Origin of the sequence: Massilia sp. Leaf139 (genome assembly GCF_001424165.1) — a bacterium.
Classification (GTDB): Bacteria; Pseudomonadota; Gammaproteobacteria; order Burkholderiales; family Burkholderiaceae_D; genus Telluria.
This window is the reverse complement of sequence record NZ_LMOJ01000024.1, coordinates 1-57,671: the sequence shown is the minus strand read 5'-3', so window position 1 is coordinate 57,671 and position 57,671 is coordinate 1. Positions and strand designations below refer to the sequence as shown.

The window sequence follows — 57,671 nt, the reverse complement described above, 5'->3', positions numbered from 1 at the left end:
GCTTCATGACCTTCTCCAGCGACCTGGTGTTCGACGGCGCGAAGGACACGCCGTATGTCGAATCCGATGGGGTGGCGCCGCTGGGCGTGTATGGCCGCAGCAAGGCCGAGTCCGAACGCCGCGTGCTGGAAGCCGATCCGCAGGCACTGGTCATCCGCACCAGTTCCTTCTTCGGCCCATGGGACAAGCACAACTTCGTCACCCAGGCCCTGGCCGCCATGAAGTCCGGCCGGCCGTTCACGGCCTCGAACGACCTGGTGGTGACGCCGACCTATGTGCCGGATCTGGTCAACGTCAGCCTGGATCTGCTGATCGACCGCGAACGCGGCATTTGGCATCTCACCAACGGCCAGGCCGTGACCTGGGCCGAACTGGCGCGCAAGGCCTGTGAAGTGGCCGGCATCGAGGCGCGCACGCTGGAAGAACGGCCGGCGACGGAGCTGGGCTATGTGGCGGTGCGTCCGCAATACTCGGCGCTGGGCAGCGAACGCGGCATGCTATTGCCCTCGCTCGAAGATGCGCTGGGTCGCTACCTCAAGGCGCTCGAAGAACATGCGGTCGACGATGGCGAGATGGTGGGGGAAGCGGCGCATTACGCGAGCTGATCGAAGCGTAACGCCGGGCCGCGCGTCCGCGTTATGCGTTACGGGCAATTTGATGTACGAACGCGTGGGCACGGGGTGCCCACGCGTTTTTCGTGTCTTAACTTACCCGGACGTCTATCGCACCAACATCGGCCGCAACTCACGCCACACCAGCGGCGCTTCCATCTGCTCCATGCAATTGTGATGCCCCAGCGGGCATTCACGCTGCCTGCACGGCGAACACTCGATGCGTAGCGACAGCGCGCGCGCCATGTCCGAAAACGGCGGCGCGTGATCCGGATCGGTCGGGCCATACAACGCGATCACCGGTCGGTTCAGGCTGGAGGCAATGTGCAGCAGGCCGGAATCGTTGGCCACGACGGCGCCGGCGCGCGCGATCAGCGCGACCGCCTCGTCGAGCTGGGTGCGGCCCGCCAGGTTCAGCATCGAGGCCGCGGCCGCGCCGGCCAGCGCCAGCACCTCGTCGCAGGTCTCGCGGTCTTTGGGCGACCCGAGCAGCGCGATCTGGGCGCCGCCGTCCTGGGCCAGGATGGCTTGCGCCAGCGCCGCGAAGTGGCGCGGCGGCCAGCGCTTGGCCGAACCGAATTCGGCGCCCGGCGCGAACACCACCAGGGTGCGTCCGGCTTCGACGCCATGCCGTGCGCAGGCGGCCTCGATGCGTTCATGGGCTACCTGCAGGCGCGGCCGCGGCGCCGGCTGCAGGGGCGCGTCCGGCGCCAGCGCCAGCGCGGCATAGAACGGCACCATCGGGCGCGGCGGCGTATCGTCGTGATGCATCACGTTCACCAGGCCGTAGCGCATCTCTCCCTTGTAGCCGACCCGGCGCCGGATCCCGGCCAGCCAGGGAATCAGCGCATATTTCAGGGTGTTCGGCAGCACGTACGCGTCGGCATAGCCGCGTGCGCGCAGCACCTGCGCATACTTCCAGCGTTCGCGCAGCTGCAGCGCCTTGTGCTTGAACGGGGTTTCCAGCACGGTGTCGACTTCGCTCGCCGCGCGCCACACCGGCGCGACCGAGGGCGGCGCCAGCACGTCGATGGGACGCTCCGGATGCCGTTCCTTCAGACGCTGCAGCAGCGGCTGCGCCATCACGGCGTCGCCGATCCAGTTGGGCGAGATGACGAGGGTGCGTTCGCTCATCCCTGCTCCGTCGCGGCTGCGAACTGCAGGCGGTACAGGTTGGCGTACATGCCGCCCTGCGCCAGCAGCGCCTCGTGCGTGCCCTGCTCGACGATGCGGCCCGCTTCCATCACCACGATGCGGTCGGCGCGCTCGATGGTCGACAGGCGGTGCGCGATCACGATCGTGGTGCGCCCCGCCATGAGGGTGTCGAGAGCCGCCTGCACGGCGCGTTCGGATTCGTTGTCCAGCGCCGACGTCGCCTCGTCGAGGATCAGGATCGGCGCGTCCTTGTAGATCGCGCGCGCGATCGCCACGCGCTGGCGCTGGCCGCCCGACAGGCGCATGCCGTTCTCGCCGATCATCGATTCGACGCCGTCCGGCAGGCGCGCCACCACATCCGTCAGGTGCGCGGCTTTGACTGCGGCCGCCAGGCGCTCGTAGTCGATGCGCTCGACGCCATAGGCGATGTTGGCCGCCAGCGTGTCGTCGAACAGCACCACGTTCTGGCTCACCATCGCCAGCTGGGCCCGCAGGCTGGTCAGCTTGATGTCGCGGTAGGGCACGCCGTCGAGCAGGATGCGCCCGCCTTCCGGGTCGTAGAAGCGGGTGGCGAGGTTCACAAAAGTGGATTTGCCGCCGCCCGAGACGCCCACCAGGGCCACCGTCTGGCCCGGCTGGATGTCGAGCGTGACGTCCTGCAGCGCCGGATTGGCGGCGTTCGGATAGCGGAACACGACGTTCTCGAAACGCAGGTGGCCGGTGGCTTTGGTCAGTTCGCGCGTGCCCGTGTCTTCCTCGACCGGCGAGTCGATCATCTCGAACACGGTTTCGGCGGCGGCAATCCCGCGCTGCATCGGGCCGTTCACTTCGGCCAGCGACTTCAGGGGCGTGAGCAGCATCAGCATCATGGTCACGAACTGGGTGAATTCGCCGACCGTCATGTTGGCGCGAATGGCCAGCACGATCACCAGCGACAGCGTCATCGAGGTGGCGATCTGGGTCACCGGCGCGGTGGCGGCGAAGGCGACCGTGCTGCGCTGGGAGAAGCCGCGCAGCGCTTCGCTGCGGGTGTCAAAGCGCTGGCGCTCGTAGCGCTCGCCCGAGAAGACGCGGATCACCTGGTGGCCGCGCGCCGCTTCTTCGACCACCTGCGTCATCTCGGCGGTCACGCGCTGGTTCTCGCGGTGCAGGTGGCGCAGGCGCTTGGTCGTGGTGCGCACGATGACGGCGGTAAGCGGCATGACGACGACGGCGACCAGGGTCAGGCGCCAGTTCAGGTAGAGCAGCGTGCCGAGCAGGCCGATCACGACCAGGGTGTCGCGCACGCAGGCGATGAAGACGGAGTTGATCATGTCGACCACCTGGCGCACGTCGCCGATCACGGTGTTGATGATCTTGCCGGTCGACTCTTCATGAAAGCGCGCCGCCGGCAGGCGCAGCAGGCGGTCGAACAGTTTCGCGCGCAGGTCGTTGAGCACACGGCTGATGACCCAGTTGTTCAGGTAGGCGGTGGCGAAGGTGCCGATTCCGCGCAGGACGAAAATCGAGATCAGGATGCCCGGGATCCACCACAGGGAGAATTCGACCTTGTTCTTGAAGCCCTTGTCCAGCAAGAGCTGCAAGGCCTTGCCCAGCAGCGGCTGGGTCGCCGCCGTAAGCGCCATCGCCAGCAGCGCCATGTAGGCGCGCGAACGGTAGGGTTTGATGAACGCCCACAGGCGCTTGACGATGACACTGTTATCCAATTTGCTCTTTTCGCTTTCGCTTTGCGCTTGCTGAGGCGGCCGCATGCGCCGCCGCGGGAATCCGGACCGGCCTGGCACCACGGTCAGCTCGCCATTTTCGCATACTCGCGCCCGGGTGCGGTGACGCCTGGCCAGGGGGCGGAACGCGAATTGTCTAAGGTACAATGCACGGGATTTTGCCGCCGGCCTCGACGCGGTCCGCCGGCGCCGCCTCCCATAAGGAAACCAGATGCAGTACCCGTCCTCCCCCGCCGCCGGCGGCCGCATCGAGCGCGCCGCGCGCCAGTTGCTGCTGCTGGCCGCCTTCAGCATTCCGTTCTCGACCGCGCTGACCAATGTCTTCGTCGGGCTGACCCTGATCGTCTTCGTGGCGGCCCTCGTTGCCGACCGCTCGCTGGCGCAGCCGCTGCGCACGCCGGCCGCGCTGCTGGCCCTGGCCCTGCTGGCGCTGGTACTGGCCGGCAGCACCTGGTCGATCGCCCCGCCGGACGAGGTACAGGACGGCATGCGCAAGTACACCAAGCTGCTGGTGCTGCCGCTGGCAGTCTGCCTGTGCTGGCGCGCGCCTGCGCTGCCCGCGCGCGTGCTGCGCTGGTCGCTGGCGGGATGCGGGGTGCTGGCGACTTCGCTCTACCTGGTCTGGCTCGACAGCATGCCGACCTCCGATCTGGGTTGGTGGCGCGTGGGCGACATGAGCGACCCCTATGCCTTCCGCAACCACATCACCACCGGCATCCTGCTCTCGTTCACAGCCTGCGCCTCCTTTCTACTGGCGACCTATCAGAAGGACACGCGCGCGCGCCTGGCCTGGATCGTTGCAGGCCTGTATTTCGGCGCGCCCATCCTGATGGGTAACGGCCGCACCGGCTATGTCGGACTGTTCATCGGGCTGTTCGCCGTCTACCTGCTGCGTGGGCGCGTCACCATGCTGCGCAGCGTCCTGGTCGCCGCCGCCATGTCGGTGATGTTTGCCGGCGTCTACTTCGTGTCGCCCAACTTCAAGACCCGCATGGATCTGCTGGTGACGGAAGTCACCAGCGACAACGCGGCGTCTCCGAATGGACTGCGCATGAGCTTTATCGAGACCGGCGTCCAGGCCGTGATCGACCGCCCCCTGCTCGGTTACGGCACCGGCTCCTTCTCCGAGGTCTTCGCGCCCGTGGCGCAGCGCATCTGGGCCGGTTCGCCGCAGGAACAGAAAACCCGCCACCAGCCGCACAGCGAACCGCTGCTGATGGCGGTGCAGTTTGGGCTGATCGGCGTCGGCCTGTATTTCGCGCTGCTGGGGGCGATCGGCCGCGCCGCGCTGTACCGGCGCGACCAGACCTACGATGCGCTGGCGCTGCTGGTAGCGGTGTATGGCGTGACCTCGCTCTTCAACAGCCTGCTGTGGGATCCGACCGAGGCCTATTGGTTCCTGCTGCTGGCCGGCGCCTTGTATGCGCATTGCGCCGCGCGGCGCGGCGCTGCACAATAAGCGTCTTTCCCGCCCCCGCAGCACACATGGACAACGACACCGCCGCTTCCACCCGCATTTCCCTGGTCATCGCGACCTACAACTGGCCCGAAGCCCTGCAGGCCGTGGTCGAAGGCTGCTTTCGCCAGAGCGACCGCAATTTCGAGATCATCATCGCCGACGACGGCTCGCGCGAGGCCACGCGCGCGCTGGTGGCCGAGCTGATCGCGCGTTCGCCGGTGCCGATGCGCCACGTCTGGCAGCCCGACGACGGCTTCCGCCTGGCGATGGCGCGCAACCGCGGCATCCTGGCGTCGACTGGCGCCTATGTCATCGCGATGGACGGCGACTGCGTGCCCCAGGGCGACTTCGTGGCGCGCCACCGCCAGCTGGCCGAACCGGGCTTCATGGTGACCGGCAGCCGCATTCTCCTGAACCAGGCCTTCAGCGCGCGCGTGCTGGCCGAAGGCCTCGACCTGCAGGCGCTCGGCCTGATGGAGACGCTGCGCGTGCGCGGCCAGGGCGGCATCAACAAGGCCGCGCCGCTGCTGGTCAAGCTGCCCGACCTGGGCCGGCGCCGGCCCCGCTTCAGCTTCCGCCGCATCAAGGGCTGCAACATGGCATTCTGGCGCAGCGACCTCGATCGCATCAACGGCTTCGACGAGAGTTTCAAGGGCTGGGGCCACGAGGATGCCGACATTGTCGTGCGCCTGTTCCATGCCGGCGTGCTGCGCAAGGACGGTGCCTACGCCACCGAAGTGTTCCACCTGTGGCACCGCGAAGCCCAGCGCGACCAGGCCAACAGCAACAAGCAGCTCGTCCTCGAACGGCTCGCCAACAAGACGACGCAAGCCGTCAAAGGATTGAAAGAACATGCACACGACGCCGGGGCCGATGCCCACCTTGTCGATCATCGTCCCGGCGTATAACGCCGCCGGATTTATCGAAGACTGCCTGGACGCGATCCTGCCGCAGATGGGCGCGGCGCACGAATTGATCGTGATCGACGACGGCTCGCGCGACGCGACTGCCGACCTGGTCGAGGCAGCGGCCGCGCGCCATCCGGCCTGCGCGGTCAATCTCGTGCGCCAGCCGAACGGCGGCGTCTCGAGCGCGCGCAACCGCGGCCTGCTCGAAGCGCGCGGCGAATACATCGTCTTCGTCGACGCCGACGACCTGCTGCTGCCGGGGATGCTGGCCGCGCTCGACGCCGTCGTCGGCGAGCACCATCCGGACGTGATCGCCTGCGACTTCAATGCCTGGCGTCCGGAAAAGGGCGACGCGCGCCGCCTTGTCACGCTCGGCTATCCGGCGGGCGTCCTGCTGCGCGAGCGCGACGCGATCCTGCAGACCTTCTTCGCCGACCGCCACACCTATGTCTGGGCCAACGTGTTCCGGCGCGCGATCTACCTGCGCCAGCCGCAGCCGCTGTTCCCGCCGGGGCGCGTCTACGAGGACGTCTCGACCCTGTCGCGCCTGCTGGCCGACTGCGATTCGCTGTACCACCTGGCGCGCCCGATCATCGACTACCGCCAGCATGCGGCCAGCATCACCAAGGCCGTTTCGCCGTCCTGGTGCGTCGACTTTGCCACCGCCCTGCTCGACGTGCGCCGCGGCATGGAAGCGCACGCGGTCAGCGACCAGGTACGCATGCTGGTCGACGTCATGGCCTGCTATTTCTATATCGGGATCGTCAAGAATTCGTTCCAGCTGTCGTGGAGCGAAGGGCAGACGGCGCGGGCACGCGTGAAGGCGATTTTCCTGGAAAGCCTTTTTCACCCGGCGGAGCAGGTGTTGCAGGCGATGGAGAACGGCACGATCCTGACGCGCGATGCGCGCGGGGATGCGGCGACGGCGCGCCAGGTGCGCAAGGCGCTGGCGGGGAGTTGGATGTTCAGCGTGATGAAAACGGTGAGCAGAAGGCTCAAGCGGCGTAAGGATTGAGCAGTCGCGGATTCCAGCGCGGCACGTAGCGCGTGGGCACAGGTGCCCACCCTACGTTACACAACGGTTCCATGAACTTGCTACGGACGGTGCACCGTACGGGGTCATGGAGGCCAATGGCCTCCATGACGGCTTCACCGGGCACCTGTGCCCACGCGTTTTACGTGCGTATCAAATACCACACCGGCTTAATACTCCACCGCCACATCCTTCGCCCCCAGCGTCAGCTCCAGCGCCTGCTTGAGCGCATCCGACGGCGCCACGCGCCATTCGTCGCCCAGTTGCAGGATGCAGTCGACATTCTGCGGCTTGATGCGCATGCTGACCGGCAGCCCGTCCGGGTGTTTATAGGGCGCCAGCACTTCGGCGATCTTCGCCGGGCTCACCGTGCAGGCCAGATCCATCTCCAGCTTGTGGCCGTACTGGATGCGCGAGCTGGCCAGGTCGAACACTTTTTCCGCCGTGATCCGCAAGCCGCCATTGAAACGGTCTTCCGACACCTTGCCGACCACCAGCAGGAATTCGTCTTCCTTGAAGGCGTTGCGGTTCTGCTCGAACACCTCGTTGTAGACCGTGACCTCGACCACGCCGGTCTTGTCGTCGAGCGCGACGATCAGGATCTTGCCGCGCTGGGTCATCTGGGTGCGCACGCCCGTGATCACGCCGCACAGCATGCGCGGCTCGCGCGAAGGCTCCAGATCCTGCAGGCGGGTGCGCGCGAAGCGGCGCACTTCCTGGGCGTAGGAATCGAACATGTGGCCCGACAGGTAGTAGCCGAGTGCGATCTTCTCTTCGGCCAGCTTCTGGCGATCCGTCCAGGGCGTCGCCTTGACGTATTCCGGCGGCGCCACCAGATCCGAGTCAATGCCGCCAAACAGGCTGACCTGGTTCGCGGCAGCCGCTTCCTGGCCCGCCACTTCCATCGCGAAGGTGACCGAGGCCAGCAGGATCGCGCGATCCACGCCGAAGCAGTCCATGGCGCCGGCGCGGATCAGCGATTCGATCGTGCGGCGGTTGATCTGCTTGCGGTCGACGCGCTTGCAGAAGTCGAACAAGTCCTTGAACTTGCCGCCCTCTGTGCGCGCCGCGATGATGGCTTCGATCGCGCCCTGCCCGGCGCCCTTCACGCCGCCCAGGCCGTAGCGGATGTTGGACACCTGCTTGCCCGTCACCGACTTCGGCTGGCCTTCCGGCGTGAAGCGGAACTGCGATTCATTCACGTCCGGCGGCAGCAGGGTCAGTTTGCAGACATCGATCGCATCCTCGACCAGGATCTTGATCTTGTCCGTGTCTTCCATCGCCAGCGACATGTTGGCTGCCATGAAGGCGGCCGTGTGGTGCACTTTTAAATAGGCGGTGTGATAGGACAGCAGCGCATACGCCGCGGCGTGCGACTTGTTGAAACCGTAGCCGGCGAACTTCTCCATCAAGTCGAAGATTTCGTCCGCTTTCTCGGTCGACAGGCCGTCCTTGGCGGCACCGGCGCGGAAGATCTCGCGGTGCTCGGCCATCTCTTCGGCCTTCTTTTTACCCATCGCGCGGCGCAGCATGTCGGCGCCGCCCAGCGAATAGCCGCCGACGATCTGCGCCATCTGCATGACCTGCTCCTGATAGACCATGATGCCGTAGGTCTCGGACAGGATCGACTCGGTGCGCGGATCGGGATAGTCGAATTTTTCCCCGTGCTTGCGCTTGCAGAAGTCGGGGATCAGGTCCATCGGGCCCGGACGGTACAAGGCCACCAGCGCGATGATGTCCTCGAAGCGGTCGGGACGGGCGTCCTTCAGCATGCCCTGCATGCCGCGCGACTCCAGCTGGAAGATCGCGACCGTCTTCGCATCCGACAGCAGTTTATAAGAGGGCCGATCCGTCAGCGGCAGCGATTCGAGATTGAACTCGGCGTCCGCCGGGTCGAGCGCGCGGATGTAGTTCACCGCGCGGTCGAGGATGGTCAGCGTGGTCAAACCCAAAAAGTCGAACTTCACCAGGCCGACGGCTTCGACATCGTCCTTGTCGTACTGCGAGACGACGCCGGCGTCGCCGCCCTGGGTGTACAGCGGGCAGAAGTCGGTGAGTTTGCCGGGCGCGATCAGCACGCCGCCGGCGTGCATGCCGATGTTACGGGTGATGCCCTCGACCTGCTGCGCCAGCTCCAGCACCTGCTTCACTTCTTCCTCGTTCTCGAGGCGTTCCTTGAGCAGCGGTTCCTCTTCGATCGCTTCCGCAATCGACACCGGCTTGCCCGGCTTGAACGGAATCAGTTTCGAGATGCCGTCGCAGAAGTTGTAGCCGTAGTCGAGCACGCGGCCGACGTCGCGGATCGCGCCCTTGGCCGCCATGGTACCGAAGGTGGCGATCTGGGAGACCGCGTCGCGGCCATACAGATCCTTCACGTGCTGGATGACGAGTTCGCGCTTTTCCTGGCAAAAGTCGATGTCGAAGTCAGGCATCGAGACGCGTTCGGGATTCAGGAAGCGCTCGAACAGCAGGTTGTACTTCAGCGGATCCAGATCCGTGATCTTCAGCGCATAAGCAACCAGCGAACCCGCACCCGAGCCGCGGCCCGGGCCGATCGGCACACCGTTATTCTTACCCCACTGGATGAACTCCGCAACGATCAGGAAGTAGCCCGGGAACTTCATCTTGATGATGGTGTTGTTCTCGAACTCGAGGCGCGCCTCGTAGCGCGGGCGCTCGGCCTCGCGTTTCGCGGGATCGGGGAACAGCTGCAGCAGGCGCTCTTCCAGGCCCTTCTTCGTTTCGGCGACCAGGAATTCGTCGATCGTCATCCCCGGCGGCGTCGGGAAGTCCGGCAGCTGCGGTTTGCCCAGCGTGAGCACGACGTTGCAGCGCTTTGCGATTTCGACCGAGTTGGCCAGCGCCCCCGGCAGGTCGTGGAACAGCGCGGCCATCTCGGCCTGCGACTTGAAACACATCTCCTCGTTGAAGCGGCGTACGCGCTTGGCGTTGGCCAGCATCTCGCCTTCGGCGATACAGGTGCGCGCCTCGTGGGCGATGAATTCGTCCTTGCTGATGAATTGCACCGGGTGCGTCGCCACCACCGGCAGGCCGAGGCGGTTCGCCAGCGCGACCGAGTGGCGCACGGCCTGCTCCTGGTTGGCGGCGCCGGCGCGCTGGATCTCGATATAGAAGTGGCCCGGGAAGATCCGTGCCCAGCGCGCCGCATTACGCTCGGCGCGCTCGATGTCGCCGTTGTCGATGGCCTGGCCGACGTCGCCGAAGCAGGCGCCCGACAGCACGATCAAGGCATTCGCCTGCGGCACCTCCGGGGTCAGCGTGGAGACGGACGTTGCCAGCGCTTCCAGCCATTCGACACGGAATTCGGCGCGTCCCTTGTATTGATTGGTAAGCCAGGCGCGCGACAGCAGGTCGCACAGCTGCAGGTAACCGGTATGGTTCTTCGCCAGGATCAGCAGGCGCGAAGGCTTGTCGCGGTTGTCGTCGTTGGTGATCCAGGCATCGACCCCGACGATGGGCTTGATCCCCTTGCCGCGCGCCGCCTTGTAGAAGCGCACCATGCAGAACATGTTGGCCAGATCGGTGATGGCCAGCGCCGGTTGCTTGTCTTTGGCGGCGGCGCCGACCAGGTCGTCGATGCGCACCAGGCCGTCCACGATCGAGTATTCGGAGTGGACGCGCAGGTGGGTGAAAGTCGGGGAAGTCATACCGTATTTTAACCCGGCAGGGGCTTCACCGGCAGCCGCGGGCGTCGCCGCAAGTCGCAGTTGCAATCCGACAACAGGCGTCGCGCCGGCGGCGCCATCTTATAATACTGTCCATGCGATTCCTGCCGTTCCCCTCCCCTTCCCGCCCGCTGCGACGCCGCGCGCGCCTGTCCCGATGAGCACGGCGCCAGCGACGCTGCTCGCCGTCTTGACGTCGGAACCGGGCGCCGGCGGGCTGGCCACCGCCGGCGGCTGCCCCATCGCCGTGCTGCCGCCGGCCGCACCGGAAACCGAGGTTCCGGCTCCGGCCGCATCGGGCACGCGGCCGCTGCGGCGCCTGGCGGGACTGGTCATGCCGGCCGCGCGCCTGGTGCTGCGCCGGCCGCGGGTACGCCAGCTGGCCCTGCGCGTCCTGAAACGTTTTCCCGGCCTGTATGCGCGCGCCTACCGGGCGATGATGGCCTCGGGCACGGCCGCACCGAAGGGTAACGGGCCCGCGCAAGGCGATGCGGTCGCTACCCTGTCGCCGCGCGCCAACGCGATCGTGCGCGCCCTGCGCTCGCTGCAGCGCACACTAAAGAATACGGCGCCGCGCGAGGCAGTCCAGCGCCCGCGCCTGGCCTTTGTCTCGCCGCTGCCGCCGGAGCGCACCGGCATCGCCACGTATTCGATCGAACTGCTGGCCGAACTGGCCGAACACCTCGACATCGAGCTGGTCGTCGCCCAGGCCGAGGTCGCCCTGCCCGCGCACTTGCGCCACCTGCCCGTGCGCCAGGCCGACTGGTTCATGGAGCATGGCGACCAGTACGACCAGGTGCTCTACCAGTTCGGCAACAGCCCCTTCCACAGCCACATGTTCGCGCTGCTGGCCCGGCATCCGGGCGTCGTCGTGCTGCACGACTTCTTCCTGGGCGGCGCGCTGGTGCATGCGCAGATGAGCGGCGCGGCGCCAGGCGCCTGGGCCGAGGCCCTGCTGCATGCGCACGGCTATGGCGCCGTGCGCGCGACCGAAACGCCGGAGGGGCGCGGCCAGGCGCACAAGGACTGGCCAGCCAGCCTGCCGGTGCTGGAACACGCGACCCGCACCATCGTCCATTCCCTGCACGCGCGCCGCCTGGCCGGCGACTGGTTCGGCCCCGGGGCCGCACGCGCGATCGACGTCATTCCGCACCCGCGCACTCCGCCGACCCGCATCGACCGCGCGGGCGCCCGCGCCGCGCTCGGCATTCCCGAGGACTGCTTCCTGGTATGCAGCTTCGGCTTCGTCGCGCCGAACAAACTCACCCACGAGCTGCTGCGCGCCTGGATCGGCTCCGCCCTGCACCGCGATCGCCATTGCGCGCTGGTGCTGGTCGGCGCCAATCACGACAGCCCGTATGGCGTCGAGGTCGAGGCCCTGATCCGCGGCGCCGGCCCGCAGGCCGACATCCGCATCGCCGGCTGGACCGACAGCGAGGTTTACCGCCAGTACCTGCAGGCGGCCGACGTCGGCGTGCAGCTGCGCACCAACGCCCACGGCGAAAGCTCGGGCGCGGTGCTCGACTGCCTCAACTACGGGCTGGCGACAATCGTCAACGCGAACGGCTCGATGGCCGAATTCCCGCCCGACGCGCTCTGCCTCCTGCCCGACGATTTCGAGGTCGCCGAGCTGGGTACGGCGCTGGAAGCGCTGCGCGGCGATCCGGCGCGGCGCGCGGCGCTCGGCGCCAGCGCGATCGCCCTGCTCGACGCCCGCTTCCGCCCGGCGCAGTGCGCCCGCCAGTATCTGGCCACGCTGGCCGCCGCCCGCGCCGAGACGCAAACGCGGCACGCGGCGTGGCGCGCGGCCCTGCTCCAGGCCGCGCCAGCGGGCGAGGACGCACTGATCGCCCTGGCCGCAAGGCTGGCCGCGGAAGAAGGCGCCACGCGCCGCCAGTTGCTGGTCGAGGTCGGCGACTGGATCGCACCGGATGCCGTGATCGATCCGCTGGCGGCTGCCCAGCTGCGTGAACTGCTCGCAGGAAGCCAGCCAGGCTGGCGCGTCGAACCGGTCTGGCTGGATACCAGCGGCGGCACGCCGCGCTACCGCCAGGCGCGCGCCGTGGCGGCGCGTCTGCTGGGTCTGAACGGGGTGGCGCAGGACGAGCAGGTGGTCGATGTCCACGCCGGCGACGTGGTCTATGCCTTCGATGCGGCCTCCCCGAGCCTGGCGGCCGCTTGCGGAACCGGCCTGTTGACCGAGTGGCAGGCGCGCGGCGTGCGCCTCGCACTGCTGGTGCGCAGCCCGGATGAGGCCCTGGCCGCGCCCGCGCTGCGGCTCGCCAACCGCCTGTTGTGCCCATCAGCGGCGATTGCACAACAGTTGGCGGCCGATTCGGGCGCGCGCGGGCCGCAAGGCCGGCCGGGGTGATTTCCGCGCGAGCCCGACGGCTTATAATAGCGGTTGACCCGAATTGAGCTACTTGGCAATCATGCAAACCACCACCCAACACACGGCGCCCGCCACCGGCGCTGCCAGCGCAGCCGCCGGCACCGGCCCTTACGTCAACATCGCCGCCTATAAATTCGTCAGCTTCGACGACACCGAGGAAAAGCGCCCGCAGTTCCAGGCGATTTGCGCCGAGCGCAACCTGCGCGGCACCATCCTGCTGACGCCGGAAGGCGTCAACATGTTCCTGTCGGGCCTGCCCGCAGACATCGATGCCTATCTCGCCTGGCTGCGCGCCGACGCGCGCTTCGCCGACATCGAAGTCAAGTACAGCTACTCCGAAGAGCAGTCGCACAAGCGCATGCTGGTGAAGATCAAGAAGGAGATCATCACCATGCGCATGCCGCTGATCAAACCGGAGCTGGGCCGCGCGCCGTCCGTGGAAGCGACGACGCTCAAGCGCTGGCTCGACCAGGGCCACGACGACAACGGCAAGCCGGTCGTGATGGTCGATACCCGCAACGATTTCGAGGTCGACGTCGGCACCTTCGACAACACCGTCGACTACCGCATCGCCAAGTTCACCGAGTTCCCGGAAGTGATCGCCGCCCACAAGGACGATTTCGCCGGCAAGACCGTGGTCACCTTCTGCACCGGCGGCATCCGCTGCGAAAAGGCGGCGATCCACATGCAGAACATCGGCTACGACAACGTCTACCAGCTGGAGGGCGGCATCTTGAAGTATTTCGAGGAAGTCGGCGGCGCCCATTATCACGGCGACTGCTTCGTCTTCGACTACCGCACCGCGCTCAACCCGAAGCTCGAACCGACCGTCACCACCCAGTGCTTCGCCTGCCGCGCCGTCGTCACGCCGCGCGAACAGCTCTCGCCGCAGTATGTGTATGGGGTGGCTTGTCCGCATTGTGCGGACAAGCCGGCGGCTGCCTGATGGCGCGCGGCCCGGCCGGGGCACGGCAACTGGTGAAAAGGGCCGCGCTGGGCGTGGTCGCCTTCATCGTCGCGCGCCCGCGCCTGGACGACTTCCTGCGCCGCCAGATCTACCGCTTTCCCGGCCTTGCCGGACGCGTGCGCGCAGCGGTCGCCCAGTCGCGCCGCGCCGACTGGCAAAGCCTGCCGATACTGCTGAACGACGAAGCCGAGCTGACCGACGGCGCGCGCGAAGTGCTGCGCGACCTGCGCCGCGCCATCGACCACACCCGTACACCGTAAAGCCCTTCCATGCGCATTCTCCTCGACCTGCAGGCCTGCCAGGCCTCCAGCATGCACCGCGGCATCGGCCGCTATTCGATGGCGCTGGCGCTGGCCATGGCGCGCAACAGCGGCGGGCACGAGCTGCGCATCCTCCTGAACGAGGACTATCCGGACAGCGTCGCGGCGATCCGCACGGCCTTCGACGGCCTGGTGCCGCAGTCGCAGATCGGCAGCTTCCTGACGCCGGTGCCGGCGGGCGAAGTCGACCCGCGCAATGCCTGGCGCGTGCATGCCGCCGAGCGCGTGCGGCTGCATCACCTGGCCAGCCTGCGCCCGGACGTGGTGCATGTCGCCAGCCTGTTCGAGGGCCTGGGCGACAACGTCGTAGCCTCGGTGCCAGCCGCCGACGCGGGCTACGACACGGCGGTCACGCTCTACGACCTGATTCCGCTGATGCGCAAGGAGCGCTACCTGGTCGACCCGAACATGTCGGCCTGGTACTACCGCAAGCTCGAGAGCATGAAGCGCGCCGAACTCCTGCTGGCGATTTCCGCTTCGGCGCGCCAGGAAGGCATCGACCTGCTGCAGCTTCCGATCGAACGCGTCGTGAATATCTCCTCGGCCGTGGATGCCATCTTCCGTCCGCGCACGCTCGCGCCGCAGGCGCGCGCCGCGCTGCTGGCGGGCTTCGGCCTGAAGCGCGACTTCATCATGTACACCGGCGGCATCGACTACCGCAAGAACATCGAGGGCCTGATCGAAGCCTATGCCCGCCTGCCGGGCCAGCTGCGCCGCCAGTACCAGCTCGCCGTGGTCTGCAGCATCCGCGATCCCGACCGCTTCCGCCTCGAGCGGCTGGCGGCGAAATTCAACCTGACGAAGGACGATCTGGTACTCACCGGTTTCGTCTCCGACGACGACCTGGTCTCGCTGTACAACTGCACTTCGCTGTTCGTGTTCCCGTCCCTGCACGAAGGGTTCGGATTGCCCGCGCTGGAGGCGATGGCCTGCGGCGCGCCCGTCATCGGCTCGAACACCAGCAGCATCCCCGAGGTGATCGGCCGCGCGGACGCCATGTTCGATCCGGCCAGCGTAGAAGCCATCGCCGGCGCCATGGCGCAGGTGCTGCGCGACCCGGCGCGCCAGGCCGCGCTGCGCGCGCATGGGCTGGCGCAGGCGGCCCGCTTCTCCTGGGACGCCAGTGCGCAGCGCGCCATCGGCGCCTTTGAGGAAGTCCACCGGCGCCGCGCAGCCGCCAGCAGCGTGAACGTGGCGGCCGGCGCGCCCGCGCGCAAGCCGCGCCTGGCCTATGTCTCTCCGCTGCCGCCGACGCGCTCGGGCATCGCCGCCTACAGCGCCGACCTGCTGCCGGAGCTGGCGCAGCATTACGAGATCGACCTGGTGCTGGCCCAGGACGGCGTCGACGACCCGGCGCTCGCGCACTTCCCCCAGCGCTCGAGCGCCTGGTTCGACGAGAACGCGCATCGCTTCCACCACATCGTCTACCAGTTCGGCAATTCGGCCTTCCACAGCCACATGTTCGGCCTGCTCGAACGCCATCCCGGCGTGGTCGTGCTGCACGACTTCTTCCTGAGCGGCGTCATCAACCATGCCGAGGTCGACCACGAGCTGCCGAACCATTACTGCCGCTCGCTGTACCTGGCCCACGGCTACGGGGCGCTGGCCGAGGAAAAGGCAGCAGGCCGCACGGCCTCGATCATGACCTACCCGTGCAACAGGACGGTGCTCGACCGCGCCACCGGCGTCATCGTGCATTCGGCCCATGCGGTCGCGCTGGCGAACCGCTGGTACGGCCCCGGATATGCCGCCGACTGGCGCGTGCTGCCGCTGGTGTGCCTGCGTCCGGGCACGGACGAGACACGCGCCGCCGCGCGCGCTGAACTGGGGATTGCCGACGACGACTTCGTGGTCTGTTCGTTCGGCATCCTGTCGGCGCCGAAGTGCAACGACCGCCTGGTCGAGGCCTGGATCGACAGCACGCTGGCGCGCGATCCGCGCTGCCGCCTGGTGTTCGTGGGCGAAGTCGCGCAGGGCCGTTTCGGCATCGCGCTGCGCGACCGCATCGCGGCCCATCCACGCATCACGGTCACCGGCTATGCCAGCACGGCGCTGTACCGGCGGTACCTCACGGCCGCCGACGCCGCCGTGCAGCTGCGCGGCAGCTCGCGCGGCGAAACCTCGGGCGCGGTGTTCGACTGTCTGTCCTACGGCCTGCCGACTGTCGTCAACGCCCACGGTTCGGCTGCCGAAGTACCACCCCAGGTCTGCCTGCGCCTGGAAGACGCCTTCAGCCAGGACGAGCTGCGCGCGGCCCTCGAGCGCCTGTACGGCGACGCCGCCCTGCGCGCCCGCCTGGGCGGGGCGGCCGCCGCCTACATGGAAGAGACGCACGCCCCGGCGCGCGCCGCCGCGTTGTACCGCGAGGCCCTCGAACACGTCGCCCTCAGCAGCCAGGGCGCGGCCGAACAGCGCCTGATCCGGTCGATCGCCGGCCTGGGTGCCGAGGTGCCTGATCCCGACCTGCTGCAGACAGCAGCGGCGATCGCGGCGAATCGGCCGCGCAAGGGAATGCGCCAGGTGCTGGTGGATATCGGTGCGCTTGGCGACGATACATCGCTGCTCACGCAGCCGCCGGCTGGCTGGCGCCTCGAACCCATACGTTACGACGGCACGCGCTGGCGCTACGCGCGTCGGGGAACGCTCGACCTGATCGGTCGACTGGATCTGCAGATCGAAGATGGCGTGGTGGATGCGAAATGCGGCGACGTGCTGCTGGCGCCCGTCGGCGATGCGGCCCCGGTGCTGCCGCCGACATGGAAAGCGCGCGGCGTCCAGGCCGTCCAGCTTGCCAGCGGCCCGGATGCCATCGGGGCCAGCCTGGCGGCCCTGCCGGCGCACCCTGGTTCGGCCGCCGGCTAGCCTGGAGTCCGCAGGACGGCCAGGATTTTGCGCATGCGCGGCCAGTCGAAAAAGTGGCGCTGCTCGTAATACAGGATGCCCTCGTGCGGGCGCTGCCCGATGCGCTCAATGCTCACCGTTTGCAGGGCCTGGCGGCCGTCGAACACGTAATGCAGCAGGACGAAGGGGAACAATCCGATCCAGGTCGTGCGCTGCGACGGATACTGCAGGCAGAGACGCAGATAGGCCAGACGCCGCCGCCATGGAATCGGCAGCCGCTCCACCTCGCCATTCTCCACCAAGGGCGACAGCACCCGGAACAGCGGGCCGGGACAGCCCTTGTGGTTGTACAGCGCGAACTGGCGTACCCGCGGCAGTAGGCCGCGGCCTTGCGCGACAAGAACCGTCAGGGCGTGCAGCACATCGTGATCATGGTGCCCGCCTTCCCAGGCGGTGACGTAGATGCCGTCAACGCGCCCGAACCCGCCGATCCAGCAGTCGATCCAGGCATGCGCTGCCTCCAGTCCGGTGTACAGGTGAGCGTCGTCGATGCCCAGCAGGTCGCCGGCGAACACGATGTTCCGCTCCTGCACGCCGAGACTGGTCAGCACGCGCCGCGATTCGTCGTTGCGGCGCGCGGCCAGCCCGGCCGCACCGCGCGTCAGGTAGGCGCACGCGACCCGCCGCCCCTGGCGCAGGCACTCTTCGATGACGTGGAAGACGCCGAATTCGTCGTCCTGGTGCGCGAACAGAAATAGCGCGGCCGGTTTCCTTTGCGGTTCCTCAGTACGCATCGAAGTCGAGGAAGGAGAAGCGGATGCGGGCCGGATCGAGCTGGCTGGCAGCGCCCGCCAGCGGACGGTAGATCAGGTTCAGCGGCGAAGGGCGCAGGCGCTTCGGGATCTCGACATAGCCGTCGAAACGGCGCTCGACATCGGGTACGAGCCCAAGGTATAGGCGCAGCGGCGTGACCGGAGCGCCGGTCGGCGCGAGGTCGAGCGCGGGGGGCAGGTTTAGCTCGGCATAGGCATGCATCCACGGTGCAAAGACCGGTGCGTAGAATTGCCAGGCCTCATTATGGCGCCGCCGGCGCACCGGGTTGGCAGGGCTGGCGCAGCGCCACTCAAGGGCGGCATGGCTCCATACCCGTTCGAATGCGAGCGGCACCTGCGCGGTCTGCCGCCTGCTGCCGATGCCGCCGACGCCGACCAGGGCTTCCAGCGGACGCACCAGCTGGAAGCCCAGCTTGCGCACGAAGCCCGGCGTGCTGTTGGCATTGGCCACGCCGTAAACGCCAGCATAGTCGACGGCCGCCGCCGCCTCGTAGGTCATGGCCGCCAGCTTGGTAAACAGGCCCTGGCCCTGGAATTGCGGATGGGTCGCGGTGTTGAGCGAGAGCAGGACACGCACGCGCTGTCCGTCGATGCTGGCCGCGGCCGGAATGCAGACGTAGTGCGCCGCCAGCACCTCACCTTCCCAGGCGTCGAAGCCGAAGGCGCGCCCGTCCGGATTGGCGACATACAGCCAATCCAGGTAGCGCGTCGTGAACTTGTCGGTGCCGGGGAAGCAGGCGGTGAACAAGGCGTTGTAGCCGGCCAGGGCCTGCTGGTCGAATTCGATAGGCGCAAATCGCATCATTTGAAGATCCAGTGTTTGCTCAGGAAGAATCCATTGACGGCCACCAGCGGCAAGGACAGCAATTTTCCGATGAGGGCCTGTTGTAACAAGGCTACCGAGACCGCCACGAGGCCGAGGGTCAGCAGATAGTTCAGGCCGACGACGCACAGGAAGCGCGAAAGCGTGCGCAGGCTCGTTACGTTCTTGAAGGTCACGCGCGCATGGAAGGCGTAGTTGACGCACAGTCCGGCGGCGAATCCGGCCGTCGTGGCGGCCAGCGGCGCGACGCCATTCACGATCAGCAGCTGCATGAGGCCGATATCGACCAGCGCGCTCAGCCCGCCCCCGGCGATAAAGACCAGGAACTGCGCCCCCGGCAGCGTCAGTCGGCGCATGGCAGGCGCCACGGGCGCGTCTTCTTGTGCAGCGGGCGTTTCGGCACCGAGGCGATGTCGTTGGCCAGGAAAGCCAGCATGAGCTGCAGGCCCATCAGCATCGGCAGCGCCGCCAGCATGACGGTGCCGGCTGGCGTTTCGACGCCGGCGCGCGAGGAATCGAGCCAGTTGACCACGCCATACACCGAACCGCCAATGAACATGATCAAGCCGAGCGGCAATTCGATCGACGCAAGCGACATGTTGCGCAGGTAATAGTTATAGAAGATGCGCTTGCCGAAATTACGCACGTGCTTGAGCAAAAATTCGGTGACGATCTTCGAGATCTTCAGGTTGCTCACCTCGTCGCCGTAGCTGGCGTCCATCGGCACGTCCGCAACGACGGCCTGCAGCGTGTTAAGCCGGAACAGCATGTCGGTCTCGAAGAAATAGCGGCGGCTGATTTTCTTGAACGGCAAGTGGCGTGCGGCGTCGGCGTGAATCGCCGTATAGCCATTGGTAGGATCGAACAGATCCCAGTAGCCCGAAGAAAGCTTGGTCATCAGCGACAGGACGGCGTTACCAAACAGGCGCATCGGCGGCATTGCGCCGATTTGTTCGAGGTCGAAGAAACGGTTGCCCTTGGCGTAGTCGGCCTCGCCGTTCAGGATCGGGGCCACGAACTGGGGAATCAGACGCGGGTTCATCTGGCCGTCGCCATCGACCTTGACGATCACCTCCATCCCTTCCTCGATCGCTGCCATGTAGCCGGTCATCACGGCCCCGCCGACGCCCTGGTTCACGGCATGCTCGATCACGCGGACGCGCGGATCGGTGCAGGTGCTGCGCACCAGCGCGCCGGAGCCGTCCGGGCATTTGTCGTCGACCACGTAGATGCGGGTCACTTCCGGCCCCATGCTCGCAATCACACCGAGGATGTGCCGGGTCACGCGATAACTGGGGATGACGACACCGACTGCGTGCTTGGAAATCATACTGATGTACCTGTTACAAAAATAGCCGTTATTATTGCTGAATAAAATGTAATTACCAATGCAAGCCCATGCCCAGGTTCAGGACGTTGCGAGCGTGTCCGCCTGCAGCGCATAGGCCGCCTCGACCAGCGTCCTGCCGGTTTCCGTCCAGCTCGCCGGACGATAGCCGCTGCGGATTGCCGCTTCGCGCTGCGCCACTGCTTCCGGGTGCTCGATGTACCAGTGCAGGCGTTCAGCCCAGTGCGGGATATCCCAGGGATCGACATATTCGATAAGCTCGCCCCCCACTTCCGGAATGGAGGCCGCGTTGGAAGCCAGGCAGAACTTCCCGTACGCCAGGCTTTCGGCGACCGGCAGGCCCCAGCCTTCGTATAGCGACGGATAGGCGGTGAAATAGGCGTGTTCGTACAGGCGCGCGAGGTCGCTGTCGGACACGTGGTTCAAGATACGTAGGTAGGGCCGGATGCGCGGATCTAGCTTCAGATCCGACATCAGGTCATTCATCCCCCAGCCGGCCATGCCGACGAAGACCAGCAGCGGCAGGTCGGTCGCGCCCGCGTCGACCATGCGCGTATAGGCCCGGTATAGGGTTTCGTGGTTCTTGCGCCGCTCGATGGTCGAGACAAACAGGATGAAGCGGCGCCTGAGCACCTCGGCCACCGCGGCCGACGGCGCCGTATTGCCTGCACTGGCGATCTCGCAGCCGAGCCGCACCACGCCCAGTGCCGGCACCGGCACGCGCGAGGCCTCGAGGAATTTGCGCAGGTCGGCGCGCGAGTATTCTGAGATGCAAACGATGCGGTCGGCGCAGCGCGCCACGTCGAGAAAATAATGCGAGAACTTGGCGGCGACGTCGGCCACGCACAGGTGCGGCAGGCGGATCGGGATGATGTCGTAGCACATCAGCAAAACCTTCAGCCTGAGCTGCTGCTTCAGCTGGTACAGGTAAGGCAGGTTCTTCTGATCCCAGTCGAGCCCGAGCGAGACATAGACATCGCCGGCGCCGAACAGGATGTCGGGCTTGACCAGCACTTCCGGCGCGGGCATCGCAGCGGCGGGCGTGGCGGCGGGCGCCTGGACGCCATGCCACAGAAGCCTGGCGCTGCGCCGCAGTTCGCGGCCGGCCGTGCGCAAGGAGCGCACGCCGTCCATGCGCGAACGGGCAAAGCTGCGCGCCGGCGCCTGCAGTGGACGCGGCAAGGTGGCGATGCCGCGCGCGGCGATGCGCCGCCATTGCGGTACGTAGGGCGTCGGCGGCGCCACGGGCACGGCGTTCGCCGCGGGCGCGGCCGGGAGGGCCGCCGCGACTGGCGCAGGCACCGGCGGCGGATCGCCGCCGGCGTCGATCCTGGCCAGCGCAAAGGTCAATTCTTCGCGTCCGACTTCGAAATAGGAATCGTAGGCCAGGTCGAAGCGGCAGAAGCGGATACCCGCGTCGCCCGCCTGCAGGAACTGGCGTGCGGTCTCCGCCTCTACACGAACGATGCCGAGCGCAGGGCGGCTCCACCCGCGGACAGTAGTGACATCGAGCCAGATCGTCATACGTTCCCCTTGCGTTGCGCGAGCAGGGAGGCCACTTCGCGCGGCACGGCGCCCAGGCAGGCATCCCAGGTCAGGCTCGCGCGCAGGTCGGCGCCCGCGGCGGGCGCCGGGGCCGGCTGTTCAAGCACCTTGCGGATACCCGCCTGGAATTCCTCGGGTGTTGCCGCGACGGTGACTTCGGGCAGGCCGGCGAAATGCTCGAAGCCGCGCAGGGCGGTGCGCGTGCAGACCACTGGACGCCCCGAATACAGGGCCTCGGCCGTCTTGATGTTGGAACCGCCTCCACCGCCGATCGGCAACAGGAAGGCGTGCGCGAGACTCTTAACGGCGGCCAGGTCGGCGTCGTCGAGCACGCCCAGCACCTGCAGGCGCGACATGTTCAGCGCGCCCCAGCGCGACTTGCCCAGCTCGCGCTCCAGGTGCGGGCCGACGCCGCCGGCAACGACCAGCTTCGATCCTTCCGGGATACAAGCCAGCGAATCGCCGATCGCGTCGAGGAAACCGGTGTAGTTCGGCGGGTGCGCGCTGGCGATGAAGATCGGCCATGGCTTTTGCGGCAGGCGCGCGCGCCACTGCGCGCAGCGCTGCTCGTCGGCCCGCCAGGGACTGATGCCGTTTGCGGCATGCAGCACGCGCGGCGCGCCATAGGTGCGCAGGGCTTCTGCGTCCTCGACGGTGACGGCAAGCGAGAGCTCGGCCTCGCGCGCCAGCTCGCGCTCGATCGCCGACATGTCGGCCACCGCATGCTCGATCAGGACGGGACAGCCGCCCTGCGCCAGGATAGCCCGCTTCATAGGCGCTTCGATGTTGTGCGAACTGTTGACCAGCAAGGCACCGCGGCACAGTGGCGACTCGAGCTGCAGCCAGCGGGCCAGCGCGTACATCCAGGGCTGTTCGACCTGGATCACGTCGACTGGCCCCGGCAGGGCGCCGACGATCTTGCGGAACACCTGATCGGTGTCCACCGAGAACGGCCCCATCAGGAAATCGGACAGCGCCGGCATCGGCACCCCGCGATAGTTCCGGAACGGGCTGTCGCTCGGGAAGGCGATGTCGTGGGGGCCGATGTCGGCCGCTTCGTAGGCTTCGGCCTGGTAGAATCCGACCGGGTGGACGTCAAAGCCGGCCGCCTCGTACACGCGCAGCATGGCGGCGGCGCGCAGCTGACCGCCGTGGCGCGGACGGCGCACCGGATATGGCGCCAGCGTCAGCACGCGCGGGCGCGCCGTGGAGACGAGCGCCGCCGGCGTCAGCAGCTGCGCCGCCCGTCCGGCCTGTCCCAGCACCACCTGCATCAGCTGGCGCGCGCTGTCGGCCCAGGTCAGCCATGGCAGGCCGGCCGAGGACGGCGCGCTGCCGGCGGCATGCTTGGCGAGCCAGTCAGCGATCGCCGTGGCCAGATCCTGTGGACGGGTGCCGCTGAAATAGAAGGCGTGCTCGCCGCCGACCTCGCGGAACACCGGCAGGTCGCGCGCGATAAGCGCCAGCTTGTGCTGGGCCGCCTCGATCAGCGGCAATCCGAACCCTTCGCCGGCCGACGGCGCGACAAGCGCGTTCGACGCGGCGTATATCTTTTCGAGGTATTCATCGCTAATGCCCTCGAGCCAAAACAGGCGCTTGCCGGCTTCCGGGTGGCTGCGCAGGCGCGCGACCAGCTCGTCCACCATCCAGCCCTGCTTGCCAACCATGACGACGTTGGCATCGACGCCGCGCCCCCACAGCAGTTCGAATGCGGCCAGCAGCTGGCCATACTGCTTGCGCGGCTCGATCGTGCCGACGGCGAGCAGGGTCGGGCTGCTGGCGAGCCGCGCCAGCACGTCGGCGGCATTGTCCGGCAGCCCGCGCGAAGGCACGGAGCGGCCGACGTCGGCGCCGAGGTGGAACCAGCTGATCTCGAACGGCCGCAGGCGCGGCGCCGCGTAGGCGCGCTGCCAGTCGGCCAGCTCGAGCGCCACCGCGTGCGAAATGCAGACCGCGCCGTCGAAACGCGAAATCGCCTGCAGCCAGGCGTGGTGGCCATCGGCCGTACCGGGCGGAAAGAACTGGGGCATCAGCACCGGTAGCAGGTCATAGACGACGAAATACATTCTGACGCCGTCGCGCCGCAGCGATTCCAGGTAGGCACGGTGCTGCGGCACAAGGTGCGGCAGCAAATCAAGGCCGAGGAAAACGTCACCCGGCTGGTAGTCGATCGGCGCGTCGGCGCTGGCGAGCGGCGTGCCCAGAAACTGCGCAGTAAAGGCGCACGCGTAGCGGTAACCCTGACCGCTTGCGGTGACGTAGACCGGCACGACCTCGTATTCGGCCGGTGGATTGTCGAGCAGCTCCTTGAGGATGCTGCGCGTGACGCGCTGCACGCCGGTACGGGCGTCGCGCTGCACCAGTTCGGAGATATCGACCAGGAGCTGGCGCTTGCCGTTCGCCTGTGGAAAACGACTCAAGATATGAGCCCAAGTTCGTAATTGTGTATCAGTTTGCGCCGCACCCAGTGCTTGAGGAACACGCGCGATTAGCTGGCCCAGCAGGGCTTCCGGCTGGGCCGTCGGTGCAGCGTCCGCTTGGTGAAGCGCCTCGAACGCGGCAATCGCGCGCTGGGCCATCTGATCCCAGCTGGCCGGCGCCATGCCGGACTGGCCGACCGACAGATCCAGGGCATCCCTGCCGAGCAGCTCGGCGGCATCACGCGCGACGCCTGGTTCGAGCACCAGCACCTGCGCGGCCCGCTGCAGATATTCGGCCTTGGCGCGGTAATGCGCGGCGCGGCCAGGTTCGGGCAGCAGCGACGGCTCGCGCAGCGGGCGCAGGTCGTGCACCAGCACGGCAACCGGCGGCTGCCAGGTGAAGGCGCCGACGCTGGTGATGCCGTCGCGCGCATAGCCTTCGAACAGGCTGGTCACGAGCACGAGGTCGGCGCCCTGGGCGGCCAGGAAGGCTTCGCGTACGGACTCGGCGAGCGCGCGCTGGGCCTCGGCCGGCTGCGCCTGTGCGGACAGCTGATCCGGCGTATACCAGACCCGGATCTGTTCCTGCGGCAGCAGGCCGTCGAAGGCGGCGCGCAGCGGCTCGATGGTGTCGGGGAACAGGCCATTCAGTGCCAGCACCACCTCGTGCGAACCGCGCTGGCGCACGATCGCGCGTGCCAGCGACAGCGCGCAGCGTCCGGCAAAGTCGACGCGGTGCTCGGCTTGCGCCCCCTGCATGTCGATTACGATACGCATCAGCTGGCCTTCGAATCGATGGCGGCGCGGATCTCCGCGAGAATTTGGGTGGCGCGCGGCGACAGTTCGCGCACCACCTGCTCGCCAGGCTCGCCGGCAGTCGCGTGGGTCACCGGCATCGTCGCCGGCATCGGCGTCGGTGCCAGCGCACCGCCGCGCAGCTTGCGCTTGATGCGGCGTGCTAGGTTGACGGCGCGGCGCAGTGGGCCGGTCACGCGCCAGGACGTGCTCGCGTACATGGAGTGCACCTGCTGGCGCAGCGACTCCGCATGGGCGGTCGCTTCATGGCCGGAACGCAGTGCCGCGTCCAGCTGTCCCTGCATCCAGGCGATGTGCGCGTGCAGGCGCGCATCCTCGGTGTCGTACTGGCCCTTCATCCAGGCGATGTGAGCGTGCAGGCGGGCCGCCTCGGCGTCGTGCTGACCCTGCAGCCATTCGATGTGGGCGACCGCGGAGGCAACGCTACGCTGGCTCGCTTCGTGCTGGCCGCGCAGCGTGTCGATCTGCGCCTGCATGTGGCCGTGCAGCTCGCGCTCGGCCGCCAGTTCGCGTTCGAGCGGCTCGCGCTGCCTGACGGCGTCGGCGGCGGCCCCGGCCAGCTGCTGGCGCAGCCGTGCCAGTTCGGCCTCCTGCGCCGCGGCGGCTTGCGCCTGGGCAGCGGCGGCGGCGGCCGCATCGGCTGCGACGACGGCCGCGTTGACCGCAGCGGCGGCCGCGACGGCCTTATCGACGGCGTGGCTGTACAGCTCCCAGCTTGCCAGGCCGCTCACCTCGACGCCATCGAAGATGTTCGGCGGCACCTTGAAAGCGTCGGCCAGCTCGGGACGTTCGTTCGCGATATAGAAACGGTTCAGTCCATCGAAATAGACGAAGCGGTAGCCGGCCGCGGTCACGATCGGCTCCCAGTTCTCGTAGTCGGTATCGGGCGAGTTCGGGATCGTGGCCTCTACCACGAGCACCCACGGCCGCAGGCGCTCGCTCTGCCAGCCGCGCAGCACCTGCTCTTCGAAGCCCTCGACGTCGATCTTCAGCCAGTGCACGTCGGTGTCCTCGAGCGAACGCAGGGCGGCGTTCAGGGTCAGCACCGGTACCGTGACGCGCTGCACTTCGTAGCCGCGCTCGTTCTGGTGGCGCTCGGCATAGTCCTGGATTGCGGTGCTGAGTCCGGTGTGAGCGATGACGTTCAGCTCGAGTGTGCCCTCCTGCGCGCCCAGTGCCAACTGGAGGACGGTCTCGTCCGGCCGGTCGGCGCGCAGCATCTCCGCGAAGGCGGCGACGGGTTCGACGTGGGTGCCGCGCCAGCCGTTTTCATAGAAGGCGCGGCTGACCGAGTCGATGCGCGGATGCTGCGCGCCGACATCGACATAGACGCCATTTGGAATGTGGCCCAGGGCGCGCCACAGCATGACGTCCTCGAAATTTTGTGCGTATGAGAGAAAAGCCATCAGATTGCCTGTTCATGCTCGCGCTCGATGACGAATCGCGCATCGAGGCAGCTGCTACCAATAAAGAAATCGCGGTCGACGTTGATGACGTCAAAGACCAGCAAATTGTCGACCCACTCATAGTTGTCGGACAGGTGGGTGTCCGAGCTGACCAGTGCCGGCGAGACCGAATACGAACCAGGGCCGAAGTTGCAGGTGAATGGCAGCCGGAAGCGGATCGTCTCGCCGGCGCGCGGGCTCTCCAGCACCTGGCGGGTATGCCAGGTATTGCTGCCCCAGATGACGTGGCCCTGCTTGTCGCGGATCATGTAGCCGAGCACGAGCCGCGGCAGATCCCGGTGCACGGTGACCGCCAGCTGCAGTTCCACCTGCTGGCCGACGCGCACCACCGCCAGCTCCGCGCTGGTCGCCGCGTCGACCATGCGCAGGTCGGACACCCGCGCCTCGCCCGAACCGCTGCGGGTCATCAGCCAGCCGTTCTTTTCGCGACGTTGCTCGACTGTCAGCTTGGCATTTTCCTTTTCGGCGACGAGCGCATTGTAATAGTCGACGACTTCGTCGGGCGGGCCGTCGCGCAGCATGAGCCCCTTGTCCATCAAAATGACGCGGTCACACAGGGTACGAACGTCGCTCAGGCTGTGGCTGACGAAGATGATCGAGACGCCTTCCTCGCGGAACTGGCGGATGCGGTCGAAGCTCTTGTGCTGGAAATAGCTGTCGCCCACCGACAGCGCCTCGTCGACGATCAGCAAGTCAGGACGGAAGGCGGTGGCGACGCTGAACGCCACCCGCATCTGCATGCCGCTCGAATAGGTGCGCACCGGCTGGTCGAAATAGTCGCCGATCTCGGCAAAGGATTCGATCTCGGGCATAACGCGCTCGATATCGGCATGGTTATAGCCCATCAGGCCGGCCGAGTGGAAGGCGTTCTGGCGCCCGGTCATATCGGGATTGAAGCCCATGCCCAGTTCAAGGATGGCGGCGACGCGCCCGCTCATGCACACTTCGCCTTCGGTTGGCTGGGTGGTGCCGGTCACCAGCTTGAGCAGGGTGCTCTTGCCGGCGCCGTTCTGGCCGATGATGCCGATGGCCTCGCCGGCGCGCACGCTGAAGTCGATGTTGCGCAACACCCAGTGCTCTTCGCGCGGGGCGACCGACCGCGAGAACCAGGAGGCGATGCGGCGCAGCTCCCCGCCCCACTGGCGATAGGATTTGCCGAGGTTACGGACGTGCAGTTCGCCACTCATAATTGATCCACCATTTCAGGGCTGGCCTTGCGAAACAGCACGAGCGACAACGCGGAAAGCAGGAGGCCAATGAGGAAGGTTGTACCGAGCCCGCTCAACTCAGGCATCCGGTTATACAGCAGGACGTCCTGGTAGCCCGTGACGAGCGGGATCAAGGGGTTCAGGACAAGCCAGTCGCGGTATTGCGCGGGGATGATATTGACCATGTAGACTACCGGCGTGAACCAGTACAGGAACTGCATCAGTACCGGCACCACCTGGCCAACGTCACGCAGGAAGACGTTGAGCACCCCAAACAGAAGTCCCAGGCCGATGGCAAGCGTGATGCCCACCACCATCAGCAGCGGCAGCCAGACCATCGCCAGTCCGGGCGAATGGCCGAGCAGGCTGAAAATCACATAAATCGCCAGCAGCAGAAGCAGGTTGTTGACCAGGGCGCTGCCGATGACGACCAGCGGTAGCGCGATCTTGGGGAACGCCAGCTTCTTGAGAATGTTGCCGTTGTCGATAAAGATGGTCAGGCAGCGGTTCACGATCTCGGCGAACAGCGACCAGCCGAGGGTGCCCGACATCAGGTAGATGGCATACGCATAGCGGTTGTCGATCCCCTGCAGCTTGGCCGACAGCACCGCCGACAGCACGAAGGCGAAAATCATCACCTGCGCCAGCGGATTGAGGATCATCCACAGACCACCGAGGCGGCTGCGGATGAATTTGGTGCGTAGTTCGGTTTGAATGGACGAGACGATGAAGTAACGATAGCGCCAGGCGCCGGATAACATCCCAAACATGAGTCACTTTCTAGTTAGACAGCAGATGCCCGCACAACCGGTTGCGGCGCGTTGGACAGGTGTGGCCGGCAGGGGCGCCTCAGGCCAGGGCCGGCTGGCAGCCGCAGTGCACCTGCGCCATAACGGATGCAAAAAATTGCAATGCGGCCGGATGAGCAGTGAGCGATTATACATCGCCCCCAATGTCGAGGGAACACGCGCCCAGCCGTGCCGTGGCTGCACAGAGGAACGAAAAGCCGCCCATCCCGGTCAAAGAGCGGAAAATACCGGCGGTTAAAAGATAGGCGAGGATGCTATAATTTTGCCTCTTTCATACTGGCAATAATTTCGCGCGCCCGGCGCGACAGGCGCCGAACGATCATATCTCATTCACATCCATGCGCATTCTCATCGATATGCAAGGCGCCCAATCGGAAAGCCGCTTCCGTGGCATCGGGCGCTACTCGCTGGCACTGGCCCTGGGGGTCGCCCGCAACGCGGCGAACCACGAAGTCTGGCTGCTGCTGAACGGCGCCCTGAAACCGTCGATCCCCGATCTGCGGCGCGCTTTCGCAGGACTGGTGCCTGCGCAACGCATCCGGGTATTCGATATTCCCACGCCGGTTGCGGAAATCGACAGCGCCAACGTACCGCGCTGCCGCGCCGCGGAGATGTTGCGCGAACATTTCATCGAACAACTGGCACCCGATGCGGTGCTCGTAACGAGCCTGTTCGAAGGGTATATCGACGATTCCGTGGTCTCGGCCGGCCGTTTCGCCCCGCCGACGCGGACAGCGATCGTGCTGTACGACCTGATCCCCTTCCTGAACCCGGCGGCCTACCTGGGCACGCCCGAACAGCGCCAGCATTACGACGGCAAGATCGCCTCGCTGCGCAAGGCTGGCCTGCTGCTGGCGATCTCCGACTACACGCGCCAGGAAGCGATCGACGCGCTCGGCCTTCCACCGGAAAAGGTAGTGGCGATCTCGACCGCGGTCGACGAAAGCTTTCATCCGGCGCCGCCGGGGCCCGCCCTCGCCGCGGTACAGGCTCGTTGCGGCATCACCCGCGCCGCCATCATGTATGCGCCGGGCGGCTTCGATGCCCGCAAGAACATCGATGGCTTGATCGTCGCCTACAGCCTGCTGCCGGCGCCGCTGCGCGTGGCGCACCAGCTGGTCATCGCGAGCAAGCTCGGCGAGCATGAACGGCATGTCCTGACCCGCCACGCGCTCGAGCACGGCCTGCATCCGGATGAAGTGGTGCTGACCGGCTATGTCAGCGATACCGAACTGATTGACCTATACCGCGCGGCGGCGCTCTTCGTCTTCCCCTCCAAGCACGAAGGTTTTGGCCTGCCGGCGCTGGAAGCGATGGCCTGCGGCGCGATTGTCATCGGCGCCAACAACACTAGCATTCCGGAAGTGATCGGTTGCGAGGAAGCTCTGTTCGACGCCGGTTCGCCGGCATCGATCGCGGCCAAGATCAACGAGGTATTGGGCAACCCGGCCCTGCAGGAGCGCCTGCGCGTCCATGGCCGTACCCAGGCCAGGCGCTTCTCGTGGGATGCCAGCGCACGTAAGGCCCTGCGCGCGCTCGAAGCGTACCACGCCTCGCTTGCCGCGGCCCCACCGCCCGCGCCGGCCAGCCGCCGTGCCCTGCTCGGCGCGCTGCTGGACGTTCCCGGCCTGCCGCGCAACGAGGCGTCCCTGCATGAGCTGGCCCATTGCCTGGCCTGCATGCCCGATCCAGCGCGGCCGCGCCAGTTCCTTTTCGACGTCACGCCGCTGGTCGACCAACAAAATGCGGCCGGGGACGACGATGCGGCGACGGGCGCCATGCTGCTCAGTCAGCTGCGTGAACTGCAGTCAACGGATTTGCCTGGCCTGCGGGTGGAGCCGGTTGTATTGTCGGACACAGGGGGGCATTTGCATTACCGTTATGTGGGCAAGGCCACGCGCGCGCTGCTGGGCGTTCCCGGCGACATGCACGACACCGCCATCGACCTCGGCCCTACCGATCTGCTCTACACCGGCGCCGGCATCAAGGCACCGTCGGCCGCGCAAGCGGCGCTGCATGCCTGGATGCATGGGCGTGGTGTGAAACTTGCCTGGCTGGCGGGGGAAGATACCACGCCGGACGTCTGCGCATATGCCGACCTCATCCTGTCGACCTCGCCGGATCTGGCGGCGCGCGTGGAGCAGTGGCTGCAGGCCCACCCTTCGCTGCCGCGCCCGGTGGTGGCGGTGCTGGCGCCGGACGTGACGCCGGCACAGCTGGCCGGCCCGCTGCTGTCCATGACCCGGTAAGTACCGCCCAGGTAGGCGGCGGCCTGTCTCCTCGCCTCACTTCGGTACGATGCGCATCTCGATGATGCCGATGCCGAGGCGGCGGGTATCATCGCTCATGCCCAGCTGCTTGGGCGAGACCGGCGCGGGAATCTTGAACGTCAGGGTCTTCTCCCCCTTCGGATTGTTCAGCTCGAACGTCTTCGTTTCCTCTTGCGCGGCCAGCGTGAAGCGGTGCTCCTCCTCGCCCACCTTCAGCACGAAGTCCTTGCCGGCATTGCTGCCGAAGGCATGGGCACGCAACTGGAGTGCGAACTGTTCAGGCAGCGGCTGCGAAAACTCGAAGCGCACACTGTCGTCCTGCGACCAGACGCCCCAGGGTTCAACGCCCGACAAACCCTGCTCGGCCACGATCTTGCCGGGCCAGCCGGGCGCCTTGAAGTAAGGACGGGCCAAGTCAGGCGCGCTGGCGACCTCGATGTCCTGGATCACGCGCCACTGCTTGCTGTTCAGGTCGAGCTTGCACAGGCCACCCACCTGGTGCTTGCGCGCGTAGTCGAACACACGGGCATCGTAGTCCTCGCGATTGGGAATCGCGAAATTCCAGTCTTTCGGGCTGAACGAGGCGACGCCATTGATCGTCGGAATGCCCGCTACCTGCGCGATCATCATCGCGCTGACGTTGTGGGCATAAGCGTTGTTGATCGGTTCCGGGAAGCCGCCGAGCGTGTCCTGGCTGGCCCAGCCCGAGACATAGAACACCTTGCACTGCGCGGGCGGCGCCTGGGGCAGCGCCACGCGGGCCACCTCGGCGTGGCGATCGAGGTTCAGGTAAGGCTTGGTCAATTCCTCGGTCACCAGGAGGGCGGCCAGCAAGAGCGCAATCGTCGCCCCCATGCGCTGCGTCGAAAGATAGCGCACTGCGATGAATACCACCGGCAGCGCAAGGAAGAACTGGTAGGCAGCCACGACATTCAGGGCTTTCGCGCCCGGGAACAGGGCATACACGAAGAACCAGCCGCTATGACCACCCAGGCGCAGCGTCAGTGCCCAGGTCACCACGGTGGCCAGCGCCAGTGCGGGCAGCACGATCGACTGCGTACGGCGCCGCGCGCGCCGGAGCTGCAGGCAGCCGGCGACAAAGAGCACGAACAGGATGGGCGCAAACCCCGTCGTCGCGTACTCGCCGACCGGCGTGTAGGAGGGAGAAATGACGCTGAGCAGGGAATTGTAGAGCCGGCCGAACATGAAGTTGTCGTTGCCGACCTGGAGCACATCCTGCCAGGGGACGGTATTCGCGAGCACCGAGTCGTAGCTGCGCACGCCCACCTCGCGCGACTTCGGCAGGAAGGCATAGACAAAGGGCGCCATTCCCAGCGCCGTCGCCCCCAGCACCGCCAGTACCGAGCGGTACTGCGCCAGCAACTGGCGTATGAACTGCTTGCGGCCCGGCTTGCCGATCCAGATGAACATGATGACTGCGGTGGCTGTGACGAAATAGGCGAAGAACCACGCGACATAAAAGCAGGTCAGGCACCACAGGCCGTACAGCAGGCCGGCGGCGGCGCCGTTGCGACGGAAACTTCTGGCATTGCCTTCCATGAAGGCCTTGACCGAATTCCACAACAGCAAGCCCACCAGCGGAGCAAAGGCCAGCGAGATCAACTGGATACGCGAACTGTGCGAGGCAAGCGCGCTATTGAGCGTGAATAGTCCTGCGCCCAGCAAAGCCCAGTAGAAGGGGAGCGAAAAGGCACGACGGAACAACAGATAGCTGAACACGAAGCCGCAGCCACGCAACGTAAAGTTGGCGAACTCGGCCGACAGGAACGGATCGAAGCCGGCCAGGCGGAAGGGCAAATACGCGATTCCGATCAGGAAATAGGCATCCGTCTGGGCGATCGTGCGCGAATAGGGATAGAAATAATTGACCTGAGACCAGTCGGCCTGGCCGGTGAAGAAGAGATACCAGTGTTCCAGGATCGTGGTCGAGATGACGACGTCGTAGCGGTCGCCCGGGAGGATCGTGAACCCGTTAAGCAACTGGTAGCGCCCGACCAGCGCAAGGCAGAGCAGGCAGAAGGCGGCAAGCAGGAAGACGCGGCGTGCCTGGCTCGGATCGCGCCAGCCGCCTGGTTGAGAGAGCGGAGTATTCATCGGTCGATTGGCGTCGTAATGGCAGAATGCCGGAAGGCGTTCCCTGGTTGACGGGTTGGGCGTTTCATTGTCAAAAGCACTGTCGGGAAAAGTGAAGAATAAAAAGTAGAGGATTATACGCTGCAGTTGCAGCCCTGCTAACAGCATCCGACCTGCATACGTCGGTCTACAACGGCGCTTGCGTGAAGCGCCGCACAGTCAGGCGGGCTTCTCCTTTTTAAAATGTTCAGACCGATTTATGCCTGACGAGTAGTCAGCGCAAGGCTATCCCTGGCGGAAAGGACTGTATGGCAACCGGCTCGACCCCCGACGAAAGCGCCGACAAACCCCTCGACCTGCAAGGCGATGGGCAAAGCGTCGGCGTGCCTGCCGATGGCGAGCTCGAGGGCAGCACTTTCAATCCCCTTGGCGACAGCGTGGGCATGAAGCACTGGCAGGCCGGCTATATCGAGGAGCCCGGTTTCCAGGATCGCGGCAACATCTTCTTTGCCGCCGTCGAAATGACGCGCATGCCGATGGTCGTGACCGATCCGCGCCAACCGGACGACCCGATCGTGTTCGTCAACCGCGCCTTCCTCGACCTTACCCTGTACGAGGAAAAAGACCTGATCGGCCGTAATTGCCGGCTGCTGCAGGGGCCGGAGACGGACCGGGGCACGGTGGAAGAGATCAGTACGGCGCTGGCCGAGCGGCGCGCCATCGCCCTCGACATCCTGAACTACAAGGCCGACGGCACGCCGTTCTGGAACGCGCTGTACATCGGCCCGATCTTCGACCAGGACGGCGAGCTGCTGTATTTCTTCGCCTCGCAGATGGACATCACCCAGCGCCGCATCAGCGAGCAGTCCTCGCTGCAGGCGCAGAAGATGGAAGCGATCGGCCAGCTCACCGCGGGCATGGCCCACGATTTCAACAACCTGCTGCAGGTGATCAACGGCAACCTTGAACTGGCCCTGCTCGGGCTCGACGCGACCGCCCGCGCCGCGGAACCGATCCGCCGCGCCCAGCGCGCCGCCATGAAAGCCGGCAAGCTGACCCAGCAACTGCTGACCTTTGCCCGCAAGCAGCGACTGGAGCCGCGCCGCGTCAACCTCAATACCCTGCTGGTCGAGTTTTCCGAACTGCTGGTGCGCACCCTGGGCGACCGGGTCGCCCTGCAGCTCGACCTGAAACCCGGCCTGCCCTCCTGCAAGCTCGACCCGACCCACTTCGAAATGGCCCTGCTTAACGTGCTGATCAATGCGCGCGACGCGATGCCGCATGGCGGGCAGGTGCGCGTCGTTACCACCCTGCTTGCCAACAAGGCCGGCGCCGCCAACGGCGCGGGCGATGCGGACGCGGGCCAGGTGGCGGTCTGCGTCGTCGATCAGGGCGAAGGCATGACGCCGGACGTGATGCGGCGCGCCACCGAACCCTTCTTCACGACCAAGGGTCCGGGCACCGGACTTGGGCTGGCAATGGTGCACGGCTTCGTGCAGCAATCGCGCGGCCGGCTCGAGATCGACAGCGCGCCGGGCGCCGGCACGACGGTGCGCATGGTGTTTCCGGTCGATGGCGCGGGCGATGCCGGCCATGCGGCCGACGGCGACGGTGCGCTCGACGCCGACAATGCGAAAGCGCGCATCCTGGTGGTCGAGGACAACGAGGACGTGCGCGAACTGGCCGAAACCATGCTCGAATCGGCCGGCTATGCGGTGGTGTCGGCGCCCAGCGGCGAACAGGCCCTGCACTTGCTCGAGGAAGGCAAGGCCATCGACCTGGTGTTCACCGACGTGATGATGCCGGGCGGAATGAACGGGCTGCAGCTGGCCGACCAGGTGCGCGCGCGCCGCCCAGGTACGCCGATCCTGGTGACCACCGGCTACATGGACGAATTGCCGGCGGCGCGCGGCCAGCGTCTCGACATCCTGAGCAAACCCTACCGCCAGGAAGATCTGTTGGCGCGGGTGCGCGCCATCCTGCCGGCGCCGAACGGCTGAGGACAGGCGCACAGATGCGCGCGCCGGGCGTAGAATGGCGGCAATGCCGCATTGCCGGCGCAACCATGAAATAATTCACATGATTCTAGTGACAGGCGGCGCAGGCTTCATCGGATCGAATTTCGTTCTCGACTGGCTGGCGCGCTGCGACGAGCCCGTGCTCAACCTCGACAAGCTGACCTATGCCGGCAACCTCGGCAACCTGGCGGCGCTCGCGGACGACCCGCGCCATGTCTTCGTCAAGGGCGATATCGGCGACACGGGTCTCGTCGCTGGCCTGCTGGCGCAGCACCGGCCGCGCGCGATTGTCCACTTCGCCGCCGAAAGCCATGTCGACCGCTCGATCCACGGGCCGGCCGATTTCATCACGACCAACGTCGACGGCACTTTCTCCTTGTTAGAGGCGGCGCGCGCCTACTGGCAGGAGCTGGATGGCGAATTCATGACTGCCTTCCGCTTCCTGCACGTCTCGACCGACGAGGTCTACGGCTCGCTGGGCCCGGACGATGCGCCTTTCACCGAAGCCACGCCCTACGCGCCGAACAGCCCGTATGCGGCCTCGAAAGCCAGTTCCGACCACCTGGTGCGCGCCTGGCACCGCACTTATGGCTTGCCGACGCTGACCACGCATTGCTCGAACAATTACGGCCCTTATCAATTCCCGGAAAAGCTGATTCCGCTGGTGATCGCCAACGCGCGCCAGGGCAAACCGCTGCCGATCTACGGCGACGGCGGGCAGCGGCGCGACTGGCTGTACGTGGCCGACCACTGCGCTGCGCTGCGGCGCGTGCTGGCAGCGGGCCGTCCCGGCGAGACCTACGACATCGGCGGCGGCGAGGAACTCCCGAACCTGGCACTGGTGCACACCCTGTGCGCCATCCTCGACGCGCGCTTGCCCAAGGCGGCGGGCGGCTACGCCGAGCAGATCGTGCACGTCGCCGACCGCCCCGGCCACGACCGCCGCTACGCGATCGACGCCGCCAAGATCGAACGCGAGCTCGGCTGGACGCCGCAGGAAAGCTTCGACAGCGGCATCCGCAAGACGGTCGACTGGTACCTGGCCAATGCAGCCTGGGTGAGCGCCGTGCAGTCGGGCGACTACCTGCGCTGGGTCGACACCAACTACGCCGCCCGCGCCATGCATTCGGAGAGCGTATGAAATGCTTGAAGGAGGTTCAATGAGCGCCCTGCCCCGCAAAGGCATCATCCTGGCCGGCGGCGCCGGCACCCGCCTGCATCCGATCACGACCACCGTCTCCAAGCAGCTGCTGCCGGTCTACGACAAGCCGATGATTTATTATCCGCTGTCGACCCTGATGCTGGCCGGCCTGCGCGAGATCCTGATCATCACCACACCGCACGACCGGCCGCAATTCCAGGAACTGCTGGGCGACGGCAGCCAGTGGGGCCTGCAACTGAGTTATGTCGCCCAGCCCGCTCCGGAAGGCGTCGCGCAGGCCCTGATCCTGGGGCGCGAGTTCCTGGCCGGCGCCCCGGTGGCGCTCATCCTCGGCGACAATATTTTCTACGGCACGGATCTGGCCGGTAAACTGCGCGCCGCGGCCGAGCGCGAGCATGGCGCCAGCGTGTTCGCCTACCATGTCACCGATCCCGAACGCTATGGCGTCGTCGAGTTCGACAGCACCTGGCGCGCCGTCGGCATCGAGGAAAAGCCGGCCAAGCCGCGCTCGCCTTACGCCGTCACCGGCCTGTATTTCTACGACGCCGCGGTCTGCGATATCGCGGCCGGCATTCAGCCCTCGTCCCGCGGCGAACTTGAAATCACCGACATCAACCGCGCCTACCTGGAACGCGGCACGCTCTGGGCCGAGGTGCTCGGGCGCGGCACCGCCTGGCTCGACGCCGGCACCCACGAGTCGCTGCTCGACTCGGCGCAGTTCATCGCCACCATCCAGAAACGCCAGGGCCTCAAGATTTCCTGCCCTGAGGAGATCGCCTACCGCAGCGGCTACATCGATCTCGCCCAGCTGCAGCGCCTGGCCGAACCGCTGGCGCGCAGCGGATACGGCGAGTACCTGCTGCGGCTGGCGCACGAGCGGCACGAATAGATAAAAGCAGGCGAAAAAAAAGACGCACCATGGTGCGTCTTTTTTTGCCGGCGTTGTTTATGACTGCTGCGGCTTCGGCAAACCGCCCAGCAAGGCGGCGATCTTCTGCTTCGGCTTGGCCGGGGCGGCGCCGTTCGGCGCGCCGGCATTCGCTTCCGGACGCGGCGCGTTCGACGGCTCGTAGGGCTTCAGGAACCACGGATCGACCTTCTCGCGGCGCGGCAGCGGGCCGGCGCCATAGCTGCGCGGGGCGCGTTCGCTGCGCTCGGATTCGCTGCGGCGCGGGCCGCGCTCGCTGCGTTCGCCGCGCTCAGCGCGTTCGCCGCGCTCAGCGCGTTCGCCACGCTGCGGACGCTCGCCACGTTCCCCACGCTCGAACTCGCGGCCGCGCGCACGCACCGCGAAGCCGGTCAGCTCGCCACGGGTGATGGTCTGCTTGATCAGCTTTTCGATGTCGGCCAGCAGGCGCTCGTCCTTGTCCGAATACACGGACAAGGCGTCGCCCGAGGCGCCGGCGCGGCCGGTACGGCCGATGCGGTGCACGTAATCCTCGGCGTTGTACGGCAAATCGTAATTGATCACGCACGGCAGGTCGGAAATGTCGAGGCCGCGGGCGGCGACGTCGGTCGCGACCAGCACTTCGATCTGGCCCGCCTTGAAGGCGTCGAGCGCAGCCATGCGTTCCTGCTGGGTCTTGTCGCCGTGGATGGCCGAGGCCTTGATGCCGGTCTGCTCCAGGTGGCGCGACAGGCGCGAGGCGCCGATCTTCGTGTTCGAGAAAATGATCACCTGCTTCAGCTCGCGCTGGCGGATCAGAAATTCGACGACGTCGCGCTTCTGCTCTTCCTCGACCTTGTAGACGATCTGGGTGACCTTGTCGGCGGTGGCGTTGCTGCGCGCCACTTCGATCAGCACCGGCTGCTGCAGGAAGCTGTTGGCCAGCTTCTTGATTTCCGGCGAGAAGGTGGCCGAGAACATCAGGTTCTGGCGCTTCTTCGGCAGCAGGTTGATGATGCGCTGCAGGTCGGGCAGGAAGCCCATGTCGAGCATGCGGTCGGCTTCGTCCATCACCAGCATCTGCACCTGCGCCAGGCTGACGTTCTTCTGTTCGATGTGGTCGAGCAGGCGGCCCGGCGTGGCGATGACGATCTCGACGCCGCCCTTGAGGATCGTGGTCTGTCCCTTCATGTCCATGCCGCCGAACACGACGGTCGAACGCAGCGGGGTGTGGCGCGAATACGCCTTGACGTTGTCGGCCACCTGCACGGCCAGTTCGCGGGTCGGGGTCAGCACCAGGGCGCGCACCGGGTGGCGCGCCGGCGACATGCTGCTGTTGGCGTGGGCCAGCAGCAGCTGGATGATCGGCAGCGAGAAGCCGGCGGTCTTACCGGTGCCGGTCTGGGCGGCGCCCATGACGTCGCGGCCCTGCAGCACCACGGGAATGGCCTGGGCCTGGATCGGGGTCGGATGGACGTAGCCCTGGTCGGTCAGCGCGCGCAGGATTTCCGGCGCCAGGCCGAAATCGGCAAAAGTCACGCTCGGTTCGACGGCCGCGGCTTCGGTGTTCTGTGTTTCAGACATTGTTCTTTCCGGGATGAAGGGGAACCAGGCAGTGGTCGAACCCTCGAAATTCATTTCGCTCTACGGCCTGCTTTTCAGCTGCCGATACCCGCGCGAACCCAGCAGGCGTGGCCGGCATTGACAACTCCTGGAGGGGCGGGCAGGCCGCCGGCTGGGGCTCGGCCTGGGGCCGGCTCGGTAGGCACGTTGCGCCTGTCAAACGAGGGCGCAGACGTAGAGACACAATATATCGCCCTCAAGGTTACCTCAAATCCACGGCAGTGTATATGGAATCGTGCGCGGGCCTGGGGCAGATCCTCCGGCTCAGCGGCCGGACAGCCGGGACAGCCACTTCGGAAACGGAGTATTTAGTGTTTGAAATCGGAGCCAACCTCGCCGCGTCGGCCGGGTCGCACCGCACGCATCGCGCGATCCGTAGGGTGGACTCCCGAGTCCACGGGGGGTGCCAGTTGCATGCCGAGACGTGACACGCAGCCCGCGGTCGCATCGTGCACAGGCCGTTCTCGAGCGCCCGGGTACGCACAGGTACGGCCGTGGACTCGGGAGTCCACCCTACCATCGCGGCTGCAGTGAGTGAACTACCCTTCCCGCTTCCAGCCGCGCGACTGGGCGGCGCGTTCGGCGTCGGCGCCGAGCGGGGTGCCGGCGATGCGCGAGTCGATCGCGTCGAGCACGGCCGGCGGCAGGCCGGTGCCGTCCATCCAGGCGGCGCCGGCCGCGCCCTGGGCCAGCACGGGCACTTTCCAGGCGCCGCCGTCGCGGCAGGCCAGGCCGGCCGTCGTGTCCATCACGAAGCTGCGGCAATATTTGCCGTCCTTGGCCAGGAAACTGATGCCGATGCGTACCCGGCCGGAAGGCCCGGGACTGGCCAGCTGTGCGCTCAGGGCCGAGGCCAGGTGGCCTTGCGCCACCAGGGCGCCCTCGGCGCCGCTCAGGGAAGCGAGTTCGGCCTCGCCCTGCCAGGCGCGCCAGCCCAGGGCGCCGGCCACGGCGCCCGTCACCAGGGCCGCAGCCAGCGCGCTCCAGTGGCGCAGCGTCCAGGCCGGCGCCGGGGTGGACGGAACCGGCGGCGGGACGTGCAGTCCACCATGCAGCGGGCCATGGCGCGCGGCGCGTATCGTGTCGAGCTGTACGATCTTGGCGCCCGAGTGTGCGCCCTGCGCATGCCCGTGGCCGCCGCCCTCGCGCCCGCCCGCCACGACGCCGTAGACGCGCGACCGCCGCGCCCGCAGCTGGGAGACGCGCATGGCGATGGCGGGATCGGCGCGCAGCGCGCGTTCGACCGCCGCACGGGCCGGCTCGGCCAGTTCGCCGTTGACGAAAGCAATCAAGAGTTCGTCGGAGAATTTCATGGCGGGGCTCAGGAAGTGATCAGGCCATGTTCGTCCAGCACATCGTGCAGCAGCTCGAGGCGGATCACCGGATTGTCGAGCATGAGCATGTTGTGCTTCTGTGTGTTCGGCAAAGGCAGCAGTTCGCACCAGCGATTGGCGACCCAGCCGCAATCTTCCAGCCGGAACGGCAGCTGCACCGGCCAGCGTTCCTGCGGCACATCGTGCAGCGAGGCCAGCACCCGGTCGAGCGCATCGGACGCGCCCTGCAATTCGGCGGGCACGCGTACGGCGTGGTCGTCCTCCACCAGTTCGACCTCGGCCATCCACAATCCGTTCAGTCTTTGTTGCGATGATTTGACTTCGAAGCGCGCGCCGCCGCGGCAGACCACCTGCAGCAAACCCGGCGTGGTGGCCGCCGTATCGCAGACCGTGGCCAGGGTGCCGCCTTCGACGAAACGTTCTGGCTGGCCGCCACGGGCCCGTACCTCATGGCCTTGCGTGAGCAGGACGACGCCGAAGGGCGTGTCTTCGGTAAGGCAACGGCTGACCATGTCGAGGTAACGCGCCTCGAACACCTGCAGCGGCAGCACCCCGTCCGGGAACAGCACCGTGCTCAGTGGGAACAATGGAAGGGAAATCGTGGCCATGCCCCATCATGACAGAATCACCCGGCAGACCGCAGCACGATTGCCGACACGCGGCATGACCCATGGCAGGCCCGGACGGAGACATCCGCAGCACAAGAAATCATGTGGAATTGACGAGCTGAAAGCCGCCTTGGATCTAGCCTTGCGGCGCTTTTAGGGGCAGCGTGCGCAGAGTCTGGATCAGCGCCTCCAGGCGCCAGCGCAGCCGATCCCAGCCGGGGTCGGGCAGGCGCACCACGCGCACCAGCAGCGTGCCGCCGGCGACGTCCGGACAGGCATAGGCGAAGCTGCCCGCTTCCTCGAACGGCAGGCGGAATTCCTGGCCGGGCAGCAGGTGCAGCGGGCCGAACACATGGGGCTGGCGGTCGCGGTTACGCAGCAGCAGCACGTCCTGCACGCCGAGGGTGAGGCGGATTTCACGCGGCAATGCCAGCGCGCGCGCCGCCGCCGGATCAGCACCCCGCGCCTGCGCCGGAAACGTAAAACTGCGCTCCTGGCTGGGCGTGCGCAGCGGCGCCAGTGCGCCCCAGAGCAGCACCAGCAGCAGCGCGCCGGCGAGCAGGCTCGGCAGCCGGTGGCGGCGCAGGATCGGAAGGAGGTCGGTCATGAAGTCGGTGGAGCAGGCAGTCGGGCAAACGCGGCGGCCGATTGTAGCATTCTAAATATTGTATTATGTAAATAAACCAGGCTTCGGACGGCTGGCCTGTCCCGCACCCGTGCGCCTGTGGAAGGCCTGGCCGCGTATCCTAGTTGTCTCGGCACGACTGTCCGAGACCCCAGTTTCCCCTGCCGCCCAGCGGCCGCCCATTGACCCCGACCGCGACCCCGACTACATGCCGCGTCCAGATCCCGACGAGACCACCCCCATCCCCGGCGCTTCCGACCGCCAGGGATGGGGGCCCCTGATCTCCGCCGGCCTGGTGTTCCTGATTGCGCTCCTGATCACCTGGGGCGCCTGGAACGGCGCGCGGCGCGATGCCGCCGCCGATCTCGCCGCCCAGTTCGACTACCGTTCGCGCGACCTGGTCAACACGACGGTGCGGCGCATGGCCGTCTACGAGCAGGTACTGCGCGGCACGCGCGGCTTCATGCGCGGCAGCACCGACATCGACCGGCGTGATTTCGCCGAATATTTCCGGGTGCAGAACCTGCAGGAACATTTTCCCGGTATCCAGGCGCTCGGCATCGCCAGCATCATCCCGCCCGGCCGGCTGGCCGCGCACGAGGCCGCCATGCGCGCGCAGGGCTTCGGCAGCTACGAGGTGCATCCGCAGCCGTCCGGAAGCATCGTCACCACGATCACCCACATCGAACCTTTTACGGGAAGCAACCTGCGCGCCTTCGGTTTCGACATGTACAGCGAACCGGTGCGCCGCGCCGCGATGGAGGCCGCGCGCGACAGCGGCGCCGCCGCCCTCTCGGGCAAGGTGGTGCTGGTGCAGGAAGGGCGCGACGCCCAGCCCGGCTTCCTGATGTATGTGCCGGTCTACCGCAAGGGCGCGCCGGTCGCCAGCGTCGACGAGCGGCGCGCCGCCATCGTCGGCTGGGTGTACGCCCCGTTCCGGATGGCCGACCTGATGCGCGGCCTGGGCGGCGCCCACGCGGCCGACCTGCAAGTGACGGTCTACGACGGCGCCCGCGCCGACCCGGACGCCCTGCTGTTCCGCTCGCAGGACGCGGCCGCCTGGCGCCGCCCGCTGTTGCGCCTGACGCTGCCGGCCACCATTTCCGGCCGCCCCTGGCTGCTCGACATCGCCTCCTCGCCCTCCTTCGAGGCGCGTCTCGACACCCGCCGCCCGCAGGTCATCGCCAACACCGGCATCGGCCTCGGCTTCCTGCTGGCCCTGGTGGTCTGGCTGCTGGCCAGCGAGCGGCGCCGCGCCGTGCGCCTGGCGAAGGCGATGACGCTCGAACTGCGCCAGTCCTACGAACACATCGACGCCGAGCGCATGCGCATGGACGTGATCCTGCAAACGACCTACGATGCCTTCGTTGCGGTGGACGCCGAGGGCCGTATCACCGACTGGAACCGGCGCGCCGTCCAGCAGTTCGGCTACACCCGCGAGGAAGCGCTGGGCCACGAAGTGGGCGAGCTGCTGGTGCCGTTTGAAGAGCGCGTGCCGGGCGAGCGCGGCTTCGCCCAGTTCACCCGCAACGGCCGGCCGCTGGTGATCGGCGAACCGGCCGAGCTGATGGCGCGCCACCGCGACGGCCACCTGGTACCGGTGGAGATCGTGGTCGCCGCCCTGCCCGCCGAAGCCGGCTACGGCGCCAGCGCCTTCCTGCGCGACATCACGCCGCGGCGCGAAGCGGAGGCGCGCGAGGAGGGGCGCAAGCAGCGCCTGGACGAGGCGCGCATGGCGCTGGCGCGCTCGCAGAAACTGGAAGCCGTCGGCAAGCTGACCGGCGGCGTGACCCACGACTTCAACAACATCCTGCACATCATCAGCGCGAATGTGCAGCTCTTGATGCATTCCTCCAAGAATAGCGAAAAGCGCCTGCAGAACATCCTCGACGCCGTCGAGCGCGGCACCAAGCTGTCGGCCCAGCTGCTGGCCTTTGCCCGGCGCCAGCCGCTGCACCCGAGCCTGGTCGACATCGGCCTCCTGCTCGAACGCATGGACAGCCTGTTGCACCGCGCCGCCGGCGATGGGGTCACGATCTCGCTCGCGCGCGAGGACGGCCTCTGGCCTACCCTGGTCGACCCGAACCAGCTCGAAAACGTCCTGCTCAACCTCGTCATCAATGCGCGCGACGCCATGGACGGCCAGGGCAAGGTGACGATCGCCCTGGAAAACCGCACGATCGACAGCGACGACGCCGCCGACGACCCGGAACTCACACCCGGAGACTATGTCCGCATCGCCGTGGCCGACACCGGCGAAGGTATGCCGCCGGAAGTCATCGAGCGTGCCTTCGAACCCTTTTTCACGACGAAGCCTGAGGGTAAAGGCACGGGCCTGGGTCTGTCGATGGCCCACGGCTTCGTGCGCCAGAGCGGTGGCCACATCCGCATCGCCAGCGTCGTTGGCCAGGGCACGACGATCGCCATCTACCTGCCGCGCGCGAGCGCGCAGGCTGACACGGCCAATCCGCCGGCGACGCCGAGCCTGCACTGAACACGCGCCCCGTTCAGGACTAGGAGGGCACGGCGCGCGCCGGCCGCGCGCCCAGGCGCTGCGCGATCGCGGCCACATGGCGCTCGTCGGTGCCGCAGCATCCTCCTACTACATTCATGCGCGGCAAGACCTGGCGCAGCGCGAGATAGTCTTCGCCCAGCGCGTCCGGATCGCCGGCGTCGAGTTCGGTCGCCTCGTCGAGTTCGGCATGGCTGCGGCGCGAGGCGTTCGCGCGCAGCCCGTGCAGGCGCTCGCGCCAGGCGCCGCTGCCCGTCAACGCCGGCGCCAGGTGGCTGGGGTGCAGGCAATTGACCATGTAATAGGCGGCGTAGCTGCCGGTCTCGGCATCGGTGCGCAGGATGGCCTCGGACAGGGCGTCGCCCGAGGGCAGGCGCCCATTGACCTCCAGCGTGAAGGAAATCGCGACCGGCATCTCGCAGGCGGCCGCCGCGTCGACGATGCCGATCGCCTCGTCGGGATAGGTCATCGTAAATGCCGCGACCATGTCGGCCTCGGTGCCGGAAAAGGTGGCGATCTGCGCCAGGTGGTAGTCGTGGGCGGCGGCAACGCTCATGCGGTGTTCGATGCGGTAGCCGTCGCCGCGCGGGCCCAGGTTGCCGCTGACGACAATCGGCGTGGCCGGGCTGTCGTAGGCGGCGCGCACGCCGGCGACCAGCGCCACCGCCTCGCGGTTGGCGTCGGCGAGGGCCAGCGCCTTGTAGCCCAGCTTCTGCCCCCAGTCGGGGTTGGCGCGCCAGGTCGGCGTTTCCAGCACCAGCCCGGCGCGGTGCGCCTGGGCCATGCGCGCAAAGCCTTCGAAGTAATTGCGCAGGGCTTCGCGACCGCGCGCGTTCCGCAGCAGCACGAAGGAAGCGAAGAAGGGCAACTCGAAATCCTGCTGGAAGGACAGTACGGTTTCCAGCCCGGCGTCGGCCAGGAACAGGCGGCCGTCGAGCTGAGGCAAGCGCTTGCGGTAACGGCTCATGGCGACTCCCGATGAACCAGGTGCGGACGCTCCTGCCACCCGACATGGGCACGCAGGCGAGGCATCCGCACCGGTAATGGCTTGGAACGCCGCGCGGCCGTCCGGTTCCCGCAGCGGCGCAACGCGCGCCTGACGCGCCGCAAGACGCCCATCGCGCCATGCCGTCGGTGTGCGCATGAACGCCAGGACGCCGATCCCGGCATCGCCATCCCGCCAGTGTTGTGTAAAACGCGACAAGCCTGCCGTGCGCGCGCCAGCGCACATTCGGAACAGGCGCGCTCTGGCACACTCGGCGCAAAAGGAGACCCATCATGAACGCGCCCCCTGCCACCGCCCTGCCCGTCCACCGCGCCATTCCCCAGGCGCAAGGTTTCGACAACACGATCGCCCTGCTTGAAGAGGGCTACCGCTTCATCGGCAACCGCTGCGACGAGCTCGGCTCGGACATCTTCGGCACCCGCCTGATGCTGCGCGCCGTGGTCTGCATGCGCGGCGAGGCGGCGGCGCGCATGTTTTACCAACCCGGCCGCTTCACGCGCAAGGGCGCGCTGCCGCCGACCGCCATGGCCTCGCTGCAAGGCCACGGCAGTGCGCATGTGCTCGACGGCGAGATGCATCGGGTGCGCAAGGCGATGATGATGTCGCTGCAGTCGCCGGCCTCGCGCGCGCGCCTGGTGGCGCTGGCCGAGGCCGGCTGGCGCGAGCGCTTCGAGCGCTGGCCGCGCCTGCGGCGCCGGGTGCTGATCCAGGAGGCGCAAGCCGTGCTGTGCCGCGCCGCCTGCGCCTGGGCCGGCGTGCCGCTGGCCAGCGTCGAAGAGGAGGTGATGCGCACCGCGGAATTCTCGGCCATGATCGACGGCGCCGGCGCCGTCGGCCCGCGTAACTGGCTCGGGCTGGCGCTGCGCCGCCATACCGACCGCTGGGCGCGCGAGCACATCCTGGCCGTGCGCGCCGGCCGTCCGACCGATCCTGAGAGTCCGCTGGCTGCGATTGCCTTCCACCGCGACGCCGACGGCGAAGTGCTCTCCAACGCCGACGCCGCCGTCGAACTGCTCAACGTGCTGCGCCCGACGGTGGCGGTGGCGCGCTACATCGTCTTCGGCGCGCTGGCCATGCACGGCTATCCGGAATGGCGCGCGCGCCTGGCCGGCGGCGACGATGCCACGCTCGAGATGTTCGTCCAGGAAGTGCGGCGCTATTATCCTTTCATCCCGGCCATGGGCGGACGCGCGAACCTGGCTTTCGACTGGAACGGCCTGCATTTCGAGAAGGGCGACTGGGTTCTGCTCGACATGTACGGCACCAACCGCCACGCCGGCACCTGGCCGGATGGCGAACTGTTCCGTCCGGAACGCTTCGCCGAACGCCCGGGCAGCGGCTTCGACCTCATCCCGCAGGGCGGCGGCGATCCGGCCCTGGGCCACCGCTGCCCGGGCGAGGCGGCCACCATCGAACTCACCAAATCGGCGCTGCGCCTGCTGGCGTCCGAGATCGCGTATGACGTTCCGGATCAGGATGTCGCCATCGACCTGGCGCGCATACCGGCTTTGCCGGCCAGCGGCTTCGTGATCGAGAACGTGCGTCGCGTCTGACACGACGGCCAGGGCTGCGTTGCAGCACCTTGCCGTACATTCGTACTGTCTTCGGCGCTGCGCCTTGCCCTGACCGCCCTGTCAGACGCTCCAGGTCAGGCGGCGTCCTTGTACATGCCGGCCTGGATGCGCTCGCAGTCGGCGTGCTCGGCCACGCGGCCGCGGCCCTGCAGCTTGGCCTCGTACATCGCGGTGTCGGCGCAGCGCAGCAGGCTGTCGGCGTCCTGCGCGCAATCCGGATACACGGCCACGCCCAGGCTGGCCGAGATGTTGAGGCTGAAGCCCTCGGTCATGAAGGGCCGGTTCAGTTCGCGCAGGATATCCTCGGCCACCTTTCTCGCATCTCCGCTGCCGTTCACCCGCGGCAGCAGCACGACGAATTCGTCGCCGCCCAGGCGCGCCAGCGTGTCCGAGGCGCGCAGCGTGGCGCGCAGACGGGTGGCAACCTGCTGCAGCAGCACGTCGCCGACGGCATGGCCGTAGCTGTCGTTGACGGGCTTGAACTTGTCCAGGTCGAAGAAGATGACGGCCAGCCGGTGCTCGGCGCGCTCGGCGGCCAGTAGGGCCTGGCGCAGGCGGTCGCGCAGCAGCAGGCGGTTCGGCAGGCCGGTCAGCATGTCGTGGTGGGCCAGGTGGCGGATCTGCTCTTCCTGGAGTTTGCGCGCGTCGATGTCGGCCACGGTGCCGACGATGCGTAGCGGCTGCCCGCCGGTGTCGCGTCCGGCGACCTGGCCGCGCGCCAGGATCCAGCGCCAGTTGCCGTTGCGCAGGCGGGTGCGGTACTGGGCCGTGTAGTCGGGCGTGTGGCCGGCGAGGTGGGCGTCGAGCGCGTGCAGCACGGCGGCCAGGTCTTCCGGATGGGACATCAGGGCAAAGGCGTCGCGGTCGAACGGCAGCAGCGTGCCTTCGGCGTCGATGATGCCCCGGGCGCTCGGCGACAGGGTCACCATGCGGTTGCCGAAACTGTAGTCCCAGACGCCCTCGCCGGCGGCGTTGAGCGCCAGCTTCCAGCGCGCCTCGGCGGCCGCCAGCGAGGCGACGGCGCGGCGGCGGTGGTCGGCGGCGGCCAGCGCGGCCCAGCCGGCCAGGGCCAGCAGCAGCGACACGGCCAGGCCCGCCATCGCCAGCACTTCCTTCTGCTGCGCATAGCGCGCGTTGGCGTCCTGCACCGATTGTCCCACCGTCACCAGCAGGCCGTACTGGGGCAGCGCGCGCCAGCCGTAGTTGCGTTCGACGCCGTCCAGGCGGCTCACACGGTGAAAGGTGCCGCCCGCCGTGCTGTTGACCGTCGTATAGGGAAAGCCGGTGAGCAGCCTGCCGCTGTCGCGCATGGTCAGGTCTTGCGTGGTGCGGGCCACGACGATGCCGTCGGTGCGCACCAGCGCGATCGAGGCATTCGCGCCCAGGTCGATGGTGCTGTAAAAGCGCGAGAAATAGGCCGGCGCGACGCCGCCGACGATCACGCCCACCGTCTTGCCATCGGCATCGATGATCGGCCTTGAAAACTGCACCGTCCAGCGGCCCGACAGCCGTCCCTTAAGCGGCTTGCCGATATACAAGCGGTCGCCACGCCCGCCTTGAAGATGGGTGGCGATGTGCTCGCGGTCGCTCAGGTCGAGGTGTCGGGGGGCGCCGGGAATGCTCGAGAACACCAGGCGTCCTTCGACATCGGTGACCACGACGTTGATGCGCAACCGGCCCTGCAGGTGCGTATTGAGTTCCGTGACGATGTCCCCGAAGTGCTCCGGATTGCGCAACCAGCTCAGCCGCAGCTGGCTCAGCGACAGGTCGATCGTGACGATGCTCGACTGCACTTCCTCGGCGAAGGCATGGGCCAGGTTCTTGACGTTGCGGTTGCTTTCGTCGCGCGCCACCTCGCTGAGCTGGTCGCGTTTATGCACCGCGAACAGCCAGACCAACGGCAGTACCAGCACGAGCAGCAGCACCAGTTTGCGCAAGACGCTGGCCCGCAGGTAGACGCGTGCATCGCGCCAGGGGCGCAGGCTGAAAGTGGTTCGGAGGGGCATGGGCCGCGGAGCGCGGCAGGCGCGCCGGCTTGGTCAAATTGACGAAAACGTATGCGGCAAATTCTACAGCCCAGCTATATGCATCACAAGGAAAAAGCAATTAGTGTTGTTTGTAGGCATCTTCCTACAAAAATCGGGATGACATATTATTTCTACCAACGCGATTTGATGAAATGTCCTGTCATCCTGACAAGCTTGTCGTTGCTCGGCAATTGTCCGCCGCCTTATCCCGGTTCGCGCATAATGGGCTGCGAACGCGCGTCAAAACAAGGATCGACACATGGAATTGCAATTCCTGGGCACCTCTTCCGGCACCCCGAGCCGCGCACGCAACGTCTCGGGTCTGGCGCTGCGCGCGTCCGGTTCGAAGCACTGGTACCTGGTCGACTGCGGCGAAGGCACGCAGCACCGCATCCTGCGCACCCATTATTCGCCGATCAGCCTGCGGGCAATCTTCATCACCCACATCCATGGCGACCATTGCTACGGCCTGCCCGGCCTGCTCGCCAGCGCCGGGCTCCTGAACCGCAGCGAACCGCTGCTGATCGCCGGGCCGCCGGCGGTCGAACGCTTCGTGCGCGGCGTAATGGAGAGCACCGAGCTGCGCCTGCCCTACCCGGTCGAATTCGCCGCCATCGAAGCCGGCTGGACGCTGGAGTCGCTGCCCGACTTCCGCGTCGAGGCGACCGAACTGTCGCACCGCGTGCCCTCGTTTGCCTTCACGCTCACCGAAAAAAGCATCGAGCGCCGCCTCGACACCGCCAAGCTCGAACGCGACGGCATCGCCTCCGGCCCCGGCTGGGGCCAGCTCCAGCGCGGCGAGGACATCGACCTGCCGGATTGCCGCGTGGCGCGCAGCAACGACTACGTCTTGCCGGGCCGGCGCCCGCGCAAGATCATCGTCGCCGGCGACAACGACACTCCGCCGCTGCTGGCCGCGCAGGCGCAGGACGCCCAGGTGCTGGTGCACGAAGCGACTTATACGGAAGAGGTGCTGCAGAAAGTCGGCCCCGGCCCGCAGCACAGCTCGGCGCGCGCCACCGCCGCCTTTGCCCAGGGCGCCGGCGTGCCGAACCTGATCCTGACCCATTTCAGTCCGCGCTACCAGCAGGTCGGCAACGGCCCCTCGATGGCCGACATCGAGGCCGAGGCACGCGCCGCCTATGACGGCAACCTGTTCCTGGCGAGCGACCTGCAGCGCTATGCGCTCGACCGCCACGGCGCCCTGACGCTGATGCTGGAAAGCTGAACGGGCCTCAGGCCAGCTGCAGCGATTCGATCCGGTCGCGGCCGTTGCGCTTGGCCTGGTACATCAGCTCGTCGGCCGCGTCGATCAGGTGCCGCAGCGGCATATCGAAGGCCAGTTGCGCCAGCTCGACGGTCGCGACGCCGAAGCTGGCCGTGGCCCGTACGCGGGTGGCGCCGTCGTTCGAGACGACCTCGGTGGCGGCGAAGGTCACGCGCAGGCGTTCAGCGAGAGCGACGCCCCCCGCCAGATCCGTTTCCGGCAACACGATCAGGAATTCCTCGCCGCCATAGCGCACCACACTGTCGATGCCTTCGCGCGTGGCTACTTGCAGGATGCGCGCGAAGCCGCGCAAGACCAGGTCGCCATCCCCATGGCCATGGGTGTCGTTGATGCGCTTGAAGTGGTCGATGTCGCACAGGACGACGGTCAGGCTGCCGGCCCACTCCCCTTTCAGCAGCTGCTCGTGCAGGTAGCGGCGGTTGAAGCAGCCCGTTAGGTGATCGCGCTCGGCTGCATGTTTCAACACCGCCCAGGAACGGTATTCCTCGCGCGACACGTGGTTGAAGCGGCGCGCGGCCAGGAAACCGAAGGTATTCACCAGCACCAGCAGCATGCCCATGGTCAGTTTATCGGGATACGACAGGTCGCCGTAAGCGGCGGCCAGCGCGACGAAAGCCAGGGTGGCGCCGACCGCCAGCTGGGTCGCATAGCGCAGGCGGTTCGGAATATAGAGGTAAATCACGACCAGCATGATCGCCAGCGACATCGCGTGCCAGTGGAACTCGTCCGGGCGCCGGGTCGAGATGAGCATGAAGCTGGCCAGTGCCACGATTTCTGCCAGCGAGGCGGCGCAGCGCATGCGGCGCACCGACAGCGCGCGCCGGTAGGCCAGCCAGGCGCCGCTGCCGGCCGTGATCGCCACCAGGATGCGCGCGGCCAGCAGCGTGCGCGTCTCCGCACCCCATCCCAGTGCGGCGAGGTCGGTGACGAAAAAGCCGAGATAGAACACGGTGCAGAACACCAGTGTGAAACCCAGCAACGACTGGGTCTGGGGTTGCTTGTGTTTGAGGAATGCGCCTTCGGTGGACGCACGCACGAACTCGCCGGTCAGCGAATTGATTTCCATGGGAGTACTCCGCGCCCTGGGCTTGCTGATCAGACCGACATTGTGCCAGCAATGTGAACCAGAAGAAATCACACATTCTCACTTTTGGTCGTTTTCCCAACTAAACAAATAGCCGGGCGGCAGCAGGCGTGGACATCCGTGCATGCGAAGCCGACGCAGTCGACGCCGCCATGACGCTGCCTGCCAGATCGCGGCCTAGGACCTTTGTAATGGCATCGGACACGCGACGCCGCTGGGGCTGATCCGGCTGCATACGCTGCGGACGGTATATCGGAAAGTGAGGATGCCAAGGCACTGGCGGTGACGCCGTAACTGGCCAGCGGCAGTTGGCACGAAGTCGCGATGGCTTGTTGCGCCAAGCGCCGATGACCATTGAATAGCTGGTGAAGCGTTGGGCTGCTGTCCGGGCTGCGGGCGACGGAAATTGGTAGGCCTCCCCGGAGTCGAACCGGGCACCAACGGATTATGAGTTTGCCAGCAAAACCAGGTCCGTAGGTAAATCGAGGTCAGGTAAGCGTAGGTTGGTGAAGGTAATAGTATACAACGAATCAATGAGTTAGCGAAATTTACGTAACATTGGAAAAAGCTACGAGTGTACCGCTGGTGTACCGGAGCTGCTACAGTCCTGTTGCTCACCGCCCGCGCCTATAGGCCCGTAATTAAGTTCACGTTAGTCGTTCGTGGTAAGTGCACACGGGCACGACATTGTCGCGAAGTATTGCCCGAGGTCTCTAATTTTTTATGCTAAAGCATGTTTCCCGTCGCTTACTACACAGTGTCGTTGCACTGGCAAAATTCCAATAAAGAAATATTTCGCTAAATTGCACTGGAAAGCACTTTTTTAGAGGTTTAGGCGGGCCTTGGAGTGAAGACGCTTACCTATCGGGAACAAGTAATTACTTTTAACATGCCACCCGAATTCTCGTGAGATAAGCCCCAACGCCTTGAGTGCCAGTTCCCCATGCTCTTTGACCGCAGCCGACATGCCGAAGTGATGCTGTTCGTTGCCCTTGCCGTACGAGTGAAGCCTTGCTACTGAATTGGCAAGATTTGCAATGCGTCCAATCTCATATGGTGGTTCTTCAAGTAGCGACGCAATTGCACAGAGAGTTGCACCGAGAATCGAATGACCGCCGTTCTCGCGCTAAACTAGTTATCGAAGAATGGACACTGCCATGGCGTTTCGGCGATGATTGGATAAACAGAACCAGTGTGACACAATAAGCTTTTTGACCCGAATACGCGCAGAGCACACAATGAGAACTGTAATGGACTTAAAGGTTGGTACCGTAGCGCTCGATTGGAGTAGGAACGGTCGGGGATACGATCACGGCGTGCTTTTTCAAGGTGGTGACCGGACGCGTCTCCGTCCTGACCAGATTAGCTACAATGATTATGAAGGCAACGACACAAAGATAGACCAGAGGGCGAAGGCGTTAGTCAGATCGTTGAGATCAACAGTACCCCGCCTGGAGCTTTTAGGCTACACAGTTGATACTGTTCGCAGACAATACGACGATTGTGCTGACGAGTGGTTCAAATGGAAGATGGAGCAGTTTGAATGGCTAACAAAGCAGATCATCAGGGATAATGCCCCTTCCTTACTGCCCCGTCGCCCGCTTCAATTCTTTGAGTTTATCGAATTCTTAACAAGACATCCTATACTCGCTTTGGACAATACCTTTGTACCACCTCGTGTGGATGATGAAGAACAACTTTCGCGCCGCTTCCAACTTGATCCTGCATTTGACCGCATTCCAAGTTCGGACGACCGTTTAGCGCATTCTGAAGCTAGTTACTTCAGTGCCTTGGTAAGAATTCTTCATCCATATGCTGTGCTACGAATGCTGGCATTGGTCGAGTCGAATCTCGCTGCTGACATTATATGGAATTATGGCCCAATGATTGAGAATGGATGGGCTGATGAGTCCGATTTCGAGCCAGGTGCGCGTCGTGAACATACATTTTTGATTGCTACTGAAGGTAGTTCGGATGTACACATTCTAAACCATGCACTCTCGTTGCTCACGCCAGAAGTTCATGACTTTTTTAGGTTTATAGATGTCAGCCAACGACATCCATTCTCAGGCACTGGAAGTTTAGTTAAGTTCGCCGAAGGTCTGGTTAAGATCGACTTACAGAACAAGCTTCTTGTCCTCTTCGATAATGATGCGGAAGGATGGGGAGCCTTTGGGGAAGTGCAGAGATATAAGTTGCCGCCCAACATGCGTGCGATGGTATTACCTGAACTTGATGAATTTCGTGAATTCCCAGCACTTGGCCCGCAAGGCATAATGGACGGCGACATAAACAGGCGCGCTGCCGCTATCGAATGTTACCTCGACTTGCGCCTTAAAGGAAAGCCTGACGCAAGAGTCATATGGACAAACTATAAAAAAGAACGGGAAGTGTATCAGGGAAGTTTAGAATATAAGGATACCTACACCCAAGAATTCCTTGGCCAAACTCAGCAAACACTCTTAAAAGGAAATTATGACGCGACTAAATTACACGTAGTTCTTAATCATATTTTTCGAGAATGCCAACTAATTGCTGAGACCACTGCTCCGATCGAGCAATATTGGCACTAACCATATTGTCCATCTGAATGTCAGTGCGGCATCGAATGAGCATTATACATCGCGCGCAACAGGTTCATTACTACAGTCGAAGTAACGCGATGTATAACTTACTACTGCATAAAAGCCGTTCGACTATATCCCAAGCTTGTCGTCCATTTATGCCATGGCCGTGCACTCACCGATACGTATCCTATTTCGCTTCATGAACTGCTCCATATCCGACCATGTTGAGCACAAACTCGCTATGTCAACATTCTCGCCTTCACCTTGATGAAGTTCTTCGTGAAAGTCTGGAAGTTCACAAAGCGGAACAAGACTCTCCTCAGCTTTGTACGCGCGAATAGCCTCTAAAATTTGATTATGCTTTTCAGGATTGCTGCCAGCGAGCTCTGTTAACCCTTTGATAAAACCTTGTGGATCGAATGAGTACATATGCAAGGTATCGGCGCGCGTCTTTTCTTGCCATCGCTCAAATCCGACTCCCTCAAGCGCATTCATTAAGTTGTTATTAGTAACTTCACTAACTGTTCGATTCCATCCCAACTCTGCAATGACCGATAAAAACGTTTTGCTAACGCCTGCGTAATTTACATTCCCCCCTTCTTTAACTAGCAAAGTCCGTATTTTACTTGCCGTCCACATTGAAGGAGTCACCGAAATTTGCCCAAATATTTTCTCCCGAAAATCCTCGCGCGGCTGCCTGCCGGAGAGAAAGTCAACCAGTGCCTGAAATTCGGCAGAACGCTTCCCTGATCCAGACTGGTTAATTTGCAGTAACCCGATACCACTATTACCAAAACGTGGCGCAATAAAACGCATGCAGGCGGGCTCAAAGAAGGGACTTTCGCCCTCTTGTTTAAGCCAATAGAACATTAAATCGAGTTGCGGATCTTTATAAGGATTATATTCACGATATATTTGATACAAATAGCCTTGCAACTTCGAGAGCTGCCCCTCGATATCAAATAATTCATTCACCTCGTAACTGACTTGCATTTCGGCCCGCAAACGCTCAATCATCAGCAAGCCGCTACGTATATCTCCACTAAACCCTATATACAGATTTTTATATACTCGATGCAGTTTTCGTACGCAATTAAAGTATTTTGGGGGTCGAGATTTATCTAAGTACTCAAAAGTTGCTTGAACGTCCGCGACGCATACCAATCCGTTAAAAGCAGTAGCTCCGACTAACCAGGTCAATTAATCTCTCCTTTGTGATTCCTCTTGGTCTGCAAGATTTCCGCAGCTCTGTTACAAAAGGATCAAAAATCGCTATCGATACAATATTTTATGAAATACCCGCACTAATAAGAGCGTGAACTCGACACCGCTTAACGGAAATCAAGTGTGCCAGTAAAAGCGAATCTGTAGTAAAGCAAGGTCAAGTGAGCATAGGTTGATAAAGGCAACAATATACTACGAATCAATGCAATGGCCTGGCGTGAAAACAGATCAAGAATCGCCGCCAGGTCAACCAACCTCATGGGTACGGATGTACTGATGTCCGTGCAAATGACGAACCGCATAGACTGGCGTATAAAGCAGTTTTCTCAATAACGGGTTCGGCGGTTACGCCTCCTGGAGACGGTCGGCCAATCAAGGCATCTTTGGTCTATGGTCTTGGTTTCGCCCACCTGTACCCTGCAGGCATCTAGAGCGCCTAACGGAAGTGTCCGTGAAGACTTGGGAATGCCATGATCAGCACAACGCACACGGACTTGTGTAATGCTCTAGAGCCTCACTCGTAGCGAGATTATTGGTAGTCGTCTGCTAGCCCACTACTGAACAACACTTCTGCATCTTGGGCAGCGGAAATCGCTGCGCGTACGTCTTGTCGCTTCAAATCAAGCGTGCGCAGCTTGCCCTTCACCTGAGCAATGGACTCGATCCGTCGGAAAAAATTCATATGATTCCCTGCGTACAACGCCAACCCTTGTAGCTTAGGCAATGCATCATCAAGGTGCAGCCCATGTGGGTCAATTAGGTCAACTACCGGCATGCCATCTTGCTCAGCGAAAAAAAGGAAGTCAGGCCGAACGATCCTATAATGGCCAGCTTTCTCGTACGCAATTCCGAGTGAAGATTGTCCTGGCTGCGACGGATTGCGATACCAGAATAAAAAGCCATTCCGTTTGGACTCGGCCTCCACGACCATTGGCTCCCACGTGCTCTTAAACTCAGCAGGATAGGTTCCAGCCTGATCGCATAGTAGATGCCTGTCCCAGACCGGCAAACTCTTGACCTCGTCTTTCTCGCGTACTTTAGTTGCTTCATAACGGGCTTCTGGCTTTACCAATCCCATATCTTGCGGTTCGGTACTCATTTCAATGATCTGCCGATAAGACTCCTTGCGGTCGTCGCTCAGAGCGTGAATCTGCGCCTCAAATTTCGATAGCCAAGCCTTCGCCAGCCTGTCCGCCTCTGCATCAAAATAGGCCTGCGCTTCCATCACAAGACCCAAACCAGCAACGGTTACACGGGATTCAACAATGGCTTACAAAAACGCTTCAGGGTCATCATCGCGATCAGCTATCTTGCTAGCCAGATGGTCAACATAGGATTTTGAGATTGCAGGGCTGAAGATACGCGCAGCACGACGGTAAGCATCGTCGATCACTGCCACGTCAGCATCCTCCCAAAATTGTTCCAGACTCCGGCCCTTGCCCAACATATCCGCTTTTACGGTCTTGCCCTCTACCACTAGCACCGACTGGCGCTTACCCCTGATCTTGTCTACGTTGTCTGCTTGAAATCTGTCAAGGGCCTCATGCATTTGAGAATGCGCGAAATTGCCAGCGCTGAATAGAATGCCATCGGAGGCCAACTCATGCGCCAGCGCAGTTAACCTAACTGCAGGTTTTGCACCACGCTGCGGCCGGGTCTGTGAGGGCAAGGCCTCGAATGCCTCCCACACAGTAGCAGGCACAGCAGGGTTTGGCTTCACTTCCACATAGTCAGTTAAGACGCGCCCAGGCGTTGCTGAGTCTTTCCCGGTCGTCAATTCATCAACCACCTGCTCCACGGCCTGGCGATTGAACTTTGGCAGCAGGCAGTCCACCGCATTCAAGCGGTCATTACCAGGAATCCGGCGGGCCAACGGCGAACGTACCATACGACCCAGAAGCTGTGTAATCTGGGTCTTGTCATTCACTGTGCGGAAAGAGACCATGACCTCTGCCCGTGGGCAGTCCCAGCCGGTGCTAATGGCATCCTTTGCAATCAGTACACGCACCCACTTCGATTCCTCGACGCGCTGCGGCTCGATGTAGGGCACGTCTCGGTTTCCAAAACGCTGAGTAGTGAATCGCCACGAGTTTCCTAGACACTCGCGAGCCGCTTGAAATACTGCTTTTCATACTCGACCGGCGACAAGTCATTGCTGAAGCTGTGCCGGCGCTTNTGAATCGCCACGAGTTTCCTAGACACTCGCGAGCCGCTTGAAATACTGCTTTTCATACTCGACCGGCGACAAGTCATTGCTGAAGCTGTGCCGGCGCTTCGGATTGTAAAACATCTCGATGTAATCGAAGACATCCTGCTTTGCTTCTTCTCGGGTGCCATATGTCTTGCGTCGGATTCGTTCCCGTTTCAGGAGCTGGAAGAAGCTYTCGGCGACGGCGTTATCGTGGCAGTTTCCTCGTCGGCTCATGCTTTGCTGCAGATTGTGCTGATCCAGGAAGTCGCGCCAGTCGTAACTACTGAACTGACTGCCCTGATCAGAATGCACCATCACCGTATTCTTGGGTTGCCGACGCCAGACGGCCATCAAGAGCGCAGTCATCGCAAGCTCGCGATCGATTCGAGAACTCATCGACCAGCCGACCACCTGACGCGAAAACAGGTYCAGTACAACGGCCAGATAAAGCCAGCCTTCGTAAGTGCGAATGTACGTGATGTCCGTCACCCAAACGCGGTTCGGTTCCTGTACGTCGAACTGGCGCTGTAGATGATTACGCGCCACCAGCGAAGGGGCACCGCCGCGTTTATATTTCCGCTTGGCGTAGCCGGTTTGCGAATGAATTCCGGCCGACTTCATAAGACGGTGGACGCGATTGATACCGCATTGTTCACCAAGCTCGCGCAGGTCGTCGCTGACTTTGCGATAACCGTACACGCTGCCGCTTTCCAGCCACGATTCCTTGATGGGAACCAGAAGGCGCTTGTCTTCCCTAGCACGATTGCTTTCGGGGTTCAGGCGCCAGGCATAGAAGCCACTCGGATGCACCTCAAGCACTTTGCACAGCCGGCGCACCGGGAATTGGTCCTGTAACTGAGCAATTAAGGTGTACCTTACCCGGACGTCTTGGCAAAGTACACCGCGGCCTTTTTCAATATGTCACGCTCCTCCGTGACGCGCTTCAGCTCGGCCTTCAGGCGCCGCATCTCGTCGGACCGGCTATCAGCAGCCTTTCGCTCCGCCTCGGGCACGCCGTAGCGCTTCGTCCAAGCGTACAGACTGTGGATGCTTATCCCGAGCCGTGCCGCTACTTCGCTCGCTGGGTGACCGCCCTGTGCCACCTGCTTGACCGCTGCAATCTTGAATTCCTCTGTGTACCGCTTTCCACTCATACCTTCTCCTTGTGCCCGACATTATGGCTCAGGAGTGTCTACTGAACTCGTGGCGATTCA

Annotated in this window: 40 protein-coding genes (1 of these 40 running past the window's edge); 16 read left to right on the top strand and 24 right to left on the bottom strand. The window is 64.9% G+C overall.

The genetic code is table 11. From position 1 onward, the window contains the following. Positions 1 to 605, top strand: the end of a protein-coding gene (locus tag ASF77_RS16085; RefSeq protein WP_056341368.1) for a family 1 glycosylhydrolase. It extends 1,657 nt beyond the left edge of the window; only the last 605 of its 2,262 coding nucleotides appear in the window; its start codon lies beyond the left edge, outside the window; its stop codon occupies positions 603 to 605. Positions 606 to 719: 114 nt separating this feature from the next. Here ASF77_RS16085 and waaF read toward each other — a convergent pair whose 3' ends face one another. Continuing rightward, positions 720 to 1,745, bottom strand: coding sequence for a lipopolysaccharide heptosyltransferase II (gene waaF, locus ASF77_RS16080; protein WP_056341365.1), 1,026 nt, complete (start codon positions 1,743 to 1,745; stop codon positions 720 to 722). Next, on the bottom strand, positions 1,742 to 3,406 hold the full coding sequence (gene msbA, locus ASF77_RS16075; RefSeq protein ID WP_229445480.1) for a lipid A export permease/ATP-binding protein MsbA: 1,665 nt from the start codon (positions 3,404 to 3,406) through the stop codon (positions 1,742 to 1,744). The genes waaF and msbA overlap by 4 nt, the downstream gene beginning before the upstream one ends. A 295-nt stretch (positions 3,407 to 3,701) precedes the next feature. On the opposite strand from msbA, the gene ASF77_RS16070 reads away from it, so the two are divergent. Genes ASF77_RS16070 through ASF77_RS16060 form a run of 3 tightly spaced genes read left to right on the top strand, consistent with a single transcriptional unit; the run spans position 3,702 to position 6,872 of the window. Beyond that, on the top strand, positions 3,702 to 4,949 hold the full coding sequence (locus ASF77_RS16070; RefSeq protein WP_056341363.1) for an O-antigen ligase: 1,248 nt from the start codon (positions 3,702 to 3,704) through the stop codon (positions 4,947 to 4,949). A gap of 26 nt (positions 4,950 to 4,975) precedes the next feature. Further along, a complete protein-coding gene (locus tag ASF77_RS16065) occupies positions 4,976 to 5,857 on the top strand; it encodes a glycosyltransferase family 2 protein (protein WP_056341361.1) in 882 nt (293 codons plus the stop codon). Continuing rightward, the gene (locus ASF77_RS16060) at positions 5,802 to 6,872 is read left to right on the top strand and encodes a glycosyltransferase family A protein (protein WP_056341359.1); all 1,071 of its coding nucleotides are present in this window, start codon (positions 5,802 to 5,804) and stop codon (positions 6,870 to 6,872) included. Before ASF77_RS16065 ends, ASF77_RS16060 begins: the two co-directional genes overlap by 56 nt. Positions 6,873 to 7,060: 188 nt before the next feature. On the opposite strand, the gene dnaE is transcribed toward ASF77_RS16060, so the two are convergent. Then, a complete protein-coding gene (gene dnaE, locus ASF77_RS16055; RefSeq protein ID WP_056341357.1) occupies positions 7,061 to 10,558 on the bottom strand; it encodes a DNA polymerase III subunit alpha in 3,498 nt (1,165 codons plus the stop codon). 175 nt (positions 10,559 to 10,733) lie between these two features. Between dnaE and ASF77_RS16050 the strand changes: the two genes are divergently transcribed. From ASF77_RS16050 to ASF77_RS16035, 4 genes are all read left to right on the top strand, one after another. Continuing rightward, complete coding sequence (locus ASF77_RS16050; protein WP_056341355.1) at positions 10,734 to 12,947, top strand: glycosyltransferase family 4 protein; 2,214 nt, start codon at positions 10,734 to 10,736, stop codon at positions 12,945 to 12,947. 61 nt (positions 12,948 to 13,008) lie between these two features. Further along, the gene (locus ASF77_RS16045; protein WP_056341353.1) at positions 13,009 to 13,914 is read left to right on the top strand and encodes a sulfurtransferase; all 906 of its coding nucleotides are present in this window, start codon (positions 13,009 to 13,011) and stop codon (positions 13,912 to 13,914) included. Continuing rightward, entirely contained in the window at positions 13,878 to 14,195 is a 318-nt protein-coding gene (locus ASF77_RS16040; protein ID WP_156648911.1) for a hypothetical protein, read from the top strand. Before ASF77_RS16045 ends, ASF77_RS16040 begins: the two co-directional genes overlap by 37 nt. A gap of 9 nt (positions 14,196 to 14,204) precedes the next feature. Beyond that, the gene (locus tag ASF77_RS16035) at positions 14,205 to 17,117 is read left to right on the top strand and encodes a glycosyltransferase (protein WP_056341350.1); all 2,913 of its coding nucleotides are present in this window, start codon (positions 14,205 to 14,207) and stop codon (positions 17,115 to 17,117) included. Here the strand turns inward: ASF77_RS16035 and ASF77_RS16030 are convergent. The 9 genes from ASF77_RS16030 to ASF77_RS15990 all read right to left on the bottom strand — a co-directional run bounded on the left by ASF77_RS16030 (position 17,114) and on the right by ASF77_RS15990 (position 28,325). Next, on the bottom strand, positions 17,114 to 17,890 hold the full coding sequence (locus ASF77_RS16030) for a PIG-L deacetylase family protein (RefSeq protein WP_056341348.1): 777 nt from the start codon (positions 17,888 to 17,890) through the stop codon (positions 17,114 to 17,116). The two genes, ASF77_RS16035 and ASF77_RS16030, sit on opposite strands and share 4 nt — an antisense overlap. After that, positions 17,880 to 18,734, bottom strand: a complete 855-nt coding sequence (locus ASF77_RS16025) for a GNAT family N-acetyltransferase (RefSeq protein WP_056341346.1) — start codon at positions 18,732 to 18,734, stop codon at positions 17,880 to 17,882. Before ASF77_RS16025 ends, ASF77_RS16030 begins: the two co-directional genes overlap by 11 nt. Next, positions 18,731 to 19,108 (bottom strand): GtrA family protein, encoded by a 378-nt coding sequence (locus ASF77_RS16020; RefSeq protein WP_056341344.1) that lies wholly within the window; start codon positions 19,106 to 19,108, stop codon positions 18,731 to 18,733. The genes ASF77_RS16025 and ASF77_RS16020 overlap by 4 nt, the downstream gene beginning before the upstream one ends. Continuing rightward, positions 19,096 to 20,082 (bottom strand): glycosyltransferase family 2 protein, encoded by a 987-nt coding sequence (locus ASF77_RS16015; protein WP_056341342.1) that lies wholly within the window; start codon positions 20,080 to 20,082, stop codon positions 19,096 to 19,098. Before ASF77_RS16015 ends, ASF77_RS16020 begins: the two co-directional genes overlap by 13 nt. A gap of 78 nt (positions 20,083 to 20,160) precedes the next feature. Next, entirely contained in the window at positions 20,161 to 21,624 is a 1,464-nt protein-coding gene (locus ASF77_RS16010) for a glycosyltransferase family 1 protein (protein WP_056341340.1), read from the bottom strand. Then, the gene (locus ASF77_RS16005; RefSeq protein ID WP_056341337.1) at positions 21,621 to 24,842 is read right to left on the bottom strand and encodes a glycosyltransferase; all 3,222 of its coding nucleotides are present in this window, start codon (positions 24,840 to 24,842) and stop codon (positions 21,621 to 21,623) included. The genes ASF77_RS16010 and ASF77_RS16005 overlap by 4 nt, the downstream gene beginning before the upstream one ends. Then, positions 24,842 to 26,287, bottom strand: a complete 1,446-nt coding sequence (locus ASF77_RS24700; RefSeq protein ID WP_056341335.1) for an FkbM family methyltransferase — start codon at positions 26,285 to 26,287, stop codon at positions 24,842 to 24,844. The genes ASF77_RS16005 and ASF77_RS24700 overlap by 1 nt, the downstream gene beginning before the upstream one ends. After that, entirely contained in the window at positions 26,287 to 27,534 is a 1,248-nt protein-coding gene (locus tag ASF77_RS25160; protein WP_056341334.1) for an ABC transporter ATP-binding protein, read from the bottom strand. Before ASF77_RS25160 ends, ASF77_RS24700 begins: the two co-directional genes overlap by 1 nt. Further along, entirely contained in the window at positions 27,531 to 28,325 is a 795-nt protein-coding gene (locus ASF77_RS15990) for an ABC transporter permease (RefSeq protein ID WP_082493825.1), read from the bottom strand. The genes ASF77_RS25160 and ASF77_RS15990 overlap by 4 nt, the downstream gene beginning before the upstream one ends. Positions 28,326 to 28,702: 377 nt before the next feature. Between ASF77_RS15990 and ASF77_RS15985 the strand changes: the two genes are divergently transcribed. Beyond that, on the top strand, positions 28,703 to 30,613 hold the full coding sequence (locus ASF77_RS15985; protein ID WP_056341330.1) for a glycosyltransferase family 1 protein: 1,911 nt from the start codon (positions 28,703 to 28,705) through the stop codon (positions 30,611 to 30,613). A gap of 36 nt (positions 30,614 to 30,649) precedes the next feature. Here ASF77_RS15985 and ASF77_RS15980 read toward each other — a convergent pair whose 3' ends face one another. Then, positions 30,650 to 32,749, bottom strand: coding sequence for a hypothetical protein (locus tag ASF77_RS15980; RefSeq protein ID WP_056341328.1), 2,100 nt, complete (start codon positions 32,747 to 32,749; stop codon positions 30,650 to 30,652). A gap of 287 nt (positions 32,750 to 33,036) precedes the next feature. On the opposite strand from ASF77_RS15980, the gene ASF77_RS15975 reads away from it, so the two are divergent. From ASF77_RS15975 to rfbA, 3 genes are all read left to right on the top strand, one after another. Then, positions 33,037 to 34,728 (top strand): histidine kinase famiy protein, encoded by a 1,692-nt coding sequence (locus ASF77_RS15975; RefSeq protein WP_056341323.1) that lies wholly within the window; start codon positions 33,037 to 33,039, stop codon positions 34,726 to 34,728. A gap of 79 nt (positions 34,729 to 34,807) precedes the next feature. Next, on the top strand, positions 34,808 to 35,887 hold the full coding sequence (gene rfbB / locus ASF77_RS15970) for a dTDP-glucose 4,6-dehydratase (protein ID WP_056341321.1): 1,080 nt from the start codon (positions 34,808 to 34,810) through the stop codon (positions 35,885 to 35,887). A gap of 28 nt (positions 35,888 to 35,915) precedes the next feature. Beyond that, a complete protein-coding gene (rfbA, locus tag ASF77_RS15965) occupies positions 35,916 to 36,797 on the top strand; it encodes a glucose-1-phosphate thymidylyltransferase RfbA (RefSeq protein WP_200934197.1) in 882 nt (293 codons plus the stop codon). Between the two features lie 57 nt (positions 36,798 to 36,854). Here rfbA and ASF77_RS15960 read toward each other — a convergent pair whose 3' ends face one another. The 4 genes from ASF77_RS15960 to ASF77_RS15940 form a co-directional block, all read right to left on the bottom strand. Beyond that, positions 36,855 to 38,378 (bottom strand): DEAD/DEAH box helicase, encoded by a 1,524-nt coding sequence (locus ASF77_RS15960; protein ID WP_056341313.1) that lies wholly within the window; start codon positions 38,376 to 38,378, stop codon positions 36,855 to 36,857. Positions 38,379 to 38,956: 578 nt separating this feature from the next. Next, complete coding sequence (locus ASF77_RS15950; protein WP_056341311.1) at positions 38,957 to 39,730, bottom strand: hypothetical protein; 774 nt, start codon at positions 39,728 to 39,730, stop codon at positions 38,957 to 38,959. A gap of 8 nt (positions 39,731 to 39,738) precedes the next feature. Then, positions 39,739 to 40,359: an LON peptidase substrate-binding domain-containing protein gene (locus tag ASF77_RS15945; protein WP_056341310.1), complete on the bottom strand. Its 621-nt coding sequence runs from the start codon at positions 40,357 to 40,359 to the stop codon at positions 39,739 to 39,741. Between the two features lie 136 nt (positions 40,360 to 40,495). Further along, positions 40,496 to 40,966 (bottom strand): hypothetical protein, encoded by a 471-nt coding sequence (locus tag ASF77_RS15940; protein ID WP_056341308.1) that lies wholly within the window; start codon positions 40,964 to 40,966, stop codon positions 40,496 to 40,498. A gap of 226 nt (positions 40,967 to 41,192) precedes the next feature. On the opposite strand from ASF77_RS15940, the gene ASF77_RS15935 reads away from it, so the two are divergent. Further along, on the top strand, positions 41,193 to 43,478 hold the full coding sequence (locus ASF77_RS15935) for a CHASE domain-containing protein (RefSeq protein ID WP_056341304.1): 2,286 nt from the start codon (positions 41,193 to 41,195) through the stop codon (positions 43,476 to 43,478). A 19-nt stretch (positions 43,479 to 43,497) separates the two neighbouring features. Here the strand turns inward: ASF77_RS15935 and ASF77_RS15930 are convergent, their stop codons facing one another. Continuing rightward, a complete protein-coding gene (locus ASF77_RS15930) occupies positions 43,498 to 44,463 on the bottom strand; it encodes a homocysteine S-methyltransferase family protein (protein ID WP_056341300.1) in 966 nt (321 codons plus the stop codon). A gap of 311 nt (positions 44,464 to 44,774) precedes the next feature. On the opposite strand from ASF77_RS15930, the gene ASF77_RS15925 reads away from it, so the two are divergent. Continuing rightward, on the top strand, positions 44,775 to 46,055 hold the full coding sequence (locus ASF77_RS15925) for a cytochrome P450 (RefSeq protein WP_056341299.1): 1,281 nt from the start codon (positions 44,775 to 44,777) through the stop codon (positions 46,053 to 46,055). A gap of 95 nt (positions 46,056 to 46,150) precedes the next feature. Here the strand turns inward: ASF77_RS15925 and ASF77_RS15920 are convergent, their stop codons facing one another. Continuing rightward, positions 46,151 to 48,082 carry a diguanylate cyclase domain-containing protein gene (locus tag ASF77_RS15920; RefSeq protein WP_056341295.1) on the bottom strand — a complete coding sequence of 644 codons (1,932 nt, stop codon included), beginning with the start codon at positions 48,080 to 48,082 and terminating at the stop codon, positions 46,151 to 46,153. A gap of 280 nt (positions 48,083 to 48,362) precedes the next feature. Here ASF77_RS15920 and ASF77_RS15915 point away from each other — a divergent pair, with 280 nt between their 5' ends. Continuing rightward, positions 48,363 to 49,331: an MBL fold metallo-hydrolase gene (locus tag ASF77_RS15915; RefSeq protein ID WP_056341293.1), complete on the top strand. Its 969-nt coding sequence runs from the start codon at positions 48,363 to 48,365 to the stop codon at positions 49,329 to 49,331. Between the two features lie 7 nt (positions 49,332 to 49,338). Here the strand turns inward: ASF77_RS15915 and ASF77_RS15910 are convergent, their stop codons facing one another. Next, positions 49,339 to 50,457: a diguanylate cyclase gene (locus ASF77_RS15910; RefSeq protein ID WP_056341292.1), complete on the bottom strand. Its 1,119-nt coding sequence runs from the start codon at positions 50,455 to 50,457 to the stop codon at positions 49,339 to 49,341. Positions 50,458 to 51,725: 1,268 nt separating this feature from the next. Between ASF77_RS15910 and ASF77_RS23735 the strand changes: the two genes are divergently transcribed. Then, the gene (locus ASF77_RS23735; protein ID WP_200934191.1) at positions 51,726 to 53,048 is read left to right on the top strand and encodes a HEPN/Toprim-associated domain-containing protein; all 1,323 of its coding nucleotides are present in this window, start codon (positions 51,726 to 51,728) and stop codon (positions 53,046 to 53,048) included. Between the two features lie 147 nt (positions 53,049 to 53,195). Here ASF77_RS23735 and ASF77_RS24695 read toward each other — a convergent pair whose 3' ends face one another. The 4 genes from ASF77_RS24695 to ASF77_RS15900 form a co-directional block, all read right to left on the bottom strand. Continuing rightward, a complete protein-coding gene (locus ASF77_RS24695; RefSeq protein ID WP_200934190.1) occupies positions 53,196 to 54,242 on the bottom strand; it encodes a hypothetical protein in 1,047 nt (348 codons plus the stop codon). Positions 54,243 to 54,795: 553 nt separating this feature from the next. Beyond that, positions 54,796 to 55,491, bottom strand: a complete 696-nt coding sequence (locus ASF77_RS24565; RefSeq protein WP_082493823.1) for a hypothetical protein — start codon at positions 55,489 to 55,491, stop codon at positions 54,796 to 54,798. Between the two features lie 45 nt (positions 55,492 to 55,536). Beyond that, the gene (locus ASF77_RS24560) at positions 55,537 to 56,316 is read right to left on the bottom strand and encodes a hypothetical protein (RefSeq protein ID WP_082493822.1); all 780 of its coding nucleotides are present in this window, start codon (positions 56,314 to 56,316) and stop codon (positions 55,537 to 55,539) included. 144 nt (positions 56,317 to 56,460) lie between these two features. Then, positions 56,461 to 57,611 (bottom strand): IS3 family transposase gene (locus ASF77_RS15900; protein ID WP_156648910.1). Its coding sequence is split into 2 segments (ribosomal slippage): positions 56,461 to 57,371 and positions 57,371 to 57,611, totalling 1,152 coding nucleotides; the frame shifts between segments, so codons are not numbered across the junction. Between the last annotated feature and the right edge of the window lie 60 nt (positions 57,612 to 57,671).

Coding starts and splice junctions, on each gene's coding strand:
- waaF (WP_056341365.1), bottom strand. CDS start 1,745: ATGAGCGAACGCACCCTCGTCATCTCGCCCAACTGGATCGGCGACGCC.
- msbA (WP_229445480.1), bottom strand. CDS start 3,406: ATGGCGCTGCTGGCGATGGCGCTTACGGCGGCGACCCAGCCGCTGCTG.
- ASF77_RS16070 (WP_056341363.1), top strand. CDS start 3,702: ATGCAGTACCCGTCCTCCCCCGCCGCCGGCGGCCGCATCGAGCGCGCC.
- ASF77_RS16065 (WP_056341361.1), top strand. CDS start 4,976: ATGGACAACGACACCGCCGCTTCCACCCGCATTTCCCTGGTCATCGCG.
- ASF77_RS16060 (WP_056341359.1), top strand. CDS start 5,802: ATGCACACGACGCCGGGGCCGATGCCCACCTTGTCGATCATCGTCCCG.
- dnaE (WP_056341357.1), bottom strand. CDS start 10,558: ATGACTTCCCCGACTTTCACCCACCTGCGCGTCCACTCCGAATACTCG.
- ASF77_RS16050 (WP_056341355.1), top strand. CDS start 10,734: ATGAGCACGGCGCCAGCGACGCTGCTCGCCGTCTTGACGTCGGAACCG.
- ASF77_RS16045 (WP_056341353.1), top strand. CDS start 13,009: ATGCAAACCACCACCCAACACACGGCGCCCGCCACCGGCGCTGCCAGC.
- ASF77_RS16035 (WP_056341350.1), top strand. CDS start 14,205: ATGCGCATTCTCCTCGACCTGCAGGCCTGCCAGGCCTCCAGCATGCAC.
- ASF77_RS16030 (WP_056341348.1), bottom strand. CDS start 17,890: ATGCGTACTGAGGAACCGCAAAGGAAACCGGCCGCGCTATTTCTGTTC.
- ASF77_RS16025 (WP_056341346.1), bottom strand. CDS start 18,734: ATGATGCGATTTGCGCCTATCGAATTCGACCAGCAGGCCCTGGCCGGC.
- ASF77_RS16020 (WP_056341344.1), bottom strand. CDS start 19,108: ATGCGCCGACTGACGCTGCCGGGGGCGCAGTTCCTGGTCTTTATCGCC.
- ASF77_RS16015 (WP_056341342.1), bottom strand. CDS start 20,082: ATGATTTCCAAGCACGCAGTCGGTGTCGTCATCCCCAGTTATCGCGTG.
- ASF77_RS16010 (WP_056341340.1), bottom strand. CDS start 21,624: ATGACGATCTGGCTCGATGTCACTACTGTCCGCGGGTGGAGCCGCCCT.
- ASF77_RS16005 (WP_056341337.1), bottom strand. CDS start 24,842: ATGCGTATCGTAATCGACATGCAGGGGGCGCAAGCCGAGCACCGCGTC.
- ASF77_RS24700 (WP_056341335.1), bottom strand. CDS start 26,287: ATGGCTTTTCTCTCATACGCACAAAATTTCGAGGACGTCATGCTGTGG.
- ASF77_RS25160 (WP_056341334.1), bottom strand. CDS start 27,534: ATGAGTGGCGAACTGCACGTCCGTAACCTCGGCAAATCCTATCGCCAG.
- ASF77_RS15990 (WP_082493825.1), bottom strand. CDS start 28,325: ATGTTTGGGATGTTATCCGGCGCCTGGCGCTATCGTTACTTCATCGTC.
- ASF77_RS15985 (WP_056341330.1), top strand. CDS start 28,703: ATGCGCATTCTCATCGATATGCAAGGCGCCCAATCGGAAAGCCGCTTC.
- ASF77_RS15980 (WP_056341328.1), bottom strand. CDS start 32,749: ATGAATACTCCGCTCTCTCAACCAGGCGGCTGGCGCGATCCGAGCCAG.
- ASF77_RS15975 (WP_056341323.1), top strand. CDS start 33,037: ATGGCAACCGGCTCGACCCCCGACGAAAGCGCCGACAAACCCCTCGAC.
- rfbB (WP_056341321.1), top strand. CDS start 34,808: ATGATTCTAGTGACAGGCGGCGCAGGCTTCATCGGATCGAATTTCGTT.
- ASF77_RS15960 (WP_056341313.1), bottom strand. CDS start 38,378: ATGTCTGAAACACAGAACACCGAAGCCGCGGCCGTCGAACCGAGCGTG.
- ASF77_RS15950 (WP_056341311.1), bottom strand. CDS start 39,730: ATGAAATTCTCCGACGAACTCTTGATTGCTTTCGTCAACGGCGAACTG.
- ASF77_RS15945 (WP_056341310.1), bottom strand. CDS start 40,359: ATGGCCACGATTTCCCTTCCATTGTTCCCACTGAGCACGGTGCTGTTC.
- ASF77_RS15940 (WP_056341308.1), bottom strand. CDS start 40,966: ATGACCGACCTCCTTCCGATCCTGCGCCGCCACCGGCTGCCGAGCCTG.
- ASF77_RS15935 (WP_056341304.1), top strand. CDS start 41,193: ATGCCGCGTCCAGATCCCGACGAGACCACCCCCATCCCCGGCGCTTCC.
- ASF77_RS15930 (WP_056341300.1), bottom strand. CDS start 44,463: ATGAGCCGTTACCGCAAGCGCTTGCCTCAGCTCGACGGCCGCCTGTTC.
- ASF77_RS15925 (WP_056341299.1), top strand. CDS start 44,775: ATGAACGCGCCCCCTGCCACCGCCCTGCCCGTCCACCGCGCCATTCCC.
- ASF77_RS15920 (WP_056341295.1), bottom strand. CDS start 48,082: ATGCCCCTCCGAACCACTTTCAGCCTGCGCCCCTGGCGCGATGCACGC.
- ASF77_RS15915 (WP_056341293.1), top strand. CDS start 48,363: ATGGAATTGCAATTCCTGGGCACCTCTTCCGGCACCCCGAGCCGCGCA.
- ASF77_RS15910 (WP_056341292.1), bottom strand. CDS start 50,457: ATGGAAATCAATTCGCTGACCGGCGAGTTCGTGCGTGCGTCCACCGAA.
- ASF77_RS23735 (WP_200934191.1), top strand. CDS start 51,726: ATGGACTTAAAGGTTGGTACCGTAGCGCTCGATTGGAGTAGGAACGGT.
- ASF77_RS24565 (WP_082493823.1), bottom strand. CDS start 55,491: ATGGAAGCGCAGGCCTATTTTGATGCAGAGGCGGACAGGCTGGCGAAG.